Annotated in this window: 49 protein-coding genes (1 of these 49 running past the window's edge); 23 read left to right on the top strand and 26 right to left on the bottom strand. The window is 64.1% G+C overall.

The genetic code is table 11. The features are described 5' to 3' along the window. A partial coding sequence (locus tag AB4136_RS27795) for a beta strand repeat-containing protein (RefSeq protein WP_441931879.1) occupies positions 1-4,463 on the bottom strand: 4,463 nt, incomplete at its 3' end. A gap of 518 nt (positions 4,464-4,981) precedes the next feature. Next, positions 4,982-5,551, bottom strand: coding sequence for an elongation factor P (efp, locus tag AB4136_RS27800; protein ID WP_024922624.1), 570 nt, complete (start codon positions 5,549-5,551; stop codon positions 4,982-4,984). A gap of 110 nt (positions 5,552-5,661) precedes the next feature. Between efp and epmA the strand changes: the two genes are divergently transcribed. Then, positions 5,662-6,714: an EF-P lysine aminoacylase EpmA gene (gene epmA, locus AB4136_RS27805; protein ID WP_024922625.1), complete on the top strand. Its 1,053-nt coding sequence runs from the start codon at positions 5,662-5,664 to the stop codon at positions 6,712-6,714. Here the strand turns inward: epmA and AB4136_RS27810 are convergent. From AB4136_RS27810 to AB4136_RS27825, 4 genes are read right to left on the bottom strand one after another with little or no spacing between them, the layout of a single operon-like run. Continuing rightward, positions 6,699-8,024 carry a lysine N(6)-hydroxylase/L-ornithine N(5)-oxygenase family protein gene (locus AB4136_RS27810; RefSeq protein WP_024922626.1) on the bottom strand — a complete coding sequence of 442 codons (1,326 nt, stop codon included), beginning with the start codon at positions 8,022-8,024 and terminating at the stop codon, positions 6,699-6,701. The genes epmA and AB4136_RS27810 overlap by 16 nt on opposite strands. Positions 8,025-8,043: 19 nt before the next feature. Continuing rightward, positions 8,044-9,864, bottom strand: coding sequence for an IucA/IucC family protein (locus AB4136_RS27815; RefSeq protein ID WP_244431350.1), 1,821 nt, complete (start codon positions 9,862-9,864; stop codon positions 8,044-8,046). Next, positions 9,861-10,934 carry a GNAT family N-acetyltransferase gene (locus AB4136_RS27820; RefSeq protein WP_024922628.1) on the bottom strand — a complete coding sequence of 358 codons (1,074 nt, stop codon included), beginning with the start codon at positions 10,932-10,934 and terminating at the stop codon, positions 9,861-9,863. The genes AB4136_RS27815 and AB4136_RS27820 overlap by 4 nt, the downstream gene beginning before the upstream one ends. After that, on the bottom strand, positions 10,931-12,685 hold the full coding sequence (locus AB4136_RS27825; RefSeq protein WP_171020981.1) for an IucA/IucC family protein: 1,755 nt from the start codon (positions 12,683-12,685) through the stop codon (positions 10,931-10,933). The genes AB4136_RS27820 and AB4136_RS27825 overlap by 4 nt, the downstream gene beginning before the upstream one ends. A gap of 122 nt (positions 12,686-12,807) precedes the next feature. Here AB4136_RS27825 and AB4136_RS27830 point away from each other — a divergent pair, with 122 nt between their 5' ends. Then, positions 12,808-13,995 (top strand): MFS transporter, encoded by a 1,188-nt coding sequence (locus tag AB4136_RS27830; protein ID WP_024922630.1) that lies wholly within the window; start codon positions 12,808-12,810, stop codon positions 13,993-13,995. 20 nt (positions 13,996-14,015) lie between these two features. Here the strand turns inward: AB4136_RS27830 and AB4136_RS27835 are convergent, their stop codons facing one another. The 7 genes from AB4136_RS27835 to AB4136_RS27865 all read right to left on the bottom strand — a co-directional run bounded on the left by AB4136_RS27835 (position 14,016) and on the right by AB4136_RS27865 (position 23,148). Continuing rightward, on the bottom strand, positions 14,016-15,269 hold the full coding sequence (locus AB4136_RS27835; protein ID WP_024922631.1) for an MFS transporter: 1,254 nt from the start codon (positions 15,267-15,269) through the stop codon (positions 14,016-14,018). Further along, the gene (locus AB4136_RS27840; protein WP_024922632.1) at positions 15,266-15,646 is read right to left on the bottom strand and encodes a hypothetical protein; all 381 of its coding nucleotides are present in this window, start codon (positions 15,644-15,646) and stop codon (positions 15,266-15,268) included. Before AB4136_RS27840 ends, AB4136_RS27835 begins: the two co-directional genes overlap by 4 nt. 10 nt (positions 15,647-15,656) lie before the next feature. Next, a complete protein-coding gene (locus AB4136_RS27845) occupies positions 15,657-17,903 on the bottom strand; it encodes a TonB-dependent receptor (RefSeq protein ID WP_024922633.1) in 2,247 nt (748 codons plus the stop codon). A gap of 253 nt (positions 17,904-18,156) precedes the next feature. Further along, positions 18,157-19,443 (bottom strand): NAD(P)/FAD-dependent oxidoreductase, encoded by a 1,287-nt coding sequence (locus AB4136_RS27850; RefSeq protein WP_036255434.1) that lies wholly within the window; start codon positions 19,441-19,443, stop codon positions 18,157-18,159. Between the two features lie 2 nt (positions 19,444-19,445). After that, positions 19,446-20,792 (bottom strand): glutamine synthetase family protein, encoded by a 1,347-nt coding sequence (locus tag AB4136_RS27855; RefSeq protein ID WP_024922635.1) that lies wholly within the window; start codon positions 20,790-20,792, stop codon positions 19,446-19,448. Between the two features lie 124 nt (positions 20,793-20,916). Next, positions 20,917-22,203, bottom strand: a complete 1,287-nt coding sequence (locus tag AB4136_RS27860; RefSeq protein ID WP_024927304.1) for a nucleotide disphospho-sugar-binding domain-containing protein — start codon at positions 22,201-22,203, stop codon at positions 20,917-20,919. Positions 22,204-22,209: 6 nt separating this feature from the next. Further along, positions 22,210-23,148 (bottom strand): GntR family transcriptional regulator, encoded by a 939-nt coding sequence (locus AB4136_RS27865; RefSeq protein WP_024927194.1) that lies wholly within the window; start codon positions 23,146-23,148, stop codon positions 22,210-22,212. Positions 23,149-23,371: 223 nt separating this feature from the next. On the opposite strand from AB4136_RS27865, the gene AB4136_RS27870 reads away from it, so the two are divergent. The 8 genes from AB4136_RS27870 (at position 23,372) to AB4136_RS27905 (ending at position 30,772) form a co-directional block, all read left to right on the top strand. Beyond that, positions 23,372-24,430, top strand: coding sequence for a polyamine ABC transporter substrate-binding protein (locus tag AB4136_RS27870; protein WP_024927193.1), 1,059 nt, complete (start codon positions 23,372-23,374; stop codon positions 24,428-24,430). A 106-nt stretch (positions 24,431-24,536) separates the two neighbouring features. After that, positions 24,537-25,376 (top strand): ABC transporter permease, encoded by an 840-nt coding sequence (locus tag AB4136_RS27875; protein ID WP_024927192.1) that lies wholly within the window; start codon positions 24,537-24,539, stop codon positions 25,374-25,376. Next, positions 25,369-26,157 (top strand): ABC transporter permease, encoded by a 789-nt coding sequence (locus AB4136_RS27880; RefSeq protein WP_024927191.1) that lies wholly within the window; start codon positions 25,369-25,371, stop codon positions 26,155-26,157. Before AB4136_RS27875 ends, AB4136_RS27880 begins: the two co-directional genes overlap by 8 nt. Then, positions 26,154-27,227, top strand: a complete 1,074-nt coding sequence (locus AB4136_RS27885; protein ID WP_024927190.1) for an ABC transporter ATP-binding protein — start codon at positions 26,154-26,156, stop codon at positions 27,225-27,227. Before AB4136_RS27880 ends, AB4136_RS27885 begins: the two co-directional genes overlap by 4 nt. Positions 27,228-27,242: 15 nt before the next feature. After that, positions 27,243-28,532 (top strand): glycosyltransferase, encoded by a 1,290-nt coding sequence (locus tag AB4136_RS27890; protein ID WP_024927305.1) that lies wholly within the window; start codon positions 27,243-27,245, stop codon positions 28,530-28,532. Then, positions 28,529-28,876 (top strand): cupin domain-containing protein, encoded by a 348-nt coding sequence (locus AB4136_RS27895; RefSeq protein ID WP_024925943.1) that lies wholly within the window; start codon positions 28,529-28,531, stop codon positions 28,874-28,876. The genes AB4136_RS27890 and AB4136_RS27895 overlap by 4 nt, the downstream gene beginning before the upstream one ends. A gap of 24 nt (positions 28,877-28,900) precedes the next feature. Beyond that, positions 28,901-29,245 carry a cupin domain-containing protein gene (locus AB4136_RS27900; RefSeq protein WP_024925942.1) on the top strand — a complete coding sequence of 115 codons (345 nt, stop codon included), beginning with the start codon at positions 28,901-28,903 and terminating at the stop codon, positions 29,243-29,245. 18 nt (positions 29,246-29,263) lie between these two features. After that, on the top strand, positions 29,264-30,772 hold the full coding sequence (locus AB4136_RS27905) for an aldehyde dehydrogenase family protein (RefSeq protein ID WP_137901102.1): 1,509 nt from the start codon (positions 29,264-29,266) through the stop codon (positions 30,770-30,772). Positions 30,773-30,801: 29 nt separating this feature from the next. Here AB4136_RS27905 and AB4136_RS27910 read toward each other — a convergent pair whose 3' ends face one another. The 3 genes from AB4136_RS27910 to AB4136_RS27920 form a co-directional block, all read right to left on the bottom strand. After that, on the bottom strand, positions 30,802-31,824 hold the full coding sequence (locus AB4136_RS27910) for a LacI family DNA-binding transcriptional regulator (protein WP_024925940.1): 1,023 nt from the start codon (positions 31,822-31,824) through the stop codon (positions 30,802-30,804). A gap of 64 nt (positions 31,825-31,888) precedes the next feature. Beyond that, positions 31,889-32,773 (bottom strand): DMT family transporter, encoded by an 885-nt coding sequence (locus tag AB4136_RS27915; protein WP_036255404.1) that lies wholly within the window; start codon positions 32,771-32,773, stop codon positions 31,889-31,891. A gap of 176 nt (positions 32,774-32,949) precedes the next feature. After that, positions 32,950-33,357, bottom strand: a complete 408-nt coding sequence (locus AB4136_RS27920; protein ID WP_024925938.1) for a DUF2000 family protein — start codon at positions 33,355-33,357, stop codon at positions 32,950-32,952. 35 nt (positions 33,358-33,392) lie between these two features. Between AB4136_RS27920 and AB4136_RS27925 the strand changes: the two genes are divergently transcribed. Next, positions 33,393-34,274: an AraC family transcriptional regulator gene (locus tag AB4136_RS27925; protein ID WP_024925937.1), complete on the top strand. Its 882-nt coding sequence runs from the start codon at positions 33,393-33,395 to the stop codon at positions 34,272-34,274. A gap of 14 nt (positions 34,275-34,288) precedes the next feature. Here the strand turns inward: AB4136_RS27925 and AB4136_RS27930 are convergent, their stop codons facing one another. Beyond that, positions 34,289-34,762, bottom strand: coding sequence for a MarR family winged helix-turn-helix transcriptional regulator (locus AB4136_RS27930; RefSeq protein ID WP_024925936.1), 474 nt, complete (start codon positions 34,760-34,762; stop codon positions 34,289-34,291). A 285-nt stretch (positions 34,763-35,047) separates the two neighbouring features. Between AB4136_RS27930 and AB4136_RS27935 the strand changes: the two genes are divergently transcribed. After that, positions 35,048-36,124 carry a CobW family GTP-binding protein gene (locus AB4136_RS27935; protein ID WP_024925935.1) on the top strand — a complete coding sequence of 359 codons (1,077 nt, stop codon included), beginning with the start codon at positions 35,048-35,050 and terminating at the stop codon, positions 36,122-36,124. A gap of 125 nt (positions 36,125-36,249) precedes the next feature. Next, positions 36,250-37,224: a WD40 repeat domain-containing protein gene (locus AB4136_RS27940; RefSeq protein ID WP_024925934.1), complete on the top strand. Its 975-nt coding sequence runs from the start codon at positions 36,250-36,252 to the stop codon at positions 37,222-37,224. A gap of 3 nt (positions 37,225-37,227) precedes the next feature. Here the strand turns inward: AB4136_RS27940 and AB4136_RS27945 are convergent, their stop codons facing one another. Continuing rightward, positions 37,228-37,680: a hypothetical protein gene (locus AB4136_RS27945; RefSeq protein ID WP_024925933.1), complete on the bottom strand. Its 453-nt coding sequence runs from the start codon at positions 37,678-37,680 to the stop codon at positions 37,228-37,230. Positions 37,681-37,754: 74 nt separating this feature from the next. Between AB4136_RS27945 and AB4136_RS27950 the strand changes: the two genes are divergently transcribed. The 3 genes from AB4136_RS27950 (at position 37,755) to AB4136_RS27960 (ending at position 41,107) form a co-directional block, all read left to right on the top strand. Next, positions 37,755-38,186 carry a MarR family winged helix-turn-helix transcriptional regulator gene (locus AB4136_RS27950; RefSeq protein ID WP_024925932.1) on the top strand — a complete coding sequence of 144 codons (432 nt, stop codon included), beginning with the start codon at positions 37,755-37,757 and terminating at the stop codon, positions 38,184-38,186. Positions 38,187-38,301: 115 nt separating this feature from the next. Next, positions 38,302-39,684: an aspartate aminotransferase family protein gene (locus tag AB4136_RS27955; RefSeq protein ID WP_024925931.1), complete on the top strand. Its 1,383-nt coding sequence runs from the start codon at positions 38,302-38,304 to the stop codon at positions 39,682-39,684. 34 nt (positions 39,685-39,718) lie between these two features. Beyond that, positions 39,719-41,107 (top strand): glutamine synthetase family protein, encoded by a 1,389-nt coding sequence (locus AB4136_RS27960; protein WP_024925930.1) that lies wholly within the window; start codon positions 39,719-39,721, stop codon positions 41,105-41,107. Positions 41,108-41,138: 31 nt separating this feature from the next. Here the strand turns inward: AB4136_RS27960 and AB4136_RS27965 are convergent, their stop codons facing one another. From AB4136_RS27965 to AB4136_RS27980, 4 genes are all read right to left on the bottom strand, one after another. Beyond that, positions 41,139-42,401, bottom strand: a complete 1,263-nt coding sequence (locus AB4136_RS27965; RefSeq protein ID WP_024925929.1) for a glycerate kinase type-2 family protein — start codon at positions 42,399-42,401, stop codon at positions 41,139-41,141. Between the two features lie 42 nt (positions 42,402-42,443). After that, positions 42,444-42,947: a heme-degrading domain-containing protein gene (locus tag AB4136_RS27970; RefSeq protein ID WP_024925928.1), complete on the bottom strand. Its 504-nt coding sequence runs from the start codon at positions 42,945-42,947 to the stop codon at positions 42,444-42,446. A gap of 69 nt (positions 42,948-43,016) precedes the next feature. Then, positions 43,017-44,339, bottom strand: coding sequence for a guanine deaminase (gene guaD, locus AB4136_RS27975; protein WP_024925927.1), 1,323 nt, complete (start codon positions 44,337-44,339; stop codon positions 43,017-43,019). A 171-nt stretch (positions 44,340-44,510) separates the two neighbouring features. Beyond that, on the bottom strand, positions 44,511-45,737 hold the full coding sequence (locus tag AB4136_RS27980) for a urate hydroxylase PuuD (protein WP_024925926.1): 1,227 nt from the start codon (positions 45,735-45,737) through the stop codon (positions 44,511-44,513). Between the two features lie 140 nt (positions 45,738-45,877). Between AB4136_RS27980 and AB4136_RS27985 the strand changes: the two genes are divergently transcribed. Together AB4136_RS27985 and dps are read left to right on the top strand one after the other, a co-directional pair. After that, entirely contained in the window at positions 45,878-46,798 is a 921-nt protein-coding gene (locus tag AB4136_RS27985; protein WP_024925925.1) for a LysR family transcriptional regulator, read from the top strand. A 114-nt stretch (positions 46,799-46,912) separates the two neighbouring features. Further along, the gene (dps, locus tag AB4136_RS27990; protein WP_024925924.1) at positions 46,913-47,401 is read left to right on the top strand and encodes a DNA starvation/stationary phase protection protein Dps; all 489 of its coding nucleotides are present in this window, start codon (positions 46,913-46,915) and stop codon (positions 47,399-47,401) included. A gap of 45 nt (positions 47,402-47,446) precedes the next feature. Here the strand turns inward: dps and xdhC are convergent, their stop codons facing one another. The 4 genes from xdhC to uraH are packed head-to-tail and all read right to left on the bottom strand — an operon-like array spanning position 47,447 to position 52,614. Continuing rightward, the gene (xdhC, locus tag AB4136_RS27995) at positions 47,447-48,331 is read right to left on the bottom strand and encodes a xanthine dehydrogenase accessory protein XdhC (protein WP_024925923.1); all 885 of its coding nucleotides are present in this window, start codon (positions 48,329-48,331) and stop codon (positions 47,447-47,449) included. Between the two features lie 60 nt (positions 48,332-48,391). Further along, complete coding sequence (gene xdhB, locus AB4136_RS28000) at positions 48,392-50,752, bottom strand: xanthine dehydrogenase molybdopterin binding subunit (RefSeq protein ID WP_024925922.1); 2,361 nt, start codon at positions 50,750-50,752, stop codon at positions 48,392-48,394. Between the two features lies 1 nt (position 50,753). Beyond that, the gene (xdhA, locus tag AB4136_RS28005; RefSeq protein WP_024925921.1) at positions 50,754-52,235 is read right to left on the bottom strand and encodes a xanthine dehydrogenase small subunit; all 1,482 of its coding nucleotides are present in this window, start codon (positions 52,233-52,235) and stop codon (positions 50,754-50,756) included. Positions 52,236-52,239: 4 nt separating this feature from the next. Further along, entirely contained in the window at positions 52,240-52,614 is a 375-nt protein-coding gene (gene uraH / locus AB4136_RS28010) for a hydroxyisourate hydrolase (RefSeq protein WP_024925920.1), read from the bottom strand. 182 nt (positions 52,615-52,796) lie between these two features. Here uraH and puuE point away from each other — a divergent pair, with 182 nt between their 5' ends. The 5 genes from puuE to AB4136_RS28035 form a co-directional block, all read left to right on the top strand. Next, positions 52,797-54,230 carry an allantoinase PuuE gene (puuE, locus tag AB4136_RS28015; protein WP_024925919.1) on the top strand — a complete coding sequence of 478 codons (1,434 nt, stop codon included), beginning with the start codon at positions 52,797-52,799 and terminating at the stop codon, positions 54,228-54,230. Positions 54,231-54,255: 25 nt separating this feature from the next. Continuing rightward, entirely contained in the window at positions 54,256-55,095 is an 840-nt protein-coding gene (locus AB4136_RS28020; protein ID WP_024925918.1) for a bifunctional allantoicase/(S)-ureidoglycine aminohydrolase, read from the top strand. Between the two features lie 20 nt (positions 55,096-55,115). Further along, a complete protein-coding gene (locus AB4136_RS28025; protein ID WP_024925917.1) occupies positions 55,116-55,625 on the top strand; it encodes an ureidoglycolate lyase in 510 nt (169 codons plus the stop codon). Then, positions 55,622-56,215: a nucleoside deaminase gene (locus tag AB4136_RS28030; protein ID WP_024925916.1), complete on the top strand. Its 594-nt coding sequence runs from the start codon at positions 55,622-55,624 to the stop codon at positions 56,213-56,215. The genes AB4136_RS28025 and AB4136_RS28030 overlap by 4 nt, the downstream gene beginning before the upstream one ends. Positions 56,216-56,619: 404 nt before the next feature. Next, positions 56,620-57,671 carry the 5' portion of an ABC transporter substrate-binding protein gene (locus tag AB4136_RS28035; protein ID WP_024925915.1) on the top strand. Its footprint extends 538 nt past the window's final position, so 1,052 of the gene's 1,590 nt are visible here — the first part of the coding sequence; the start codon lies at positions 56,620-56,622; its stop codon lies beyond the right edge, outside the window.

Consider the following 57,671-nt stretch of genomic DNA (forward strand, 5'->3'; position numbering starts at 1 on the left):
GCCGCGCGTATCAGCCGGCTGTCTTCGATCAGCCCCGTCACCGTCGAGACATGCACCTCACCCGACAGGCCATCGAAGGCGGAACGAGCCTGATCGATAGACAGCGATGCGACGGCGCCGATCAGGGGATTGTCCAGGCTCATGCCGTCCAGCGCCGAAGCCGTGGCGATCTGGTTCGGCGTCTGGCCGACCGAGGCGAAGGCGAGCCCGCTGCGGACGACATCGAGATAGGCGGAATTCGGATCGTAGGCCAGCGCCGGTGCCAGGAACGGAGAACTGGTAGCAGCCGACAGGCCGGCGAAGGTGCCGGCAACGCCGCCACCGGCGGTCAGGATGGTGTAGCGATGGCCAAGCTGGAGCGGGCCCGAAATCGAGACGGTACCGCCGGCAAGCGTCGCCGTGCCGGTCACCGCGATGCGATCGGACTGACCGGCCGCATTGGTTTCGACCGCGTAGGTCGAGCCCGGATCGAAGGCGATGTTGCCCGCCACGTTCAACGTCCCGATCGAATTGCCAGGCGCGACGGTGCCACCGCTGCCGACTACCAATCCACCCAAGGTTCCAATACCGCCCAGCGATGCGCCCGCACTCACCGTCACCGCACTGGTCAGGCTGGCGCCGGGATGGGTGTCGTCGCCGACAACCAGTTTGCCGCCATGGACCGTCGTGGCGCCGGTATAGGTGTTGGCGCCATTCAGCACCAGCGTGCCGGAATTGTACTTGGCAAGCGAGCCGGTCCCCTCAATCGGGAAGCCTATGACCGCGGTGTCGGTGAAATCAGCCACAATGGCGCCGTCATTGGTGATGGAAGGCGCAATCACCGACCCGGATTTCCCACCATTGCCAATGAACAGCGTCGAGCCTTGATCGATCTTGACCGGGCCTGTTGTAACGACGACGGAGCCTCCATCCGCCACGATCAGCTCGCCGGGAAGGAAATCGCCGCAGCCGCAGGGCGGCAGACCGATCATCAGCGTTTTGGTTGTCAGTCTGGATCCCGCGCCGGTCACCACCACCTGCGACGGGCCCAATCCGGTGGAAGTGGGATCGGAGGCGACAATCATGTCGCCCGCGATATTGACGGCGCCACCCGCCGAAACCGTCAGCAAACCCGTGCCGCCACCGAACAAGTGGCCGACGCCGAGGAAGGTCGACACATTCCAGGTGGAGCCCGGTCCGGTAACCACGGCACTCGCGGGAGCAAACGGGTTCTCGATAAGGGCCCCGCTTAGGCTATCCACAACCGCACCGCCGCTGACCGTCATCGCAGCGGCATTGGCCATGAATCCGACGAAGGTGAAGCCCGAAACAGTCGTTTTCGTATTCATGCCGTCGACCAGAAACGCGCCACCAACAAGGAGATTGCTGGTCGACAGGTGCGCCCCTGCCAGCACGTTCAACGAGCCGGCTGTTGCAACCCCCATGGTGGTGAGACCCGCCCCAACGGCGGTATCGAAGGATGCGCCAGGCCCGGTCAAGGTCACGGTTGCGTCGGGCGCGATCAGCAGGTTGCCGCCGATGCTGCTCGCCCCTCTCAGCGTGAGTGAGCCGCGATCCAATTCCAGAGAACCGGCACCGGTAATCTGGCCGCTGAAATCGCTGTCGACGGCGCCGGCTGCGCCAACATACAGCGTTGTATTGTCATTCGTGGTACCGATATTGACCACGCCACCGCCGGAAGCACCGTCAAAGAGGCCCAGCACATCGGTATGGACGCCGTCGGCGAGGCTGAGCGTGGCGCCGGAATTCACGAACGCCACCGAATTGGCCGAAAATCCCGTATCGGCTCCTGCAACCAGCTTGCCGCCATCGACGATGGTGTCGCCGCTATAGTCGTTGTTGCCGGTGAGGATGGTGGTGCCGGCGATCTGGTGCAACGAACCTGTGCCGGTGATCGAGGGCGAGAAGGTGTAAGCCGGATCGGTGTGGTTGAAGACCAGGCTGCTGCCATTGGAGACGAGCGCCACGGTGCCGGCAAGCAGCTGGCCGGCCGCCTGGGCGGCAGCACCTTCCGCAGCACCGATGTTGATCGTGCCTGCGGCTCCATTCGCCGACAGGCCGGCATGGATCGTGCCGGTGCCGCCGCTGACACTCAACGCCCCGCTGTCCGCGACGGTCAGCGCGCCGCTGTTGAAATGGCCGACAAAGAAGTCGGTGCCGCCGCTCGCCCACTGCGAGCCAGAGCCGGTGATGGTGACGGAACTCGCTCCGCCAGCCCCGATGATGCCGCTAAAGCCGCTGCTGACCGTGCCGCCCGAATCCACCAACATCGTGCCTGAACCACGATCGCCGACAACGATCTGACCAAAGGTGGACCAGTTCGATCCAGGCCCCGTCACCTGCACGGCGGCGCCATCCGAGATGTAGCCGGCGGCCGCGGAACCGCTGCCGAGCCGGCCGCCCGCCTCGATCCGCAACAGGCCGCCGTCGACACGCGTCGTGCCGAGGAAACCGCCACTGCTGTCGCCGGTCAGCACAAGCGTGCCTGCGCCCTGCTTGACGAAATTTGCGCCGCCACCGGCAGTGAGGGTGCCCGCCAAAGTCAGCGTCGTGCCCGTGGCCGTATCGATGCGGCCGCCGAAGTTACCAAAGTTGATCGTGTGATTGCTAGTGAACGTGCTGGTCGTTTGCAGTGTCGATCCGGCGCCGAGCCCCGTGGATGGCACATAGGCCGAAGCGCTGGTGATCGTCACACCGCCGGCCAAACCACCCAGATTGGCGTCTTTCGAGACCGAGATTACTCCATCCGCAACCGTCGTGCCGCCGGTATGGGTATTCGTACCCGTCAACGTCAGCGTGCCGGTGCCGGTCTTGGTAAGCCTGACCACGCCGGCCGGCGAGCCATCCTCGATGGTGCCGGCGAAGGTCGTTGACGTGTTGTCGCCGCCCGTCGTCAGCATCGCGGCCGGGCCGCCGGTGTTGGTGACGAGGCCATTGCCCGAGAGGGAACCGATGGACTGATTGTAGCCGCCAAGATCGAGTATTGCCGGGGCGCCGATGGTAAAGGCGCTATTGTTGCCAAAGACATTGGCTGCGCCACCGGCGAGCGTACCGGCCACGAGATGCGTTGCCCGCGAATAGGTGCTGAGCGTGTTGGTCAAGGTGAGTGTGCCGACGCCGATCTTGGTAAAAGGACCTGTTCTCGCGCCCTGATCCCCGACCAACCCGATCAGCGTGACATCGAAGCCATTGGTGTCGATGGTGCCGCCGCTGTCGCCGAAATAATAGCCGTTGTTGTTCAGCGTACCGCTGGCGCCAGCCTGCAGGGAACCGCCCAGGAAAACGACCTGGCCTGTCGAGGTTGCCGACGTGTCGTCAAATCGCAGGATACCAGCCTGCAGTTCAAGCCCACCGTAGATCACGTTACCGCTCCCGGGGGTGTTATTGGCCAGGACCAGGGTTCCCGCACCGGTCTTGACCAACACGGAAGCGTCGCCGATATCGACGATCCGGCCACTGTAGATTCCGGTACCGGTGGACACATTCATCGCAATGCGCGTGTCGAAGAACAGCGTATTTGCGATGTTGACATTATTCTGAATATCGATGGTGGTGCCGTTGTAGGCAGTTACCGCGCTTGTGCCCAACGCACCAGTGGCTCCCAGGCTGAGCGTTCCCCCAAGGATTGTGGTGCCGCCGGCGTAGCTGTTGGAGCCATTGTTGAGGGTCAGTGTTCCGCTGCCGATCTTCTCCAAACCGAGCCCACTAGAGTTGGCGATCTGTCCATCGAAAATAGAGCCGATGCCCAGTGCACCGACGCTCAAAGTGGCAGGGAACGGACCGGTGTTGGAGACGGAGCCGCTGCCTTCAAGTGATCCGAGCGAGAACGACCCAGAGCCGGCAACGGTCAGAGATCCACCATCGAGGACAAACCTGGCGCCAGCGCCACCGACGGCCCCCGATGTGGAATCCAGATGCAAGCTCCCGCTGCTCTCTGCCCGGTAGACAACGTTTTGCCCGGCATCGATGCCATTGAACGTGAGAGACGAGGCCACACCGGTGACGGTGAATGTCTGCGTCAGGCCGGTGGCGTTGACGACATTGCCGTTGATACCCAGATTGGAACTGTTCGAGATATCGATCGAATAGGCTCGAGTGGGATCGCTGAAGGTGACACCTCCGACGGAGCGATTGCCAGCGGACGCCGGATTGCCAAGATTGATCGTTGTGTTTGCCGCCGCTGGACCGAACGTGACGTCCATAGACGTGGAGCCCACATCCGGCGCGGTGCCGCCGTTCCAATTGGTATTGTCGGTGAAGTCCGAGGACGTGCCGAGCCAGTCATTGGGGGCGGCTCGAAGCGGCGCTGCCTCGGCGACAATGCCAAAGGCCAGGATGGCGGAGAACAGCTTCCAGTTCAGCGCAAGCGCTGGCCCATGGTTCGATTTCGCCGCCTTGGCTACGTTCGGCCTGGCCGGCAACACGCGACCCTGACGTGCCTTTTGCGGCTGACGATATGACATGGGTACCCCCACCCGTTACTAACGCACGCTCATGCCCGCGCTGCCATGCCGGCTGCGCTGACGATTTGTCGATTAACGTGATTGAGGAGATGAAATGGGACTGTGAATGCGACCGGCACGGCTGCAACCGACGGCGGCGCCGGCACAAACCGACACACGCAAAGCCGCGCTCACACCTCATGCGAGCACAGTGCACGGATCGCGCCATGCGCGGCCCAGCCGATCCCCAATCGCTCCCCAAGCAGTGCCCCTGCCCTGCAAACCCTTTATTCTTATAGCCTAAATTAAGGCCGGCATCACGCCTTTGGTCAAGTCAAACCGGATTCACCCAAAAAAAGTCGGCTTACCGGAACGCTCAAGCGAAATGGCGACTGCAGGATTGCGCGGCGCCCCCCGGCGCCGCTTTCCACCAGGGGTTGAAGCGAACGCGGGCAAATCCAGCAAAGAGGAACGACGCTTGGCCGTCAGCCCTGCGTCGACGCGCAGACCACCGCCTGTAGGGCTCGTGTCGGCCGCGCTCAGTCCTTGGCGCGCTCGACATAGGAGCCGTCGGTGGTCATCACCACCACCCGCGTGCCGGTGACGATGTGAGGCGGCACGGTGGTCTTGACGCCGTTGGAGAGAATTGCAGGCTTATAGGAAGACGACGCCGTCTGACCCTTGGTGACCGGCTCGGTCTCGACCACTTCGAACACGGCGCGCTGCGGCAGGACAAGCGCGATGCCGACGCCTTCGTGCACCGACACCGTCGCCGTCATGTTTTCCTGCAGATAGGGTGCCGCGTCGCCGACCACGTCTTCGGAGACCGCGATCTGGTCGTAGGTCTCCGGGTTCATGAAATGGAAGCCTTCGCCGTCCTGGTAGAGGAAGGTGTGCTCGCGGTCCTCGACATAGGCGCGCTCGACCTGCTCGGTGGTGCGATAGCGTTCCGACACCTTCACGCCGTCGGAGATGCGGCGCATGTCGAGCTGCGTGACAGGCGTGCCCTTGCCGGGATGGATGTTCTCCGCCGACAGGATCACATAGAGCTTGCCGTCTTTATCGACGACGTTGCCCTTGCGGAGGGAGGAGGCGATGACCTTCACCATGGCACGACCTTACATAGTTGTTTGGCAAAATCCGGCTCGACGATGCCTTGTGAGGCGCCTTAGCGCATCTTAAGAACCGCCGCCAGTGTTCAAAGCAAAACAGTGCACCGATGATTGAAGCCTCGCCCTGGTGGACTCCTGACGTCCACGCCGACCGCCGACCCCGGTTGATGATGCGCAACCGCATCGCCGCCGCGATCCGGAACTGGTTCACCAGCGGCGATTTCATCGAGGTGCAGACGGCGATCCTGCAGACATCGCCGGGCAACGAGACGCATCTGTCCGCCTTCGCCACGGAAGCGATCGGGCCGGATGGCGGCCGGCAGCCGCTTTACCTGCATACGTCGCCGGAATTTGCCTGCAAGAAGCTGCTGGCCGCCGGCGAAAAGCGCATTTTCAGTCTCGGCCCGGTCTACCGCAACCGCGAGCGCGGGCCGCTGCACCATCCCGAGTTCACCATGATCGAGTGGTACCGGGTCGGCGAGACCTACGACCAGCTGATGGCGGATTGCGCTGAACTTTTGTCGTTGGCGGCCGAATGCGCCGGCACAAAACGCTTTGTCTATCGCGGCCGCGAGGCCGATCCTTTCCTGCCCCCCGAGCGATTGACGGTGGCCGAAGCGTTTCGGCGCCATGCCGGCATCGACCTCCTGGCCACGGTCTCGCCCAACGGCGACACGGACCGCGACGCGCTTCATGCCGCGGTTGCGCAAGCCAGCCTTCGCACGGCGGCGGACGACAGCTGGTCCGATCTGTTCAGCCGGGTGATGGTCGAGAAAGTGGAACCCGAACTCGGCATGGGCCGCGCGACCATCCTGTGCGAATACCCCATCCCCGAAGCCGCCCTTGCCCGGCCGAGCCCAGCCGACCCGCGCGTCGCCGAGCGGTTCGAGCTCTATTGCTGCGGCGTGGAACTGGCCAACGCCTTCGGCGAACTCACCGACCCGGTCGAACAACGCATCCGCTTTGGCGCCGACATGGACGCCAAGGAAAAGATCTATGGCGAACGCTATCCGATCGACGAGGATTTCCTCGCCGCGCTGGCGACGATGCCCGAGGCAAGCGGCATCGCGCTCGGCTTCGACCGGCTGGCAATGCTGGCGACCGGCGCCCACAGGATCGAGGATGTGATCTGGACGCCGGTGGCTCACCCCCTCGCTTGAGGCTGCTGCAACGCGGCTTGCGACAGTGCCGGCGCCGCATCGGCGGTCCAGCGCATGGCCGAGGGCCGCGGCGATAGGTCGAAATGCCGGCGGCCGAGCAGTGCATTGACGATGACCGCGCTGCGCCATGCCATCAAGCTGAGCTGCGGCTCGGCGATGCCGTGACTGTGGCGACCAGCGTTGAGCGCGAAGATGCGCGCGCTTGCCGGGCCATCCCATTCCACCGAAAAATCGTCGCGCAGCCGATAGAGACCGCGCTCGTCGAGATCGAGCCGATCGGCCAGCGGCGCCAGGAACTCCGGCACGGTGAAGACATAGCCGGTGGCCAGAACGATGGCATCGGCGCTGGCCATCTCGACACTGCCGTCGAAACCATTGCGCATCACCAGCCGGAACTCGCCGCCCTCGCAGCGCAAATCGAGAACCTCGCGATGCGGCATGAAGGCGAGGTCGTGCTCGTCGGCCGACAGATGACGCAGCGCATAGCTCTTTTGATAGATGGCGCGCAGCGTCGAGGCCGAAATGCCGTCGCCGGCCAGTTTCTGCTGCGCCACCGTGGCCTGGCGGCGCGAATGCGGCAGCGCGTGGAAACGCTCGACATAGTGCGGCGTGAAAAATTCGTCGGTGAAGGGGGAATCGTCAAGCGTCTGAAAGTTCTGCCGGCGGCTGATCCAGGCAATCGACTGGCTTGCTGCTTCGGGTCGCGACAACAGATGCTGCATGATCTCGGCGCCGCTCTGGCCGCCGCCGACAACGACGATGCGTCGGCCTTTGAGACCCTCCAGCCGGTAAGCAGCTTCGCTGGTATGGAAGCAGGACTGGCCATGGGCCACCTGCCCCCAGGCTGGGATGTTCGGTTTCAGGCCGACACCGAGCGACAGGTTGCGGGCCATGCATGCGTCGTCATCAAGGCGGATGTGGAACAGCCCGTCCTCGAAACGAACCTCGCGCACCGGGCGGCCGAAGCGCAGATTGTCGAGGTTACCGGCGACCCAAGCCAGATAGCGCGCAAACTCGCGCCGAGGGATCGCATCGAAATCGGCGTTGAGGAATTCATAGAAACGCTTCTGCGAGACCAGGTAGCTGGCGAAGGTCCAGGGGCTGGTCGGCAGTGTCGCCGTCACCAGATCCTTCATGAAGGAGGTCTGCAATTCGACGCCCTCCAGCATCATGCCCGGATGCCAGTCGAAGGCCGGCTTGTCGTCGAAGAAATGCGCCTTCGCGGCCGGGATGGCGTCGAGATGCGCGGCGAGGCTTAAGTGAAATGGGCCGACACCGATGCCGGCGAGGTCGAGGACTGGCGATGTCATGGGACAGCTCCGTTGTTGGTCAGGCCGCTTTGCCCCGGCCGATCGTCAGGCCGAGATACAATGGATTGTCGAGTTCGGTGCCGAGTGCCGGGACCGGGCGTTCGCCAGCGTCGCCATAACCGATGGCGAAGCGGACCTTGTTGATGGCGATGCGCGGCATCTTTGGCTGGAGCAGGTCAAACAGGCGGAACCGCTCGGCGAGTTCCGGATGTCGCGACTGGTAGCGAACGACGCAATCGGCCAGAACGCGATAGAAAACGGCCTCGTCGAACCCGTCGAAATCGGCCAGCGCGGCCGAGACGAAACGCAGCACGCTGGCGATGTGGCCGGTTTGCAGATGCTGGAAAAGATGCGCCGGCGGGCGCTTCTTCAGCGTGGCGCGCACCGCCGGATCGAGCGTGGCGAGTTCGACGAAATCGACATCGACGAGATCGAGATCGCCCTGGAAATCCTTGACCGCGACGCCGACCGGGACATCGCCCTCGAGGATAACCGTGATGTTCTGCCCATGCGCGATGAAGCCGACGCCGTAGCGGCACAGGAAGTGGTAAAGCGGCACGAAGACGGTTGAGAACAGGCGCTCCAGCCAGGCTTCGTGACCGAGACCGGACAATTCGATCAGCGCGCTGATGACGGGACGGCCGCCCGCATCGCATTGCGGGAGCGCGCCCATCATCATCGGTCGCCGCCCTTTCGGCAGCCCCTGCAACGGGCTTTCGCGCCAGATGGCACCCAGCATTTCGAGATGCTGGTAAGGCGCTTCGGGGATGCGCTCGAACTGTGGGTGCGGATAGAAGGCACCAGCCACCTCGCCCAGAACCCGGACCGGTTCCAACGCCGGATCGGTTGCCGCCATCCCGGCCAGCCAGCGCGACAGTGCGGGGCCGATGTCCATGTATTTGCCGGGCACGCCGCGCCAGGCCGAGGTGTTGAGCACCGTGAGCGGCAGCTTCACATGCAGCGCCTCGGGCCGCGAGACATTGGCCAGCGTGCGCAAGGACTGCTGCGCGGCGAAACGATCGCCGAACTGGCCGAGCGGGACGATGCGGCCGGCGGCGATCTCCCCGGCATAGGTTGCGGCGAGCATGGCCTGCCACTGCCAGGGATGGACCGGGACGAGCGCATGCGTGTCGGCGGAGATGCCGGCCGCATCGCGCGCGGCTTCCAGGCGCGCCCGCTCGCTACGGTTGAGCGCCGCATTGAGAAGTGCCGCTTCATCCAGACCGGCATCGAGCGACAGGCGCAGATGCGAGCGCGCCGCGGCGATCCAGAACAGCTGGAACTCCGATCCGAATTCCGGCGAATAGGCCTGAAATGCCTCCAGCCCCCAGCCGATGCGGCCCTTGTTGGCGGGAGCCTTCGGATGGCCGTCGAGCAGGCGCTGCAAATCGAGATCCGGCAGACGGGCAAGGTCGAAGGCGGTCAGCGGCTGGCGTTCGGCAAGAATGCGCGTATCGGCCATGAGGGTGTTGTAGAGCTCCCTGGCATAGGTGCTCAGCGTGGGCGCCGAGATGTCGAGCACGGTCCGCGCATCGACAAAGAAGGCGACGGCATCGTCGGCCGGCTTTTCCTCGGGCGCGGCCCGGACAAGCGTTTCGGGATCGATCGACAATTGACCCCAGATGCGCCGCGCCGCGCCGAAGCGGTAAGCGAGCCCTTCGCCGAGCGGCACTTCCCAACGCCTGTTGGCGGCATCGAGCGGGCGGGCGGTCAACACCTCCTCGTAGGTGAGCTCGGAGATCGCACGCGCCAGGATGGCGCGGTTGGCCCGCCGCCACAGCTCGCCGGTGACGACCCGCCCTTTCTGCAACGGGCCGAGCGCCATACCGGGCGCCGTCACAGCGGCACCTCGTGGAAGAAGCGCTCGCGCTCGCAGCACACCAGCATGGCGCGCTTGTGCGGGAAATCGAACTCCTTGACCTTGTCGTAGGCGGCGTGGGCGCAATAGCTCAGCATCTTGTGGTTCGACGCGCGCGGTTCGCCGACGATGCGCTGGGTGCGGGGATCGTCCAGGAACAAATAGTGCGTGACCGAGCGGAACAACGCCAAGGTCTTCGGCCGGCCGAGATGGCGCTTGTTGCCGATCAGCGCGTGCCAGCCGCGATCGTAGTCCTGCGGTTCGTAGCAGGGTCCGAGCCGATCCTCCTTGGCCCAGTAGAATTCCAGATAGCCGGTCGGCTCGCCGTCCAGGCTGGCGATGGCGCCGAAAATGTGTGGGTCCTGTTCCTGTGCGGAGAGATAGGCATTGAGCTCCTCGCGGCTCTGCGCCAGTTCCCAGAAGAAGGACACCCGGCCATCGTTCATCCAATCATGGAAGAGATCGAGATCGCGGTGGCGGTCAATTGGCCGGAAAGCGATGGTGAGGCCAAGTTCCGGCAACCAGCGTTCATAAAGCATGCCGTTCGGGCGCGGCGGGCGCAGCGGCGGCAACCGGTCGGCCGGACCGATTCCGGTTTCGAGCGTGGGATAGGTGAGGTGCGAGGCCTGCCTGCGCCACAAAAGCGGCAATTGGTTGAACTTCGACCTCTCGACAATTGTGCGCTGTCTGCTGGCAACGGGTTCGTCGGTATGCGCCGTGGCGAGCGCGATCACCGGCCAGGCTTCCTCGACCGGTGGCAGCAGTATCTGCCTGACCTCGTGGAAACGACAAAAGATAGCGTCGGCCAGCGCCGCCAGCATCTGCGGCTGATCCCGCCGGCCCGGCTCGAAGGCAATGTCTTCGAGAAGCAGGCCCGCCTCATGCCGGGTGAGCGTCGCCCGTGCCATCGCGGCACCGACGGATGACGCGAGCTTGAGATGAGCGCCGTCGAAATGGACTTCGAAGGCACCGTCGTCCGACCCCAGATAGTGCTTGCTCGTGGCCAATATGCCGGCGGTTTCGCCGGGCCTTTCTCTCTGCTGGATGTTCATGCAGGCTTCCTCGTGAAAAGCGGGTTTGGCATCTGGACGTAGCCGGCAAGCGGGTCGGTGACCTCAGTGTTTTCGTTGGTGTTTTTCAACGAAAACAGGAAATTGCCCTTGGTGCCGAGTGTCGGTGAACGGAGCAGATAGTCGAGACAGGCCAGGTTGCCGGATGGCCGCGCCGCGAGCCGTTCCAGCAGCCGCCGAAAATACGCGAGCAGGTCGTCCTCGCTGGAAAGCCCGGCATCGGCCAGCGCCGAGATAGCGGCAAAGACGCCGTTGATGACCAGGTAGTAGCCGAGCAATTGCGCGGCGGCAGGTGCGTCGAAGACGTGATCGCCCTTGCCGCCGGCCGAGGGCAGGTGCTTGCGCAGCAGCGGTAGGAATTCGCTGACATAGCCGGTGCCCTGGCAATCGCGGAAATAGAGCCGGTCCGGCCAGCCGTCATCCAAGCCCACGACGAGATTTTGCTGATGGGCGCCGAACAACAGTCCGAATTCAGAGAAGGCGAGGAAGAAAGGTTCGACCGCCACGTCCAGGAAACGCTCGAACCAGCGTTCGGCGGCGGCCTGCGGCTGCAACCCCTCCCGCTTCGCAACAAAATGAACGAGATCGGACAGGTGGCTTTGCGCCTGGCCGGGGTGGCGCTCGCAAAGCGCGCCAAGCACCGCCGCCTTCGGCGCATCGCCGTGCCGGAAGGGATTCTCGCGAAACGAGACGATCGTGCTAGCCAAAACGGCGCAGTCGAGGCCGTCGCGCAGCGCCATCCAGGCCGGCTCGCCAAGCACGGTAAGCGTCGGGCATTCTTGCGCCAACCGCTCGCCCAGAGCGCCTTTGATCAAGCTGTGCACGGACATGCCGCGGTCGCATTCGCGGCGCTCGATAACACGGCGGGAATTGGTGAGCTTGAGATCGAGCGAGAATTTCATCATCCAGTCGCAATCGGCGCAGTGAATGGTGCGCAGCGAGGTCGTCGCGCGCCAAGGCGGGCCACCGAGGCCGAGATCGCGCACCAAGCCAGCCTCGAACAATGCCTGCACCGCCGGCATCAGCATCAGCCGCGAGGCCTGCCAGGGATGCATGGGAAAAAGCCGCATGCCTTCGGCGCACTCGGCCTTTGCGAGCAGGCCGGTATCGCCGCCGGCGAGCCCCTGCACCATTCGCCCGACATCGTGTGGCGCGACGGAGCCGCTGACGAAGACATCTGGATGGACCGCCCACCAGCGCAACTGGAACGAGCCGCCATATTCATGGCCGAAGCGGCGCGAATCCTCGCTGGAGAATTCGTCGCGGCTCAGCGGCGTGGGGTGCACGGCGTGGCCGAAGCGCAGCGCGCTTTCCGCCCCGATGAAATCGGGAATACCGTCGGCGAAAGGCCGCACCTTGCCCCGCGCGGTCGCTACCTCTGCCACCGCCGCGACACTAGCCGCCGCACGCCGGAACAGGTTGAGCCGACTGGCCAGGCTGGAGTGTTCGCAGATGTCGGGCTCGCGCAGCAACATGGCGAGCACGTCGAAAAGGCCGATTTCGACCGGGTCGGTCCTGCCGCCCGACAGCAACCGCAGCGGCCCCGCGAAACCGTGATAGCCGACACTGGACCTGTGCCGCACCGGCACGACCACCACGACATCGCTGGCCGGCAGATCGAGGACGAGAACCTCGGCCGCGCCGAGAGAGGAGGCAAAACGCGCGGCGGTATCGAAGCGGCAGCCGCCCCACTCCCGGATCAAGGAATTGAGCAACCTGTCGACCGACGGCAATATAATGTCTTGTATTTCTCGATTTATATCAAAATACATCTCGATCGCCTAAAGTACTTGTAATCATAAAACTGCTGTGGAATTGGAATTACTCGAAATAATCCGCGGCAACTTGACGAAACATGACCCCACCCATTTCCACCACTGATACAAAACTCGTTCGACGCCTCGCACTCGGCGTCATGTCTATTGGTTTCGGCCAGTCGGCCTTCGTCGTGCTGATACCGCTGATCATGGCGCGGCTCGGGCTGGCGACCATCGATCTTGGTCTTGCGGTGGCCGCGGGCACCCTCGCCTTCCTGGTCGGCGCGCCGTTGTGGGGCAGCGTCGGCGGCAGCATCGGCCATGGCCGCCTGATGCGCCTGCTCGGGCTTGCCATGCTGGGTGCTCAGGCGCTTCTGGTAGCGCAATTGTTGATGGGGCAAAGCGCCTATGCTTTCGTGCTGGCCGGGCTGGTCGCCTCCCGGCTGATCTACGGTTTCGCGGCCGCCGGCGTGATGCCGACGGCTCAGGCTTGGCTCGCCGGCACGATCGAAGCCGAGCGTCGGCAAGCCGCCTTCGGCCTGCTCGGCGCCGGCCTCAATCTTGGCCGACTGGCCGGTTCGCTGGCGGGTGCGTTGGCCGCGATCACGGCGCAACTGACCGTGGCCTTGTTCGCCCTGGCGCCGCTGCTTCTGTGGCTGGCGCCCAAAGGCGCTACCAAGTTGGAACCGGGGGCCGTTGCCGTGCCGAGGCTCTCGCCGCTCGACCACCGCATCCTGCCCTTCCTGCTGATAGGCGTCAGCCTCACCGCCGGTTTCGGGCAGGTGCAGATCATGCTGGGGCCGCTGCTGCAATGGAAGCTCGGCCTCAATGCCAGCGGGGCGACCGCCGCAACGGGTGCCGCGCTGGCGCTGGTCGCCGTCGCCATGATCACGGTGCAGGTTCTTGCCATCCCTAGACTGCGCTGGAGCGAGCGCAGCGGCATTCTTGCCGGCACCGGATTGATCGTGGCCGGAATGGCCGGCCTCGTCATGGCGCAAGGTTATGGCGCTGGCGCCGCGGCGCTTGTGACGACCGGTTTCGGCACGGCCTTGGCGACGCCGGCCTATACGGCCTGGCTTGCGCGACGCGTCGACACCCAGGAACAGGGGGCGGCCGCCGGCTGGCTGTCGAGCGCCCATATTGTCGGGCAGACGGTCGGGGCCCTGGTCGGCGGCTTCGCCTTTCACCTGGCACCGATGCTGCCGCTGGTCGGTTGCGCGGGCCTGGCTGTCGTTGCGGCGGCAATCGCCGTCGCGCTGCGCGGACGCATGGAAACGCACCGCTGAAACCATCAACCCGCGCGCGGTCATGAGATGGCCTCCGCCTGACGCTCGGCGGCCGCCGCGCTGCGCAGCATGCCATAGGTCATGATCACGGCGAGGCCTGAGATCGCAGTCGCCAGCACGAAAAGCGGGCCGTAGCCCAGAAGATCTGCGAGACGGCCGGCCAGCATCGAACCGACGAGATAGACGATGAGCTGGGCGCAGGACAGGATGGTGAAATCGGTGCCCGGCTGGTCGGACGAAGTGACCGACATGAACAGGCTGTAGAGCGCGACGATTTCCATGTAACGCACCATCGTCTGCAGGAAGGAAGCGCCGAAGATTGGCGCGGCGCCCGTGAACAACGCGAATGCGTGCAGCATGAAGATGGCGAAGCAGATGGTGCGCAGCCCACCAAGCAGCGCCAGCACCGTTGCCGAACCGTATTTGTGCAGGAGCAGCGCCGCGATGAAGGAGCCGCCGAGGCCAACGGTGACGGCGGCGCCACCGGAGAGATAGCCGATCCAGTCGAGCGGCACGCCGGCATCGACGAGATAGGCGCCCTCCATCGACTTCACCAATCCTTCGCTGGCGCGGTAGACCAGCGCGATCCACAGGATCCGCCGCGCTTCGGGCCGGGCGAGGAAATTGCGGATCGACGGCTTGCTGAGCGCGGCCTCCGCAGTGCCGGCCGGGTCGGTCTCGCGCATGGCGAACGCGGCCACCAGCGGAATGAACGAAAGCGCCGCGATCGTGACCATGGCGGCGTCCCAGCCGAAGCGGTGATAGAGGACAAGGCCGAGCGTGCCGCCAATTACGACGCCAAGCGCCACGGCGCCGCCCTGGATGGCATTGCCGACAGGCCGGTCGGCCGGGTCGAGATATTTGGCGGCGTAACCGTCGGTGGCGATATCCTGTGCCGATAAAAGCATGGCGACGAAAAAGCCGATCCAGAAGATCGCCATGACGTCGGTGGGTTTGACGACAAGCATGCCGAGCAACGCCGCGATGATGCCAAGCTGGGTAATGATGACCCAGCTGGCGCGATGCGCCCGCGCGAACGGACGGTAGCGGTCAATCAAAGGCGCCCACAGGAACTTCAGCACCAGCGGCAGCATCAAAAGCGACAGCATGCCGATGGCGGTGCGCGAAACGCCCTGCTCGCGCAGGATCGGCGGGATCGCGGCGGCGAACAGATAGGTGGGGATGCCCTGCGCCAGATAGAGCCCGCCAAGAACGGCGAAGAGCCGCATGCGCGAGTTGGCCGGCGATATGCGGGGCGACGCGACCGGGCTCATGCCGGCACCCTCCCCGCCAGATGCTGGGCCAGGAAAGCCTGCGCTTCGGCACGGTCGCGCGTTGCCAACAACGGGAAGGCGAACAGGCCCTGGAAGGTGCGCTGCATCTCCTCATCGGCGGTCGGGCGTACGATGGCGCAAGCGACGCAAGCGCGGTTCAGGCGTTCCCGGCTCGATTTGTACCAGAGATTCTGCGCCTTCTTCTGCTCCGGCGACAGCAAGATCGGTACGGCGAACTCGACGAGGAGGGCAAATCCCTCCTCCAGCGCAGTGACCGCATGCAAGGCGGCGACGTAGCGTTCGGCGTCGTCCTCGCGCGCCGGTGCGAAGCCGGACAGTGTCGCGACCGATCGTTCGAGGGTGAGTGAAACGCTCATGCCACCGCCGTCAGAAGGTGACCTTGAAGGACGCGGCGATGGTGCGTCCGAGGCCGGGCACGTCGGCACCGCGTGTCGCCGAGGCGGTCGGGTTAATGTAGTAGGTGTCGAACAGGTTGCGGACCGCGAAATTGAGCTCCTGGCCGCCGGCGAACTTCTTGGTCACGCCGATATTGGCCAGCACCGCACCGTCTAGCTGCTGGGTGGGAATGCGGTCGCGCCCGGAGAACATCTCCAGCTCGGTACGCAGCGTCAGGTTGTTGTCGAAATGCGTGACGACATAGGCCAACCCCTTGTAGGTGGTGGGGATGCGGTTGTTGGGCAGATACTCGTTCGAACCGATCTTGCCGTCCTTGTTGGCGTCGTACTTGCCCTCGACATAGCCGACCGATCCACCCAGCGTGAACATGTCTGTGAGGTCATATTCGGCGTTGGCCTCGAAGCCCCAGATGCGCTCCTTCTGCTGGGAGACGCGGTTGGCTGCGATGTCGTAACTGACACCGTTGTCGGAGGTCGACAGATAGGCGCTGACGCCACCGCGCACATTGCCCCAGTCGCCGCGCAGACCAGCCTCCCAGTTGTTGACGAGCTGCGGCTCCGGCGCGATGTCGGCGTAGCTGACCTTGTAGTCCGGCGCGTTGGTGCAAGGCAGCAGCGGCCTGATGCTGGTGCCGTAGGCGTCGCAGGTCTCGGCATTGGTGTTCAAGCCGGCGCGTCGGGTGAAGCCACCAATGTCGGTCAGGCTGTAGCCCTGCGAGAAATTGCCGAAGGCCTGCAGTTCCTGAGTGATGTCGAAGACGGCGCCGGCATTGAAGGTGGCAGCGTTGTAGTCGAACGATCCGCCAACGACATCTATGGCCGGCAGGGCGACCAGGTTGGAGCCGACGAGCATGGCCGCGGCCGGCCGCTTGAAGTTATCGACATCCAGATAGAACTGCTCGAAGCGGACGCCGCCCTGGATACGGAAACGCTCGGTGACCGGCACTTCGGCCTGGGCGAAGGCGGCGACTGAATTCTGCGTCGAAGGCGCGATCGCGTCCTGGCCGTTGAGCAGCGACTGGGTGGTGTTGTCGAAAGTATAGTCGACGCCCCAGGTGAGGTTGCTGCCCTGGGTGACGAAGTCGACCGGCGTGTTGATGGTGAGGTTGACGCCGGTGCGCTGCACCTCCAGCGCCGTCTGATTGAAGGAGGCGGTCGGGTCCCGGTTCAGCGGCAAAAGCGTCGGACGGGCCGGATTGGTAGGGATATAGACCTGTGAGTTCACCCTGGAGAATTTGGTGAAGGGCGACTGCTTGAAGATGTCGTTGTAGAAGGCCTTCACCTCGAGCTTGCCGAGCGCGAAGTCGCTGTCGGTGTATTTGGCCGTCAGATATTTCGAATCCTCGACCAGCGGCTCACCGGTGTAAGGATCGGTGAAATTGGGCGCGACCGGGTTCACCAGATAGTTGGTGAACCAGTCGGGCTTCTGGCGGGCATAGGTCCAGTCGGCGCTCACCTCGAAACGCTTCGAACCGTTCTCGTAACCGAGCACGCCGGAGAGATCGCCCCAGCCAGTGCGGTCGCCACCGCCCTGCCCCAGCATCGCGTCGGAAGCCATCTCCTTGCCGTGGCCGTCATAGGTGGTGCGGCTGAAATTGCCCGAAGCGGAAGCGAAATAGTCAAAATCGCCGCTGCGCCCCTCGACCTGCACATTGCCGGTCGGGCCGGCCGACTTGCCGAGATTCTCGGTGAAGCCGGAGACGCCGGTACGCACGGTGACCTTCGGCGTGTCGGAGGTGCCGCGCTTGGTGATGAAATTGATGGTGCCGCCAGTGGCGCCGGCGCCGTAGAGGCTGGAGGCACCGTTGATGACTTCGACCCGCTCGACCGTGTCGAGATCGATGGTGGCCAGGATACGCGAGACGTCGCGGAGCGGCGTGTTGCGCGGCACGCCGTCGACCATGATCAGCACGCTGCGGCCACGGAAAGTTTCCGAGGCGCCGGAGATGGTCTGGTTTCGCGGCGCATAACCCGGAACCAGACGCGCGACCAAGTCGGAGGCGTTTTCGTTCTGCCCGACAGCCGTTTCGACCTCGGCCCGATCGATCACCTGCACCGACTGCGCGACCGTGGAGATCGAGCGGTCGTCGCGCCCGGTGATGATGATCTTGTCCAGCGTGGTCGTGGTGCCGCGGGCCGGTTTTTGCGCGTCCTGCGCGAAGGCCGGTCCGGCCAGGATCGAGGAAGACAACAACGACACGATGGCAAGCTTCTGCATAACGCCCCTCCATGGAACTTTCAGGGGCCAGCAACGCCCTCTCGCGGCCCTTGCAACCGCGCCTAAATAACTTTACTAAATGAGTCAAGTTTGTTTTCGCACTGCAGCGAAACGCGAACGGCGCCCCGGAAACGATATCTCGGAGCGCCGTTTTCTGGCGTGATATTATGATATGAAAACAATAACTTGGCGCCACTTTGGCGCCGGGCCGCGCCGACCGTTCAGGGCCAGCGCGCGACGGTGGAAATGGCCGTCAGTGCTTCAGGCGATCGCGCATGGCGTACCACAACATGCCGAGCACATAGAGCGGCCCTCGCAAGGCCGCACCGCCAGGGAACGGCATCGGGTTCAGTCCCTTGAACAAGTCGAAGCGGCCGGTTTCGCCGGCGATCGCTTCGACTAGCAGCTTGCCGGCGAGCGTCGACAAGATGACGCCCTTGCCGGAATAGCCGTGTGCGAAATAGACCTCACCGTCACGGCCGACATGCGGAAAGCGGGACGTGGTGACCGACACCAGCCCGCCCCAGGCATAGTCGATGCGGCGGCCTTTGAGCTGCGGGAAGGTCTGCTCCATATGCGGCCGCACGAAGGCCTGGATGTCGGCCGGCGGGCTCGGCGTGTAGCGCTCGCCGCCGCCGAACAACAGGCGCCCATCGGCTGAGAGCCTGTAGTAGTTGACGACGAAACGCGAGTCCGAGACGGCGGCATTGCTCGGGATGACCTCGCCAGCATCAACCAACGGTTCGGTAGCGACGATGTAGTTGCCCACCGGCATGATGCGGCTTTCCACCTTCGTATCGATGCCGTGCAGCAGGGCGTCGCCGGCGAGAACGACGTGGCGGGCGCGTACCGCACCCTTCGCCGTTTCGACCCGGATGCCGCCGCGACGGTCCACCCGCAAGGCTGGCGACGCCTCGTGGATCGTCACCCCCGCCGCTATCGCCGCGCGGGCGAGGCCAAGCGTGTAGTTGAGCGGATGCATGTGGCCGCCAAGCGCATCGTAGAGAGCGCCGTGATAGGGCGAATCGACGGCCGCCCGCGATTCTGCCGCCGACAGGATGCGCATGTGCGGATAGTCCATGACGGTGGTCAGGCATTCGAGCTCGCGCTCGAACCAGGCCATGTCGCCAGCGCTGATCGCGCAGACCAGATGGCCGGTTTTCCTGAGGTCGCAGTCGATGGCATGGCGCTCGATCATCTCCAGCACCAGCCCCCAGGCCTCGAAGGCGAGGTCGAACAACGCCTTTGCGCGTTCGCGGCCATAGAGCTTGACCAGTTCCGCCGCCCCCTTGCGCAGGCCGACGATCATCTGGCCACCATTGCGGCCGGAGGCGCCCCAGCCGATACGCCCGCCTTCGAGCAGCACCACCTTCATCCCACGCTCGGCGGCATGGAGCGCGGCCGACAGGCCGGTGCAGCCGCCACCGACCACGACAAGATCGGCATCCACCTCGCCCGTCAGCGGCGCATGAAGCGGCGACGGATTGGCCGTCGCCGCATAATAGGAGCGTTCAATATCAAGACCTGAATTGAAGCCCATGATCATGCCTTCGCGAACAGATGATCGCGCTCCCAGGCGGTGATGACACCCTGGAAGTTCTCGAGCTCAACTTGCTTCAGGCGCAGGAATGCGTCGGTGAAGGTCTGCCCCAGCAGATGGCGCACTGGTTCGCACTCGGCCAGGCGCGACAGCGCGTCCTCCAGCGTCCGCGGCAAGGTGGATTTCACCTTGTAGGCGTTGCTGGGCGCCTCGGGCCTGCGCTCAAGTCCCTCCTCGATGCCGAGATAGCCGCAGATCAGCGACCCGGCCATGGCGAGATAGGGATTGGCGTCGGCGCCCGGCAACCGGTTCTCGACGCGCCGGCCGATCCGCTTCGATGCCGGCACGCGCAGGCCGCAGGTGCGGTTGTCGCGCGCCCATTCGACATTGGTGGGCGCGCTGAGCGAGGGACGCAGCCGGCGAAACGAGTTCACGTTCGGTGCAAACAACGGCATGGCCTGCGGAACATAGGCCTGAAGCCCACCGACGAACTGCGAGAACAGCACGCTGTCGCGGTCGTCCTCGCCGGCGAACAGGTTGAGGCCGCTCACCGCATCGACCACCGACATGTGCAGATGCATGGAGCTGCTCGCCTGCTCGGCGATCGGCTTGGCCATGAAGGTGGCCGCCAGCCCGTGCTCGCGCGCAGCCTCGCGCACCAGACGCTTGAACAGAAGCACCTGGTCGGCGAGCTGCAGCGGATCGCCGTGCTTGAAGTTGATCTCAAGCTGGCCGGCGCCGGTTTCGTGGATCATCGTGTCCAGCGGCAGGGACATCACCTGCGCGCGGCGGTAGATCTCATCGATGACCGGCTGGAACTCGCCGAGCGCTTCCATTCCGTAGGGATTGGCCGAGGTCTCGGCACGACCCGAAAGGCCGATCGGCGCGGCCGGTGGCACGGTGGGGTCGGGGTTCGGCGCGGTCAGATAAAATTCGAGCTCCGGCGCCATCACCGGACGCCAGCCGCGCGCCGCATAGAGTTCGATCACCGATTTCAGCACTTGCCGCGGCGCGGATGGCCAGGGCGTTCTGTCCTGAGCGAAAGCGTCGGCGAAGACATAAGCGCGACCGGGGCGATTTCCCGCCGCCGGGCAAAGGCTGGCGAGGTCCGGCTGGAGCCGCATATCGGCATCCTGGTAGGCGCTTTCGTCGTCGGCGGCGCCGCTGTAGTGGCCGGTGATCGCCACCATGAAGGCACTGTTCGGCAGCATGATCGCCGCGTCGGCGGCCGGAGCCAGAAGTTTCGGCGCGGGTACGATCTTGCCGCGCAGCACACCATTCATATCAGGAACCAGGCACTCGACTTCCGAGATCGCCTGCTGTTCGAGCCATTTCGCAGTATCAGTCATGTCCCACCACCACTATCCGCCATGCCGTAATCTTGTCCGAGGTTGCGAGCGGCTTGCCGGGCAGAGGGCCGGAACGTGGGCGTTGGTCGTCAATCTGCATTTTGTCCTCCTGGGTTATTGATGGTCAGTGGTCGAGAAGCGCCAGAATGGCTTCGGCCGCGCGCTCGGCGCCGGGGCGCGCCGCCATATGCGCGGCGTTGGCCGCCAACCGCGCGCGCATGGCATCGTCGCCTAGCAGACCGCCAACAGCGGCGGCAAGCTCGTCCGGCGTCCAATGGGCGCGGTCCAGCCATTTGCCGGTGCTGGTTTCCTCGGCGCGGCGGGCATTGTCGTGGCCGTCCCAGCAATAGGGCATGATCAGCGACGGCACGCCGAAGCGCAGCGCCTCGCAGTAGGAGTTGTTGCCGCCGTGATGAATGAACAGGTCGGCCATGGCGACGACCGACGGCTGCGGGAACCAGGTGTCGAGATGGACATTGTCGGGCACGGCGCGATAGGCATCGCGCAGATTGCCGACATTGACCAGGAAGCGCGCCGGCATGGCGGCGAACACCTTGAGCATGCGCTCGATGAGGTCGACGTCGGTGGAACCGAGGCTGCCAAAGCTCATATAGACCAGCGGCCCGGCATCCCGCGGGAACACCGGCACCTCGTAGGGGCCTTCGGTGCGCACGCAGCCTTCGAGATAGACATATCTGGCGGGATCGAGCGGCGCGGCGCGCTGCCGGCGCACGATGTCCGGCGTGAGCAGAAGGTTGAGCGACGGCGACGGCTCGAGAAACGAACCCGGCGGCAGGGGCGGCAGGCCGCGACTGGCCCGGAACCGGTTGAAACGCTCATGGGCGGGGGCGACGGCATCGACATAGCGGGCCTCGAAGGCATGGCGGCCGTCGGAGTCCTCTGCCGCAAATCCCGAGAGATAGGGCGGCACGGCGGCATCGGGCAGTTCGGTTTCCGCGCAGGACACCACCCGCACCCATGGGCAGCCGGCATTGGCCAGCGCCGGGAACATGGCGACATTGTCGAGCACGATGGCATCCGGGTGAAGCTTCGGCAAAAGCTCGCAGAGCGGCGCCTCGGCCTTGATGACCGTATCGACGATCGCCTCCCAGGTCGGCGCGACATAGGTCTCGATCTGATCGATCGGGTCGAGCCGGAAATGCGGCAGATGCCGTTTCACGAAAGCCTGCCAGTAGTTCTGCCGCTCGCTCTCGGACAGCCGGTCGTCGGTGGGCAGCTGGTATTCCTGGAAACCGTAGTCGGCGAAGACACCGGAAAACCCGGCGTGACAGATGAAGACGGCACGGGCGCCACGCGCCTGCAGCGCCTGGGCGATGCCGACGCAATTCAGCGCGGCGCCGAAACTGGCTTCCGGAAACAGGGCGATGGTGGGACGCGCGCCGCCTGCCATGGGACGTCAGTTCGGCCTGCCGATGGCGCCGAACAGGGCTGGCGCCCCGCGACTGGCCGCATGCGGACGCTGGTTGCGCGAAACACGCAAATGCGCGCGCAGAAGGTCGGCAGCGACCTCAAACTGGCCGCTCTCGAGGTGATCGAGAATACCGAGATGCTCGTGCGTGGATTGCCGCAGCCGGAAGACGCTGACGCCCGACATCGCGCCCGGCAGGCGCCGGAGCTTGAGATGGCCGGCGAGCGCCTCGGCCATGAAGCGATTGGCCGCGCCCTGCGCGATCATGGCGTGAAACTCGGCGTCGATCGCCTGGAAGGCGCGGATGTCGAAGGCCGTGTCCGGTAGGGCCAACAGCGCTTCCATGCGCTGGCGCAGCGTAACGGCGCGCGCACCGTCCAGCCGGAACCCGGACGCCAGGATCGCGGCCGGCTCCATGACGAGGCGGAACTCGTAGCTTTCAGCGCGGGCCTCGCTGCCGTCGAGCGATGGCCGAAACACCCAGGATTGTCCCGGCGCCCGTTCGATGAGGTTTTCCGTTTCCAGTTTCTTTAGCGCCTTTAGTACCGCGCCGCGACCAGCCGCATAGCGCCTGATCAGTCCGCTCGCGGTAATCGTCTCGTCGATGCGGCGGGCGGAGCGGTCGCGCAGGATGGCGTCGGCGATGTCGTCTTCCTCGGCGCTGGGCAATTCGGCCGCGCCGACCATCTGCCAGGCCGGATCGATGGCCAGCCGATAACCGGTCTCGGCCTGCCACTCCACCATGCCGCGCTCGGTCAGCAGCCGCAGCGCCGCTCGCACCGGGGTGCGCGAGACATTGCAGAGCTGCGCGATCTGCTGTTCCGGCAGCCGTGCCCCAATACCGAAACCCCGCTGCCGCACAACGTCGAGAATACGCTGCGCGAGATCCAGATGGTTGGCGCGAGGTCGGCGGTCTGCTGCTTGCATGACAACTCTGGGCTTGGTGCCGTCGCCCTCAGACTTGGCCGATTGTCTCAAAAAGGACAAGTGGCTTCGATGAAGTAGGCGAAAAAATATCGATTGACGTTTTTTTTCTCACAATAGTACTGTCTCTCAAAACGACAAGAAACTGGGAACACTTCGGAGAAGCGGATCATAGCCGCCTTCGACCAGCCATAACGCTGACGCTCGAACAATTGGAGGTTTCGACATGACTGTCCTGCCATGCCGCCGGCGCGGAGCCGGTTCGGCGATGCTTGTCTTTGCGCTCGCGCTGGCTTCGCCGGCGGCGTCGGCCGACCTGGTGATTTCCAACTGGGACGGCTACATGGCGCCCGACACGGTCGACGCCTTCAAGGCCACCAGCGGCATCGGCGCCGAGGTGGTGGTGCATGCCACCAACGAGGAGATCATGGGCAAGCTCGTCGCCTCGGGCGGCAAGGGCTACGACGTGGTGTTCGTATCATCGCCTTTCGCCGAGGTGCTGAACAAGCTCGGCCTGGTCGAACCGATCGACCACGCCAAGGTGCCCAATCTCGCCAATCTGTACCCGGAAGCCACCAAGCTGCCCTACGACCCGGGCAACACCTTCTCGGTGCCCTACACCTGGGGCACGACCGGCCTCTGCTATCGTTCGGATCTGGTCAAGGCGGCTCCGTCGTCATGGAACGATCTTCTGGCGCCTTCCGCCGACCTGAAGGGCAAGACGACGATGCTGGCGACCGACCGCTGGCTGCTTGCCGCCGGCTTCCTGGCCAAGGGCTATTCGGTGAACGAGACCGATGCGACCAAGCTGGCCGAAGTGAAGGACACGCTGATCGCGGCCAAGAAAACGCTGCTCGCCTATGACGACACCACCTTCTATTCCAAGCTGGTGTCCGGCGAGGCGCTGATGGTGCAGGCCTGGGACGGCTGGTGCAACTACGGCATCGATAAGAACCCGGCCATCAAATATGTGATCCCGAAAGAAGGCTCCGACCTCTGGCTGGACACGATGGTGGTGATGAAGGCGTCCGAACACAAGGACGAGGCCTTCAAGTTCATCAACTACATCCTCGATGCCAAGACGCATGCCTGGGCGGCGCTGAACATCGACTACAAGGTGCCGAACAAGCCGGCGATGGAAAGCCTTCCGGCCGAGTTCCTCACCAAGTTCCCCAACCTGACCATTCCAGTCGTGGAACTCGTCAAATTCGAGCAGTTGCGCGACGTCGGCAATGCGCAGCGCGACTATTCCAAGACGGTCAGCGAGATCAAGGCGGCGCAATAAACCGCCATCCCCCGGCGGCGAAGACCCGCCGCCGGGGTCAGAAGCCCTCCCAATACCGGATCAAGTGCAACCCGTGTCGCAAGTGCAAACCCGTTCGACTGTGTTGATGGCGCCGGCGCTCGCCTGGCTCACCGCGCTCATGGTGCTGCCCTGCGCGCTGGTGCTGGCGCTCGCCTTCTTTCGACGCGGCATCTATGGCGGCATCGAATACACTTTCACGCTCGAAAATTTCGGCCGAGTGCTGGACCCGCTCTATACCGGCATCTTCCTCAATTCGGCGCGGATCGCCGGGCTCGCCACCGTCATCGCAGCGGTCGTCGGTTATGCGGCGGCCTATGCGATTGCCTCGGCTCCGCGACGGCGGCAACCGGTGCTGCTCTTCCTCGCGGTGCTGCCGTTCTGGTCGAACTACCTGATCCGCACCTACGCCTGGATCGTGCTGCTCAACCGCGAAGGCCTGGTGACGCAATTGCTGCGCTGGTTCGGCTATCAGGGCGAGCCGCCTTCCCTGCTCTACACCGAAGGCGCGGTCATCGCCGGGCTTGTCTATAACTACCTGCCCTTCGTGATTCTAGCCTGCTATGCGCCGCTGTCGCGGCTCAACCAGGAACTGCGCGAGGCCTCGCGCGATCTCGGCGCCTCGGCCGCCACCACCTTCCGGCGCGTGACGCTACCGCTGACCTTCCACGGCATCGCCGCCGGCGCGGTGTTCGTGTTCGTGTTGTCGATCGGCAATTTCGTGACGCCGGCTCTGCTCGGCGGCGGCCGCTTCCAGATGATCGGCAACCTCGTCTACGACCAGTTTTTGACAGCCAATGACTGGCCGTTCGGCGCGGCGCTGTCGATGACGCTGATCGCCATCATGATGCTCCTGCTGACGATCCAGGCAATGGTGGCCGAACGCGCCTCAGGCATCGGCAGGGCCAAGGCGGGCGCCGATGAATAGTGCTTCCATGCCGCACGGGCTGAAGCTCGTTCTGATCGCCGTCTTCATATTCCTCTATATCCCCATCGCCGTGCTCGTGGCGCTGTCCTTCAACGAGGGTGGACTGCCGACGGCCTGGTCCGGCTTCTCGCTGAAATGGTATGCGGCGCTGGCGGGTAACCGCGCCATACTGTCGGCGGCATTCAACACGCTGATCGTAGCGCTCATATCGACCACCGTCGCCACACTGCTCGGCACGTTGCTGGCGCTTGGCATGGAGGTTCGCCGCAGGCGCGGCCGCATGCTGGAAGCGCTGGTGTTCGCGCCGATGATCATTCCCGACATCGTGCTGGCGATCGCGCTGCTCTCCTTCTTTTCAATGCTCGACATGCCGATGGGCCTGCACACCATCATCATGGCGCATGTGGTGTTCAATCTCGCCTTCGTCTGCTCCGTCGTGCGGGCGCGGCTAAAAAGCTTCGACTGGTCGATCATCGAGGCGTCGGCCGATCTTGGCGCATCGGGCGTGACGACGTTTCGCCGCGTGACGCTGCCGGTCATTCTGCCGGCCGTCATTGCCGGCGCGCTGCTCGCCTTCACGCTTTCGGTCGACGAATTCATCATCGCCTTCTTCACGGCCGGCGCCGGGCGCTCGTCCACAACGCTGCCGATGCAGATCTATTCGATGATCCGTTTCGGCATCACGCCGGAGATCAACGCGTTGGCCAGCATCGTCATGGCGGTAAGCGTGACGGCGCTCGCTTTGTCGCAACGCCTCAACCGCGGGGTCATCGCATCATGAGCGCAAAGGCGACACTGCTCGGCATCGACCAGGTGAACAAGCGGTTCGGCGCGGTGACCGCGCTCGACGCCGTGTCGATCGACATCCGCGAGAACGAGTTCTTCGCCCTGCTCGGTCCGTCAGGCTGCGGCAAGACCACCTTGTTGCGCATCCTCGCCGGTTTCGAAATGCCAAGCGAAGGGCGCATCCTGCTGGATGGCAACGATATCGCGCGGGTGCCGCCTAACCGGCGCCCGGTCAACCTGATGTTCCAGTCCTACGCGCTGTTTCCGCACATGACCGTGCGCGCCAACATCTCCTATGGTCTGGAGATGGAAAGGCTGCCTGCGGCCGAAATCCGCTCGCGGGTCGACGCGATGCTGGAGACGACGCAGCTCGCAGGGCTAGCCGACCGCAAGCCGGACCAATTGTCGGGCGGCCAGAAGCAGCGTGTGGCGCTAGCGCGCGCGCTGGTGAAGCGGCCGCGCCTGCTCCTGCTCGACGAGCCGCTCGGCGCGCTGGACAAGAAGCTGCGCGGCGCCATGCAGCTGGAACTGAAGCGCCTGCAGCATGAGGTTGGCATCACCTTCGTGGTCGTCACTCACGACCAGGAAGAAGCGCTGGTGATGGCCGACCGCGTGGCGGTGCTGCGCAACGGCCGGCTGCTGCAATGCGACACGCCGCACGCCATTTACGAGCGGCCGGCCGACCGGTTCGTCGCGGATTTCATCGGCGTCATGAATTTCCTGCCCGGCCGCGCCAATGGCGACGGGCTCGATCTGGCGAGCGGCGCCAAGGTTTCAGGCGCCGTACCGGCCAATCTCGCAGCGGGTGCGGCCGCGGTGGCGGCGGTGCGGCCGGAGCGCATCGCGCTGTTTCCGACAGAGCCGACCGAGAACCGCGTGCGCGGGACGGTGGAGGCGCTCGCCTATCACGGGCTGGACCTGCAGGTGCACATCCGCACCGACGCCTGCCCGGCGCCATTCACGATCCGCCTTACCGCCGATGCCGCCGACCGGCGCCCGCCGCGCGTTGGCGAGAGCGTCGAAGCCGGCTGGAGCGCGGCCGACACGCGCATTTTTCCCGAGTGATTTGAGGAGGAGGACATGATGCAAAAGACGGTGGCGTTTTTTCCGGAAGCGGCGTTCGGCCCGGCGCTGAATTCGGTCGGCATCGCCCAGGCGCTGGAGGCGCGCGGGCACAGGGCGGTCTTCCTCTCCGACCCCGGCTTTGTCGACGTCTACAAAGGTTACGGTTTCGAGGCCCATCCGGTGAACCTGTCCGAGCCGATGCCGGCCGAGCAGATGGCGAAATTCTGGGAAGACTTCATCAACGGCCACATCCCCAATTTCCGCAAATCGCCCTACGACCAGGTCGACAACTATGTGAAGGATTGCTGGACGGCGATCGTCGACAGCGCCAAATGGGCGCAGAAGGATCTGCCAGGCATTCTCGCCAAAATCCGGCCTGACGTGATCTGCGTCGACAATGTCGTTCTGTTTCCGGCCATCAAGCAGTATGGCAAGCCGTGGGTGCGCATCATCTCGTGCTCCGAAAATGAGATCGAGGACGAGGATATCCCGCCGCATCTCTCCGGTTGCGGCGAAAACGATCATGCCGGGCATGCCGCCTATCGCGACCACTTCAACCAGGTGATCAGGCCGATCCATGATGACTTCAACGCCTTCCTCGCCGGTTCCGGCGAAGCGCCTTATCCGCTCGGCCAGTTCTTCGAGGCGTCGCCCTATCTCAACCTCCTGCTCTATCCGGAGGCGGCGAAGTTCAAACGTCGTCATCCGCTCGACCCCGGGCGGTTTCAGTACCTCGAAGGCTGCGTGCGCAAGGAGGTGCCATATGAGGTGCCGGCCTTCGCCGCCAACAAGGACGGGCCGCTGATCTACGTCTCCTTCGGCAGTCTTGGGGCCGGCGACACGGAGCTGCTCAAGCGCATCATCGCCGCGATCGGCAAAACCCGCTACCGCGCGCTCGTCAATGTCGGCGGCTACAAGGAGCAATACGGGGACGTGCCTGCCAATGTCATCATCGACGGCTGGTTCCCGCAGCCCTCGGTGATCCCGCAGGTCGACGCCGTCATCCACCACGGCGGCAACAACTCCTTCACCGAAAGCCTGTTCTTCGGCAAGCCGGCCATCATCATGCCCTATGTGTGGGACGGCCATGACAATGCGACGCGCGTGCAGGAAACCGGCCACGGCTTCAAGATGCCGCGCTATGACTGGACCGAGGCCGAGCTCGTCGCCAGACTGGAGGACTGCCTGACCAATCCACGCCTCAAGGCCCGCCTCACCGCCACCTCGGCACATATGCAGGCGCAGGACGGCCCGGCCAAGGCGGCGCGCCTGCTGGAAGGCCTGCTGGCGGAGGCCGCGGCATGAGCTCGGCCCCGCATCTGACCCAAGCCTCGACCCGCACCGACCTTGTCGACTGGGGCGTGCAGCCCAACGCGATCGAGGGCGCTTCCCACTCCACCGGGCGGCTGGTGCACAAGGGGCCGAACACCCAGCCGGAGTCCGGCATCTGGGTGTGTACGCCTGGCCGCTGGCGGCTTGCCATTCCCCGCGACGAGTTCTGCCATTTCGTCGCCGGTCGCGCGACCTATCGCAGCGACGACGGCGAAGTCGTCGAGGTCACACCGAACACCGCCGCGATGTTCCCCGCCGGCTGGACCGGCGAATGCACGGTCCATGAGACCATCCGCAACATCTACATGCTGGCCTGAAACCGGCCCAACCAAGGAACAAACATGCCGACACCTGTCTGGAAATCGCCGCTTGCCATGGCCGACCTGGTCGACTGGGGCGTCATCCCCACCATGATCGAGGGCCAGTCGCACACCTCGGGCAAGGTCCTGCACAAGGGCCCGGAGGGCCGTTCCGAATGCGGCCTGTGGATCTGCACGCCCGGCAAATGGGAATGCCACGTCACCCGCGACGAGTTCTGCCACTTCCTGGAAGGCCGCTGCACCTATGTGCACGAATCCGGCGAGGTCATCGAGATCGAGCCCGACACGGCGGCGTTCTTCCCGCAGGACTGGAAGGGCGTCTGCACGGTCCACGAGACGATCAAGAAGGTCTACATGATCCGCTGAGCGGATCGGGAGGTGCATATGGATTTCTCGGCCCATCAACCGGCCCTGTTCGTCAATCCCGGCTATCGGCCGATGATGGGCACGGCCAAGGCGGTGATCGACCCCGCCACGCTGGAGACGGTGGGAGCCATCGCGGCGGCGACCGATGCGGAGATCGACGCGGTGCTTGCGGCGGCGACCAAAGCCCAGTTCGGCTGGAAGAGGCTCGATGCCAAGAGCCGCGCCAAGCAGCTGCACGCGGTGGCCAACGCCATCGAGGCGGCCGATTTCACGCATTGCGCCGAGCTGATGGTGCGCGAGATGGGCAAACCCTATCCGGAAGCGATCGGCGAGATCGCCAATTGCGCGCCGATCTTCCGCTACTATGCCGAAATGGCGCGCGACGACGCCGGCAAGGTGGCCGGGACCACCCAGGCCGGCTCGTTCCAATATGCACGCTACGAACCCTACGGGGTCTCGGTGCACATCATGCCCTACAACTTCCCGATCCTTTTGATGTGCTGGACGGTGGCCGCCTCGCTGGCCGCCGGCAACGGCTGCGTGATCAAGCCGGCCGAGGCGACGACGCTGTCGACGCTCGAATTCATGCGCGTGTTCGCCACGCTGCCGGAAGGGCTGGTCTCCTGCCTGCCGGGCGGAGCCGAGACGGGCAAGGCTTTGATTGCCTCGGAACGCACGCATGCGGTCGCCTTTACCGGGTCCGTTGCGGCCGGCCGCGCGGTGGCGGTGGCCTGCGCGGAACGCATGAAACCCTGCGTCATCGAGGCGGGCGGCAGCGATCCGATGATCGTGTCGGCGCATGCGCCGCTGGACGTCGCCGCCGCCGGCGCGGTGACCGCCGCATTCCATCTGACCGGACAGGTCTGCACCTCGGCCGAGCGCTTCTATGTGGTCGACAGCGTGCATGACCGTTTCGTCGAACTGTTCGCCGAGCGGACGCGGGCACTCAGGATCGGCAACGGGCTCGACAAGAGCGAGATCGGCCCGCTGGTCAGCGAAGCCGCCCGCGCCAAGGTGATGCGTCTGGTGGATGACGCCGTGCGCAACGGTGCGACCGCGGTGACGGGCGGACGCATTCCGCCGGCGCAGACGACCGGCTGGTTCTACGAGCCGACCATCCTGACCGGGGTGACGCCCGATATGGCGATCTGCCGCGAGGAGTGTTTCGGACCGGTGGCGGCGATCTGCCGGGTGAAGGATTTCGACGAGGCGATCCGGCTGGCCAATGACAGCCCATTCGGGCTGGGTGCCTCGATCTTCACCAGCGATCTCGCCGAAGCGCATGAAGCGGCCGAACAACTGGAAGCCGGCATGGTGTGGGTGAACAACCCGCTGATCGACAATGACGCATTGCCCTTCGGCGGCTGGAAGGCCTCGGGGCTCGGCCGCGAACTCGGCCGGCAAGGGCTGGATGCCTTTCGCCGCTCGAAGATGGTGATCATCGACCACAAGCCGACCATCCAGGACTGGTGGTATCCCTATCCGGACAAATGGTTCCGCGCCGCCGGCGGCCGCAAACACGTGTGAGCGGGAGAACTGGCTGACGTGAAGGGCGGCTAGTGCCGTTCGACCGGGCGGCCGGTCGACTGGCGCACGTGGAGTTCCGGCTTGATGAGCTCCTGCGAAGGGCGCACCGTCTGGCCGTTCAGCTTGTCGAGCAGCGCGCTGGCGGCGCGGCGGCCGACTTCGCGCTGGCCGTTCCACACAGTGGTCAGCGCCGGCGTCGCGATCTGCGCTTCCTCGAGATCGTCATAACCGGTCACCGAGATGTCGACGCCCGGCATCAGGCCGGCGCGGGCGATGCCGTTCATCAGGCCGATGGCGACGAGATCGTTCCAGCAGCAGGCTGCGGTCGGCTTGTCCTTCAACGCCAGGAACTGCGCGGCGGCTTCGAACCCGCCCTGCTTGGTGCGGGGTCCGGGAATGCGCCAGGACGGCATGATCTCAAGCCCTGCCGCCTCCATGGCGTTGACATAGCCCTGATAGCGGTCGCGCCCGGTCGAGGTCTGGTCGGTGCCGCCGACCATGGCGATGCGCTTGTGGCCAAGCGAGATCAGATGGTTGGTGGCGAGCGCCGTTCCATAGGCGTCGTCGCCGCGAAAAACGGGCACATGCGCGTCTTCGACATCGCGCGCGATCAGCACGGCGGGGAGGCCATTTTCCTCCGCCATGATGATGTCGGAGGCCGGCGTATCGATGGCCGGCGACATGATGACGCCATCGGCGCCAAGCTGCAGCAGCGTGTCGATGAAGGTGCGCTGCTTGTCGAGCTGGTCGTAGTGGTTTGAGAGCAGGAAGGTCTGCCGGCTGCGGTCGAGCTCGTGCTCGATGGAGCGCAGGATCTCGGCATAGAACGGGTTCATGATGTCGTGCACGACGACGCCGACGATGCCGGAGCGCGATGTGCGCAGCGAAGCGGCGCGGCGGTTGTAGATGTAACCGATCTCGCGGGCGTGTTCCTTGATCTTCTCGCGGGTCGCGCCAGCCACCAGCGGGCTGTCGCGCAGCGCCAGCGAAACTGTGGCGGTTGAAACGCCGAGTGCGTCGGCAATGGTCGAAAGCTTGATCTTCTGTGCCAGCGCCCTTGGCTCCCGCTCAATTTAAACTGTTTAAAAGCGGCTTATGCCATCGAACGACGGCAAATCAAAGCTTTTTTGCCAGCTCTCCGGTTTCGGCGTCGAGCGCGGCGCGGTTGCGAACCCTCAGCCTGTGCTCACGGTGCAGGATGTAGAGGCCGCTGGCGACGATGATGGCGGCACCGCCGAGCGTCCATCCGTCCGGGAACTGGCCGAAGATGAAATAACCGAAGCCGATCATCCAGATCATCTGCGAATAAGGATAAGGCGCCAGCGCGGTGGCGGTGGCCAGCTTGTAGGCTCGGATCAGCAGCCAGTGGCCAAGACCTCCGAAAACGCCAAGCAGAAGCAGGATGAGCCAGTGCCAGCCATCCGGCGGCAGCGTCGCCGAGAAGGGCAAGGTCGGCAGGAGCAGCAAGGATGGCACAAGCGCCGAATAGAGGATCAGGCTCTCAGGCGTCTCCTTGGCGGCCATGCGCCGCGTCATGATGACGTAGAAGGAATTGGACAGCATCGAGCCGAGCGCCAGGAGATGGCCGACACCGAAGACGCCGACGCCCGGCCGCGTGATGACCAGCACGCCGACAAAGCCGGCAAGGATCGCCAACCAGCGCCGCCAGCCGGCCCATTCGCCGAGCAACGGGCCGGCCAGTGCGGTGATGACCATCGGCCCGAAGAAATAGATCGACGTGGTTTCGGCAAGCTGCAGCGTGCGCAGCGCCAGGATGTTGAACAAGGTGGAGCCAAGCAGCAGCACGCCGCGCAGGATATGCGCCGGCAGGTTCGCAGCCCGAAAGCGCGCCAGCCCCTGCCAGGAGCGGAACAGACCCATGACCAGCACGACATGCACGGTGAAGCGCATCCAGGCGATGAAGAGCGGGGCGATGCCTGCCAGCACCAGATATTTGGAAGAGGTGTCGAGAAAGGAGAACGAGACGTAGACAGACAGCATGTAGGCGATCGCCGCCGGTGGCGTCGCACTTTCTTCCTGTCTGTTGGGCTGGTTCACGGCTGCAAGGCGTCACGAAGTTCGATCGTGACCAGCTTGTGCGGGAAACGGCGGCCGGCGGCAATATAAAAGATGCCGCTGGCGCGGGATTCCACGGTGCCGAGGCAGCAGCTCGGCACTCAGGCCTGCATACGCGCGCCCTTGGTGATCTTGTCGACGATCTTCTTGTCGGCGCGCATGGCAATGCCGACCACTTTCGCGTCGTCCGGGGCGAATTTGGCAAAGGTCTCGCGGTTCAGCGAATCGAAGCCGGTCGAGAACATCTCTTCGACATAAAGCGAGATCGTCACACCCCGTTCCAGCGAACGGCGGTGGATGGTGGACAAGGTGGTCTGGTCGGCCGACAAAACAATAACCGGCTGGATCGACAAGGCGTTGTAGATGTTGCCGGCACGGTCGCGATAGGGCTCGCCGATCATCTGCGGAAACTGGGCGGCGACACCGGTGCTGAGGAAGGCGGCGACGTTGAGTTTCTGCCAGACGGCCAGATCTTCCCTCAGCACGATTGTAAACTTGGTGTCGAACATGGCAGCTTCCTATATCAGTTCCGATGACCGAGATGATGCCGACCGATTTATCCAATGAGGCCTTCCAGGGTCTTGGACGTTTGTGCGCGCATGACGGCGGCGACCGCATCGTGCAGGCGCCTGATCTGAACGGCATAGAGCGCATGGAAGCCTGGTTTCATGGCCCCGTCTTCGACCCGCATCGACACGACACCTATGCGATCGGCGTGACATTGTCGGGCGTGCAGAGCTTTCACTACCGGGGCGCGGAACGCCACAGCCTGCCCGGCCAGCTGATGGTGCTACACCCGGACGAGGTGCATGATGGCGGCGCCGGCACCGACACGGAACTGCGCTATCACATGCTCTATCTGGAACCGTCGCTGCTGGCCGACGCCATGGGTGGCGCGCCGCTGCCCTTCGTGCCCGAGGCAGTCGTCGACGACGCGGCGTTCCGTACAACGCTCGCCGGTGCGTTCGACGAACTCGACCGTGGGCTGGACCCGCTGTTTGTCGACGATTTCGTGGCCGAGCTTGCCGGCTTCCTGCTGCGGCACGCTAACCGCCCGGACAAGGTGTTGGGTAAAACGGCTTGGAGCGCGGCCAATCGTGCGCGCGACTATCTCAGGGAAAATGCACTGGAACTGGTGCGGTCCGACGCGCTGGAAGCGGTCACCGGCCTCGACCGCTATGCGCTGTCACGCCATTTCCGCGCCGCCTTCTCCACCAGCCCACATCGCTTCCTTCTGATGCGGCGGTTGGAACAGGCAAAACGGATGATGAGGGCAGACATGCCGCTGGCGGAAATCGCGGCGGCGGCCGGCTTCAGCGACCAGAGCCATTTCAACCGGCAGTTCAAGAAGGCCTTTGGCCTGACACCGGGGCGCTGGTCGTCATTGATCCGTCGCAAAGCGCCGGGCCAGGCCCAAGCGGCGTAAGCCGAAGCCGGGCGTCAGGCGTCCTGTTCTTCCTCTTCCTCGTCGGCGAGCACGATCTCTTCGTCCGACAGGTTCGCCTCGATGCGGGCGAGCAGCTTGAACAGGGTCTTCTGGTCTTTCTTGTCGAGGCCGCGCAGCGCCTGTTTCTCGGTCTTCTTCACCGACTTCTCGATGGCGTGGATGGTCTCGCGGCCCGAATCGGTGAGGAAGATATGCGCCTGGCGGGCATCGGCATTGGAAGCGCGCTTGTCGAGGAAGCCCTGCGCCTGCAACCGGTTGATGGTCTTGGTGATGGTGGGCGGACGTACGCCCAGCCGGTCGGCCAGAGTGCCGGGGGTCTGGCCGTCCTCGCGGCTCAGCGCCAGCATGATCTGGTCCTGCCCGGCATAAAACCCGTGCGCCAGCAATCTGGCAGCGAGCGCGGTTCGCGCCAGCCGGGCTGCGGAATGCAGCCGGCTCATCGTCGCACTTTTATCAGCCTTGGCCATGGTCAGTCTCCTCGACCGCGCCGGACCGGGCAACAATAGCCGTGGCGCTCGGATTGGCAATCATTGTTCAAAGAGGCCGGCCAAACGAAGCGCTTTGCCGGCAAGCCACGCAACAGTCGCCGTGGCTAATGACAGATCATTATTTCAGTTAGATGACAAAGGATTATCGCGCTGCGAAAAGGCAGTGCGATCGAGGCGGCAAACCATCCTGGATCAGCGGTTTGGCAGGTGCAAAAGCGCCAGCGGCGTCCTATATGGAGGCAAATTCCCTCTCGAGGCCCCGATATGAGCGAGACACAGACGCAGATCCCCGTAACCGTGCTGACCGGCTATCTCGGCGCCGGCAAGACGACGCTGCTCAACCGCATTCTCTCTGAAAACCATGGCAAGCGTTATGCCGTGATCGTCAACGAATTCGGCGAGATCGGCATCGACAATGACCTGATTGTGGAATCCGACGAGGAAATCTACGAGATGAACAACGGTTGCGTGTGCTGTACGGTGCGCGGCGACCTGATCCGCACCGTCGAAGGCCTGATGCGTCGGCCCGGCCGCTTCGACGCGATCCTGGTCGAGACCACCGGTCTTGCCGACCCGGCACCGGTGGCCCAGACCTTCTTCATGGACGACGACGTGCGTTCCAAGACCAAGCTCGACGCGGTCGTCGCACTGGTCGACGCCAAGCACCTGCCGCTGCGCCTGAAGGATTCCAAGGAGGCCGAGGACCAGATCGCCTTCGCCGACGTGGTCGTGCTGAACAAGACCGACCTGGTGACGCCTGAAGAACTCGCCAGCGTCGAGGCGACGATCCGCGCCATCAACCCTTCGGCCCGCATCCACCGCACCCAACGTTCCGGCGTTGCGCTGTCGGAAGTGCTCGACCGTGGCGCCTTCGACCTGAAGCGCGCGCTGGACAACGACCCGCATTTCCTCGACGCGCATGATCACGACCACGATCATGAATGCGGCCCGGACTGCGACCACGACCATCACCACCATCATCATGATCATAATCACCACCACCACGATCATGACCATCATCACCACGCTTCGCCTATCCACGATGTGACGGTGCAGTCAGTGTCATTGCGCGGCGGCGAGATGGACCCGAAGAAGTTCTTCCCCTGGATCGAGAAGATCACCCAGATGGAAGGGCCGAACATCCTGCGCCTGAAGGGCATCATCGCGCTCAAGGACGATCCGGACCGCTATGTGCTGCAGGGCGTGCACATGATCATCGAAGGCGACCATCAGCGCGCCTGGAAAGACGGCGAGAAGCATGAAAGCCGGCTGGTATTCATCGGCCGCAAGCTGGACGCCGAACGGCTGAAGTCGAGCTTCGAGGCCTGCCAGGCGGCCTGAGTGTCGCGGCGCGCTTCCTTGCCTGGAGCGGAAAGGTCGAGTAAGCCCCTCACCGGCTACGAAAGCCGGTGAGGGGCTGAATTTTTCGGCGCCGCCATTCGAATATTTGCACGGAATTCTGCCTGATGCCGACAGTCGCCCCGCTTGATATCGATGGCCATTGCATCACCGCCGTCTTCCTTGACGACGTGCCGCATTTCGCCTTCGCCGACGGCGCCGTGCACAGGCTGGACCACGGTCACAAGACCGTTCAAGCCAATGACGGGCTGCTGACCGCTTTCCACGACACGGCCAATGACAGGCTGGTGACCGGCGGCGAGGACGGCAAGGTGTTTTCGGTCAAGGCCAATGGCGTGGTCGAGGAACTCGCGACGGCCGGCAGGAAATGGGTAACCAGTGTCGCCGCAGGTCCCCAGGGCGCCATCGCCTATGGCGTTGGCAAGAGCGCCTTCGTGCGCTTCGCCGACGGCAAGACCAAGGAATTCCAACACCCGCGCACGGTTGAAGGACTGGCTTTCGCACCGAAGGGCATGCGCTTCGGCGTTGCCCGCTACAATGGCGCGACGCTGCATTTCCCCGCCACTGAAGGCAAGCCGACGGAATTGGAATGGGCCGGCGCCCATACCGGCGTCGCCTTCTCGCCCGACGGCAATTTCCTCGTGACCACGATGCAGGAAAACGCCCTGCATGGCTGGAAGCTGGCCGACGGCAAGCACATGCGCATGTCAGGCTACCCCGCCAAGGTGAAGAGCCTGTCATGGAGCGCGCGCGGCAAATGGCTGGCCAGTTCCGGCGCGCCGGCGGCGATCGTATGGCCGTTCCAGGCCAAGGACGGACCGATGGGCAAGGCACCACTGGAACTCGGCACGCGCGGCAACACCATGGTCACCGCAGTGGCATGCCACCCGAGCGAAGACGTCGTGGCGATCGGTTATGAGGACGGCATGGTGATCGCCGCCCGCTTCGCCGATGCCAAGGAAGTGCTGTTGCGCCGCCCCGGCAAGGGCGCCATCACGGCGCTGGCATGGGACCGCGAGGAACGCCGCGTCGCCTTCGGCAGTGCCACCGGCGACTGCGGGATCATCGACATCACTGCTTAAGCATCAGCCGGCGCGCACCACCGCCGACGGTCTGCGCCGCAAAGCCAACCCGTCGCGCATATTCAGCGACAAGAGCACGATGTTGACGGCGCCGGCCGCCAGTTCCAGCGCCTGCACCATCATGAATACCGCATCGAAGCGGCCCTGCCCCGCCCAGCCCGCGAGCAGATAGGCCGACGGCAAAAGGATGAGCATGCCGTTCGCGGCGATGACGCGCATACGACGCTTCTTGCGCGCCACGACCGGGCTCTTCCAGCCCTTGCCCAGCGAAAAGCCCGATGCACCGGCAATCGCCATGGCCGGAACCAGCACGACCATGCCGACGAGAATGCCCGATTTGACCGCCGCGACGGTATCGGCGTCGCCCGAGATTTCGGCGACCGCCGTCGACAGCCAGAAACAGACAACAGCAAGCAGCGCGACGGAACCGGCCGCCGCGTGGATCTTCGCTTTCATGCGATCCTCCACCAATTTGAATAGCAAGCTATATATCATTGCATAGCATGCTATTCAACAGCTATCTCTACACCATGCCCTTTCAGAAAGAACGCTCCGCCGGTTTCCTCGCCAACCAGATGGCACGCCTGTTCGCCAAGGGGTTGCAACAACGCATCCGCCCGCTTGGACTGGCGCCGGCGCAGTTCATGACGCTGCTGGCGCTATGGGACGAGGACGGGCTGAGTCAGAGCGAACTGGTGCGCAGGCTCGACGTCGAACAGGCCACCATGGCCAATACACTCGCCCGGATGGAGCGCGACGGGCTGATCGTGCGGCGTTCCAACCCTAACGATGGCCGCTCACAATCCGTCCACCTGACGCGGATCGCAGCGGCGCTGCAAGGCCCGGCCACCGACGCCGCCCGCGCCCAAAACGGGGCGGCCCTGGCGAATTTCAGCGATGACGAGAAAGAACAGTTCCTCGCGCTGATGCGGCGGGCCATCGCCGCCATGCACGACGAATGACGGCTGGATGCCGGGCCGTCACCCCTACCCCTGAACCAATGCTCCCTGGCGCGGCGGCCAATTGCGGTTTGTCGCCGCCTCTGGCTAGAGTGCCCCGCGCCAACAGGGGGAATGAATGAGCGTAAGCACCAGGTCGAACAGTATCATCGGCGGCATCGATGCCCAACGTGTCGCAAAACTGCGCGCAACCGAAGCGGAAATTTTCCGAAAAGCCCGCCCGAAATCGCAGGCCCGCACCGGCAACGGCATCGCCGGCTATTTCGACGGCGTGCCGATGCACTGGATGACCGACTGGCCAACGCCCTTCCCGATCCTGGTCGACAGCGCGACACGCGCCACGATCACCGACATCGATGGCAACCGGCTGGACGATTTCTGCCTCGGAGATACCGGCTCGATGTTCGGCCATTCGCCGGCGCCAGTCGCGCGTGCCATCCGCAAGCAGGCCGGACGCGGCCTGACCTACATGCTGCCGTCCGAGGACGCGCTGGCGGTCGGCACGCTGCTGCAGGAGCTTTTCGGCCTGCCCTACTGGCAGATCGCCACCACGGCCACCGACGCCAACCGCTTCGCGCTGCGCGTGGCCCGCGCGGTGACCGGCCGCGACAAGATCCTCGTCTTCAACGGCTGCTATCACGGCTCGGTCGACGAGACGATGGTGCGCATCAAGGACGGCAAGCCGATCAACCGGCCGGGACTGGCCGGCGAATTCCGCGACCTCACCCAGCGTGCCAAAATCGTCGAGTTCAATGACCTGCCGGCACTGGAAGCGGCGCTGAAGGCGAAGGATGTCGCCTGCGTTATCACCGAACCGGTGCTGACCAATTCCTGCATGGTGTTGCCTGAACCCGGTTTCCATGAAGCGCTGCGGCGCCTGACCCGCGAGACCGGCACGCTACTGCTGATCGACGAGACGCACACGATCTCGACCGGCCGTGGCGGCTACACCGGAACCCGCGGTCTCGAACCGGACCTGTTCGTGCTCGGCAAGCCGGTGGCGGGCGGCGTGCCGGCCAGCATCTGGGGCATGAGCGAAGAAACGGCCTCGCGCTACGCCGCTTACAACCACGCCAAGGAGCCCGGCTATTCCGGCATGGGCACGACACTGTCGGCCAACCCACTGCAATTCGCCACCATGCGCGCAACGCTGGAACAGGTGATGACGGCGGAGAACTACGCGCATATGGAACGGCTGGCCGACAAACTGGCCAAGGGGCTTGCCGCCGCAATCGAGCGCAACCGGCTGCCCTGGCATGTGATGCGCGTCGGCGCCCGCGTCGAGTTCATCTGCGCGCCCGGCCCGCTCAGCAATGGCGCCGAGGCCGAAGGCGCGCACGTGCCGGAACTGGAAGCGGCCGTGCATGTCGCGCTGGTCAATCGCGGCGTGCTGATCGCGCCGTTCCACAACATGATGCTCGTCTCGCCCGTCACCACGGCAAGCCAGGTGAAACGGCTGATCGCCGCCTTCGCCGATGTTGCCGCCAAGCTCGCGGCATGAGACAAGCCACACAATCACCCTTCAGAGTGCCATCATGACCTCACCTTCCGGCTCGACGCTCGCCGAAGCCACTGCCTTCCTCGAAGCCCACCCCGAAATCGAAGCCTTTGACATCGTGCTGACCGACGCAAACGGCGTCGGGCGCGGTAAAATCCTGCGCAGACACGAACTCATGGGCGTGTATGAGAACGGCCGCCACATGCCGATCTCGATCCTCGGCCTCGACATCACCGGCGAGGACGTGCACGAGACAGGCCTGATCTGGGATTCCGGCGACGGCGACCTGCGCGCCTGGCCGATCCCCGGTACGTTGGTGCCGCTGCACGGCACCAACCCGCCGCGCGGCCAGGTGCTGATGGCGATGTATCATCTCGACGGCCAAGCCATGACATCGGACCCGCGCCATGCGCTCGCCCGCCAGGTCGAGGCGCTGGCGGCCAAGGGCCTGCATCCTGCCGGCGCCTTTGAGCTGGAATTCTTCCTGCTGGCCAATGAGCGCGATGCCGACGGCAAGGTGCAGCCGGCGAATGCCGTGCTAGATGGACGCAGGAGCGGAAAGACGGAGGTCTATTCGGTCGATCATCTGCACGGCATGGAACCGCTGTTCTCGGACATCTATGCGGCAGCCAAAGCGCAAGGCATTCCGGCCGAAACAGTGATTTCGGAATATGCGCCCGGCCAGTACGAGCTGACGCTGAATTACCGCAAGGGCGTGATGCGTGCCGCTGACGATCTCGTCATGCTGAAGCGGCTGGTGCGCATGCAGGCACGCCGCCACGGCGTCACCGCCTGCTTCATGGCCAAGCCCATCGAAAAATATGCCGGCTCCGGCATGCATTTCCATGTCTCGTTGCTCGACGGCGCCGGCAAGAACGTCTTCACCGAAACCATGCCCGGCACATGGTCACCACTGCTGCTCCATGCGCTGGGTGGGTTGGCCGAGACCATGGCCGAATCCATGCTGGTGTTTGCACCGCACGCCAATTCATGGCGGCGCTTCGTGTCGCAGTCCTATGCACCAGTAGCGCCGACCTGGGGCGTCAACAACCGCTCGGTAGCACTGCGCGTGCCGGCCGGCGAAGCCAGGAACCGCCGTATCGAGCACCGCCCTTCCGGCGTCGATGCCAATCCCTATCTGGTGGCGGCGACAATTCTGGCCGGCGTTGCGAAGGGGCTGGAGGAAAAGCTCAATCCGGGTGCGGAAGTGACCGGAAACGGCTATGAGGCGGCCGGCGAAGCCAAGAGCAAGATGCCGGTGGACTGGCGCGCCGCCATCGACGCCGCGCGCGGTTCGTCCTTCCTCGCGACAGCGCTCGGCCCCGATCTACACAAGACCTTCGTCGAGATCAAATGGGCGGAATATCTGCGAGTCGCCCGCACGGTGAGCGAGTTGGACTACCACCTCTATCTGCACGAGGTGTGAGGCAGCGCCGGGCTCGCCTGTAGAGCCCTACCTACCGCACCAGAACAGCCCTGAGGTCGTTGACATTCGTGCCGGTCGGCCCCGGCACGAAGAGATCGTTGACTGCGTTGAACGCCGTCCAGGCATTGTTGCCGGCCAGCATGGCCTTGGCGTCGACGTTGGCGGCGCGCATGCGCGTGACGGTCGAGCCGGTGCAGAAGGCGCCGGCATTGTTTTCCGAACCGTCGATGCCGTCGGTGTCGGCGGCCATGGCATCGATGCCGGCGACGCCGTCGATACCGATGGCGAAAGCGAGCAGGAACTCCGAATTGCGGCCGCCCTTGCCCTTCGCGCGTAAGGTCACCGTGGTCTCGCCACCGGAGAGGATCAGCACCGGTTTCCTGAACGGCCGGTTGCGTGTCGCCACTTCGCGCGCGATCGCGGCATGGACGGAGCCCACCTCCCGCGCCTCGCCTTCCAGCGCGTCGGAAAGGATGACGGCTTCAATGCCTTGGCGCTTCGCCTCTTCTGCGGCCGCTTCCAGCGAGACGGCTGCCGAGGCGATGACATGCACCTCGTTGCGCACGAATTTCGGATCGTCCGGATGCGGTGCGTCGGCGGCTGGCGAATTGATGTGCGCCATGACTGCCTCTGGCAACTTCATGCCGTAGGCAGCGATCGCGGCAAGCGCGTCGGCGCGGCTGCCAGTGTCCGGGACAGTGGGGCCGGAGGCGACAAGGGCCGGATTGTCGCCCGGAATGTCGGACACCACCAGCGACACAACCCTGGCCGGCCAGGCGGCGGCGGCAAGGCGCCCGCCCTTGATGGCGGAGACATGCTTGCGAATGGTGTTCATGGCCGAGATCGGCGCGCCCGAGGCGAGCAGCGCCTCGTTGACGGCGATCTCGTCCGTCAATGTGAGGTCGCCCGCCGGTGCGGGCAGCAGCGCGGAACCGCCGCCGCAGATCAGCGCGATTACGAGATCATCCTCGGAGAGGCCGGAAACGGCCTGTTGCAGCCGCTTGGCGGCGGCGAGGCCGGCGGCGTCGGGAACCGGATGCGCGGCCTCCACCACCTCGAGATGTTTCGTCGGCGCGCCATAACCGTAGCGCGTGACGATCAGCCCTTCGACCGGCCCATCCCACACCTTTTCGAAGGCCGCCGCCATCTGTGCCGAGCCCTTGCCGGCGCCGATCACGACGGTGCGGCCCTTCGGCTTCGCCGGCAAATGCTGGCGAATGGTCAATTCGGGGTCAGCCGCGGCCACCGCAGCATCGAAGATCGAGGTGAGGAAGGTCTTCGGGTCGAGGGTCATCTGCGGGCCTTGTGCGGCTGTCACGTCAATGCGGCCGAAGGATCATGCTTCGGCGGCGGGAAGGGTAAGGCTGGCGCGATCGGCGCGGAGATGATCGCAGAGCGCGTCGACGACGACGTTGTGGTCCTCGCGCTCCGGCAGGCCGGATACGGCGATGACACCGATAACACCAGCGCCCTTCACCGTCACGGGGAAGCCACCGCCGGCCAGCACGTATTCAGCAATGTCCAGTCCCTCGCCCACCTTGAAGGTGCGATCCGGGCGCTGCTGTTCCAGCACCAGACGATAGGTGCTGCGCAGATAGCGTTTCACCACATTGATCTTGCGCCGCGCCCAATCCGGATTGGAGGCATTGGAGCCTGGCATCGCGGCATAGAACAGCGGCCGGTCGAATGTGCGGATATCAACGATGATCGGCAGGTTCTCCCGGAGAGCCCGTGTCCGGATCGCGCTGCCGATTTCGAAGGCAACGGCCTCGTCGAACCTTTCGAAGACGAGCGCCGCCTCCTGGCGCTTGATCGCCTCGATATCGTCGCTCGCGGCCATGTTTCCTCCCAGAACGGCTTGGACCAGCCTTTCGCGTTTACGGTAATCGGCCCTTAGGTCAAGTGCCGATCAGGAATTGCTCACCACGAGATCGCTCTTGGCCGGCTTGCCAGCGACATAGACCTCCTTGACCGTGCGGTCGTCGCCAAGCGTCTGCATGAGGAAAAGCTCCTCGGCCAGCGTCTTGATACGCTCTGAACGCAGCCGCATCGATGGCGTCGAGGCAGAATCGAGCACGACGATGTCGGCGTCCGTTCCGGCTTCCAGCGTGCCGACACGGTCGACCACCGACAGGGCCTCGGCATTGCCGCGTGTGATCTGCCAGAAGGACTGGAACGGATTGAGCTTCTCGCCCTGCAGGGCGATCACCTTGTAGGCTTCGTCCATCGTGCGCAGCATGGAATAGTTGGTGCCGCCGCCGACATCGGTCGCGGTGGAGATACGCAGCGGCTTCTCCCGGCGCCGGAAGCGCTGATAATCGAACAGGCCGGAGCCGAGGAACAGATTGGACGTCGGGCAGAACACCGCCACCGAGCCAGTGTCCGACAAGACATCGGCCTCGCGCTCGGACAGATGGATGCAGTGGCCGAGGAGCGTCTTCGAACCCATCAGGCCGTAGTGCTCATACACATGGGTGTAGTCCTTCGCCCAAGGATAGAGCTGCTGGGTAAAGGCGATCTCGGCATGGTTTTCCGACAGATGCGTCTGCACATGCAGGTCGGGATGCTCACGCGCCAGCGCCTGTGCCATTTCCATCTGCTCGGGCGTCGAGGTGATGGCGAAGCGCGGCGTGATCGCATAAAGGCCACGGCCCTTGCCGTGCCAGGCGGCAATCAGCGCCTTGGTATCGTCATAGCTCGACTGTGGCGTATCGTGCACGGCTTCGAGCGCGTTGCGGTCCATCATGACCTTGCCGGCGATCACCAGCATGTCACGATCATAGGCCTCGGCGAAGAATGCCTCGGCCGACTGCTTGTGCACGGAGCAGTAGGCGGCGACCGTGGTGGTGCCGTGGCGGATCATCTCATCAAGGAACAGGCGCGAGATGCGGCGACCATGCTGGGCGTTCTCGAAGGTCGATTCTTCAGGGAAAGTGTAGGTGTTGAGCCAGTCGAGCAGTTCGGCGCCGTAGCTGGCTATGATCTGCATCTGCGGCACGTGTACATGCGCGTCGATGAAGCCCGGCATGAGCAGATGCGGGCGGTGGTCGATCACCCGGGCGCTGGAACCGGCGCGAGCGGCGACCTGAGCATAAGGACCGGAGGCGACGATCTTGCCATTGGCTACCAGAATGGCGCCGTCCTCCTCATAGGCATAGGCGGCATGATCGTCGACGCTTTCCGGCCAACGCAGGAAAGAGAGGGTGCGGCCGCGCAGGAGGGTAGTGGTCATATCGCTCCAACTTCCATGTCAAAATACGCGAACATCGTTCGCTCTTGAGGCCGCCATCCTCCGACAAGCGGGGAGGATTTAGCCCTTGCCGCGGCAGCCGCCGTGCCCCGCTAAACGAGCGAGGGCGGTCAGAAACGAAACGCGAAGGCGCCCGATAAGGACATCGCTGGTCTAGTTCTGCTTTTTCCCGGACTCTTCAAACCAGGTGACCAGAAGCGCGCGCTCCTTGTCGGTGATCTGGGTAACGTTGCCCGGGGGCATCGCATGACTGCGGCCGGCCTGCAGATAAATCTCCTTGGCGTGTTCGGCAATGGCAGCATCATTGTCCAGCACGACGCCCTTCGGCGCATGGTAGATGCCTTCATAGGCCGGCTCCGGCGTGTGGCACATCGAGCAGCGGCCGAGCACGGTGTCGCGCACGGCAGGGAAATGTGCCGAGGCGGTGTAGATCCCGGCGGCCGAGGAGACTTTCTGCTCGCCGGTTAGCACCTTGGGCACGGTCGACAGCCACATGATGATCACGAACAGGATGGCAGCGGCCAGCCAGGTCCAGGTCGGGTTGCCCTTCCTGGCGTGCTGGGAGTTGAAATAATGGCGGATGAGCACGCCGATCAGGAACACCAGCGAAGCGATGATCCAGTTGAACTGCGTGCCAAACGCCAGCGGATAATGGTTCGACAGCATCAGGAACAACACCGGCAGCGTCAGGTAGTTGTTGTGCGTCGAACGGGTCTTGGCGATCTTGCCGTATTTCGGGTCCGGCTTGCGGCCGGCGATCAGGTCGGCGACGACGATCTTCTGGTTCGGAATGATGACCATGAACACGTTGGCTGACATGATCGTGGCAGTGATGGCGCCGAGGTGCAGGAAAGCGGCGCGACCGGTGAACAGATGCGTCAGGCCCCAGGCCATGAAGACCAGCACGCAGTAGAGCACCAGCATCAGCAGCGTGTCGTGGTTCTTGAGCGGCGAGCGGCAGAGCAGGTCGTAGACGATCCACCCCGACGCCAGACAGGCCAGCGAGATGAGGATGGCGACGGGTGCCGAAACGTCGAGTACGTTGCGGTCGACCAGGAACAGGTCCGCGCCGGCGTAATAGACGATGGCCAGCATGGCGAAACCCGAGAGCCAGGTGGCGTAGGATTCCCATTTGAACCAGGTCAGATGCTCCGGCATTTCGGCCGGCGCCACCAGGTACTTCTGGATATGGTAGAAGCCGCCGCCATGGACCTGCCATTCCTCGCCATGGGCGCCGGCAGGCAGGCCGGGCCGCTGACGCAGGCCAAGGTCGAGCGCGACGAAATAGAAGGACGAGCCGATCCATGCGATACCGGTGATGACGTGCAGCCACCGCACCGCGAATGCCAGCCAATCCCAGATGATCACATAGTCCAGCATGCTCCACCCTTTCGTGCCGATGAGGCGACATTACGGGCTGCCGCGCAAACGGAAAGAGGTAGACAACACGATGACTTTCAAAAAAAATTGGAAAATAGTAGCGTTATCTTAAATCAGGCGCAGAGGGGGACGCCGACACAATGGCTTATCTCGATAACATCGCCGTCTTCGTCCGCGTCGTCGAATTGGGCAACCTGTCGGCGGCGGGTCGCGATATGCGCATTTCGCCGGCCGTCGCCTCGAACCGCATCAAGGAACTGGAAAAACACCTCGGCGTGCGGCTGTTCAACCGCACGACGAGACAGTTGATGCCGACCGAGCACGGCACGGTGTTCTATAGCGGTGCCAAGCAGGTTCTGGACGCCATCACCGAGGCCGAGGCGGCGGTTTCGGCGCTGTCCGGCCAGCCGCGCGGCACCATCCGCGTCACCGCGCCGCTCGGCCTCGGGCGCCGACTGATCGCCTCCGGCATTCCGGATTTCCACGACAAATATCCCGACATCGAAGTGCGCCTGCGGCTCTCCGATCACAATGTCGACATCCTCAAGGAAGGCATCGATGTAGCCTTCCGGCTGGGTGTGATCGAGGATTCCTCGCTGAGGATGCGCGGCATCATGGAATGCGAGCGCGTGCTGGTCGCCTCGCCCAAATATCTGGAGGCGCGCGGCGAACCGAGCGATGCCAGCGAGATGATGGGCAAGAAGCACGATTGCCTGATGCTGCGCTATCCCGGTTCGCGCGAATTCTTCTGGATGCTGCAGATGCCGGAAGGCCCGGTGAAGTTCGAAGTGCACGGCCCCTTCGACAGCGACGACGGCGACGTGCTGACCGAATGGGCGCTGGCGGGACGCGGCATCATCAACAAGCCACGCTTCGAGGTCGAACCGTTCATCCGCGAGCAGCGGCTGAAGGTCATCCTGACCAAGACGCCACCGACGCCGGTGCAATTCGCCGCCGTCTATCCGCACAAGAAGCTGCAGGACCCGAAGGTGCGGCTGCTGCTCGACTTCATGGCGGATCGTTGCCAGAAATTGATCAAGGACATCCTGGCCGGAAAATAGGCGGAACGAGTCGCAGGGTCGATGATTGCGGCTTGCGGGAACCGCACGGGGACGCCAATCTTGGTCCGCCATTCCCCCATCCTGCAAATCCGCAGCGAAACCAGGAGACCCCCAATGGCTTCCATCCACACCAAGAACGACCTGAAATCCAACACCAGGGCGACCTCGATCGCCATTCTCAACGCGCGGCTGGCAGAAGCCATCGACCTCGCGCTCATCACCAAGCAGGCGCACTGGAATGTGAAGGGACCGCAGTTCATCGCGATCCACGAAATGCTGGACGGTTTCAGGACCGAACTGGACGACCATGTCGACACCATCGCCGAGCGCGCGGTGCAGCTGGGCGGTACGGCCATCGGCACGTCGCAGGAAGTGGCAAAGGCCAGCCCACTGAAGCCCTACCCGACTGACATCCACAAGACCAAGGATCATCTCGCCGCGCTGATCAGCCACTATGCGGCGGTGGCGAAGTCCGCCCGCACGGCGATCGACGAGGCCAGCGAAGCCGGCGACGCGGACACCGCCGACATCTTCACCGCCTATTCGCGTGCGCTCGACAAATCGCTGTGGTTCCTGGAAGCCCACACTCAGGAGAAGGAGTGAAGGGGCGGCGGTGCTTAGCGTCAATTAGGGCGGCAACGCGAAGGCTTAAGCGACTTCCGCGCCTGCCCGTGCCTGGTGCAACGAGAGCGCCGTCATCATCTCGGCGGCGGCCAGAGCCGCGATCACGGGCGGGCGCTTGTCCTTGACGGCATCGCCGCCGATCGGCGAGACAAGCCGTTCGAATTCGGCCTCGGTGCCGCCCGCGGTCTTTAGGAACCAGTTCCTGAACGTCGCCTTCTTGGTCTTGGAGCCGATCATGCCGACATAGGCCGTGTCGGTGCGCTTCAGCGCCTCGGCGGCGATCAGGAAATCCAGCGCGTGGTCATGCGTGAGCACGGCGAAGGCCGAGCCCGACGGCGCCTCGCGCACCATTTCCTCCGGCATCGCCGTCAACCTTGTCTCGACCGCGTCGGTGATGCCGTCCAGTTCTTCTGCGCGGCTCTCGACGACGACGACATGCACCGGCAAGAGCGACATGGAGGCGGCCAGCGCCTTGCCGACATGGCCACCGCCGAAGATGTAGAGATGCGGCAGGTGATCCTCCTCGGCTTCCGCCGCCGCGACCAACTCGGCTGCACGCGTCTCGTCCACCAATCGGATCAGCACCTCGACGCGGCCGCCGCAGCATTGGCCGATCTCCGGCCCGAGCGGAACATCCAGCGTCGCACAGACCTCGCGGACATCGATGCGCTGCGCAGCAACCTGCTTGCCGCCGCGTTTCAGCGGAACGCCCAGCATCTGACGGGCCTTGTCGATCGCCATGTATTCAAGCTGACCGCCGCCGATCGTGCCGTAAATGGCTTCCGGCGAGACGAGCATATACGCGCCCTTCTCTCGCGGGGTGGAGCCACGCGTGCCGGCAACCTCAACCAGTGCAATCGCGCCAGCACTGCCGAGAAATTCTTTCAGATCCTGGACTTTCGAGGTCATGATCGCATTCCCGCCCTGGGAATATAGCATTTTTCGCTTCAAATTGCCCGCGCGGCGGCTTCAGACCCTGCCGCGCGCTTCCTTCTTCAGTCGTTCGACCGCCATCAGCACCCGCTCCGGCGTCGCCGGCGCGTCGAGGCGCGGACAGATCTTGTGGTCGGCAACACTCGCCACCGCGTCGGAGAGAGCCTGCAAAACCGAGATGCCCAGAGGCAGCGGCGGCTCGCCAACGGCCTTGGAGCGATGGATGGTCGGCTCATAGGCCTGCGACCAGTCGGTCAGCGCCACGTTGAAGATCTTCGGCCGGTCTGACGCCAGCGGGATCTTGTAGGTGGACGGCGCATGCGTGCGCAGCCGGCCCTTGCCGTCCCACCACAATTCCTCGGTGGTGAGCCAGCCCATGCCCTGGACGAAACCGCCCTCGACCTGGCCGATGTCGATCGCCCGGTTCAGCGAGCGGCCGGTGTCGTGCAGGATGTCGGTGCGTTCGACCATGTATTCGCCGGTCAGCGTGTCGATGGTGACTTCGGAGCAGGCCGCGCCATAGGCATAATAGTAGAAGGCGTGACCACGCCCCTTGGCACGATCCCAGTGGATTTTCGGCGTCTTGTAGTGACCGGCCGCCGAAAGCTGGATGCGGTTGAGATAGGCCTGTTTGACCAGATCGTTGAAGGAAATCTCCTGGTTGCCGACACGCACCCGGTTGGGCAGGAACACCACCTGGTCGGCCGGTACGGAATATTTCTCGGCGGCGAAGTCGATCAGCCGCTGCTTGATCTGGCGCGCCGCGTTCTGGGCGGCCATGCCGTTGAGATCGGCGCCGGAAGACGCCGCCGTGGGCGCGGTGTTGGGCACCTTGGCGGTGGTGGTGGCGGTGATCTTGACGCGCTCGAGGTCGATCTGGAATTCCTCGGCCACCACCTGCGCCACCTTGAGGTGCAGACCCTGGCCCATTTCGGTGCCGCCATGGTTCATGTGCACCGAACCGTCGTTATAGACATGCACCAGCGCGCCGGCCTGGTTGGACTCGGTCTTGGTGAAGGAGATGCCGAACTTCACCGGTGTGAGCGCGATGCCGCGCTTGACGAAGCGGCTGTTGGCGTTGAACGCCGCGATCTCGCGGCGGCGCCGTGCATAGTCCGCGCTCTGCTCGAGCTCGGCGACGATGCGGTGGATGATGTTGTCCTCGACCTTCTGGTGATAGGGCGTGACGTTGCGTTCGCCCTTCGCGCCCATCGCATCGTAGAAATTGAGCTTGCGGATTTCGAGCGGGTCCTTGCCGACGGCGAAGGCCACTTCCTCGATGATACGCTCGGCACCGACCATGCCTTGCGGGCCGCCGAAGCCGCGGAAGGCGGTGTTGGAGACCGTGTTGGTGTAGAGCGGCGCCGACTTGGCATGCACGTGCGGGTAGAAATAGGCGTTGTCGCAGTGGAACAGCGCGCGATCGCCGACCGGGCCGGAGAGGTCGGCCGAGAAGCCGGCATTGAGCGCGAACATGAAGTCGACGCCCAGAATATTGCCCTCGTCGTCGAAACCGACGTCGTAGTCGATGACGAAATCATGCCGCTTGCCGGTGGCCGTCATGTCTTCGTCGCGGTCAAGGCGAACCTTCACCGCGCGCTTGTGTTTCTTGGCGGCGATGGCGGCGATGGCCGCGCACTGGTTGGCCTGCGTTTCCTTACCGCCGAAGCCGCCGCCCATGCGGCGCACTTCCACCGTCACCGAGTGGCTGGGCACGCCGAGTGCGTGGGCAACCAAATGCTGCGTTTCGCTCGGCCCCTGCGTGGAGCAATGGACGGTAACCTCGTCGTCTTCCCCCGGCACGGCCAGCGATACCTGGCCTTCGAGATAAAAATGGTCCTGGCCGCCGAGCCGCATGCTGCTCTTGATGCGGCGGGGCGCGGCAGCGATCGCCGCATCGGGATCGCCGCGCTTCAGGGTCAGCGGTGTCACCACCTGCCGATCCTTGTTCGGGTCGAGGCCCCAGATGTTGAGGATCGCCGGCAATTCCTCATATTCGATCTTGGCCAGCCGCGCGGCGCTGCGTGCCGCCTCGCGCGTCTCGGCGATGACCGCGAAGACCGGCTGGCCGTGGAACTGAACCTTGCCCTCGGCAAAGATTGGATCATCATGCATGCCGCTCGGCGACACGTCGTTCTCACCGGGGACGTCCCGGTAGGTCAAAACGTCGACCACGCCGGGCGCGGTACGCACCGCCGACAGATCGACGGTCTTCAGCTTGCCATGCGCGACGGCGGCGAGCCCCAACCCGACATGCAACGTGCCGGCCGGCTCCGGCAGGTCGTCGATATAGACCGCGGTGCCGGCGACATGCTTGTGCGCGGAATCGTGGCGCTGGTCGGTGTGGACACCGCCGACGATCTTTTGCGCCTTGAGGTTGGGAGTGTGCTTGGTCATCTCACGCCGCCTCGTAACGCGACACCTGGAACGGTGCCTTGGTGCCGGTGGTCTCCGCATAGAAGCGCAGCAGAAGGTTCTTCGCCGCCAGTGCACGATATTCGGCGGTAGCGCGCATATCGGTCAGCGGCGCGAAATCCTCCGCGTATTTCTCCATCGCCGCTTCCACCGCCGCCTCGGTCCACGACTTGCCGAGCAGCGCGGTTTCAACGGCAGTGGCGCGTTTCGGCGTTGCCGCCATGCCGCCATAGGCGATGCGGATCGCGGCCACCGTGCCATCCTTGGCCAGTTTCAGGCTGAAGGCACCGAGCGTGGCGGTGATGTCCTCGTCGCGCCGCTTGGTGATCTTGTAGACGGCGAATTTTTCGTCGGCGGCCGGCGCTGGAACCTGCACGGATTCGACGAATTCGCCGGGCTCGCGGTCCTGCTTGCCATAAGCGATGAAGAATTTCTCAAGCGAGATGGTGCGGCGCTTGCTGCCCTTGCGCAGAGTCAGCGTTGCACCGAGCGCGATCAGCGGCGGTGGCGTGTCGCCGATGGGCGAGCCATTGGCGATGTTGCCGCCGATCGTGCCCATGTTGCGAACCTGCTGGCCACCAATACGGTCGATAAGCGGGCCGAGTGCCGGAATGCGCTTGGCGAGCAGTGCGAAGGCTTCCGTGTAGGTGACGCCGGCGCCGATGACGATGACGCCCTTGTCTTCCGAGATGGTGCGCAGGCCTTCCAGACCGCAGATAAACACCGCCGGCGAAATGTCGCGCATATGCTTGGTCACCCACAGGCCGACATCGGTCGAACCGGCAACGATGGTGGCCTTGGGTTCGGCTTCCAGCAGGTTGGCGAAATCGTCGACATCGGCCGGGACGATGAAGCGGTGCTTGCCAGTGCCGACCTCGACGCGGGCGCCGTCCCGCAGCTCCGTCAAACGCGCGATCACGGCCTTTCGTTCGACCTGCAGCGGGTCCTTTGCCGCCTTGCCGTAGCTGGAGATGGCGCGCGCCGCCCGCATGATCGCCTCATAGCCGGTGCAGCGGCAGAGATTGCCCTGCAGCGCCTTTTCGATTTCGGCGTCGGACGGTTCGGGCGACCTCATCCACAACGCATAGAGCGACATGACAAAGCCCGGCGTACAGAAACCGCATTGCGAGCCGTGGAAATCGACCATCGCCCGCTGCACGGGGTGCAGCTTGTCGGCCTCGCCGGCCAGATGCTCGATGGTGACGACGTGGCTGGCGTCGAGCGAGCCCATGAAGCGGATGCAGGCATTCACGCTCTCATAGACCAGCTTGCCGGCGACAAGCTTGCCAACCAGAACCGTACAGGCGCCGCAATCCCCTTCGGCGCAGCCTTCCTTCGAGCCTTTCAGCGAACGCGACAGGCGCAGCCAGTCGAGCAGCGTCTGGTCGGACGCGACATCGGTCAGCGCGACATCGCGGCCGTTGAGGATGAAGCGCAACTCGGCGCGGGTTTTCAGCTTGGCCATGCGCTCAGCTTCCCCTGTAGGTCGAGTAGCTGTAGGGCGAGACCAGCAGCGGCACGTGATAATGTTTGGTTTCGGCCATGCCAAAACGGATCGGGATGATGTCGAGAAAGGCAGGCTCGAGCAGTTTGGTGCCCTGGCGGCGCAGGTAATCGCCGGCCGAGAACACCAGCTCGTATTCGCCCGGCCTGAATTCGTCGCCGGCCAGCAGTGGCGCGTCGCAACGGCCATCGCTGTTGGTGGTCACGGATTTGAGGTGGACGCGCTTGCCGTCGTCGAGACGGAACAGATCGACGAGCAGCCCGGCCGCCGGTTTGCCTGTCGCCGTATCAAGCACGTGCGTCGTCAGACGCCCGCCATTGGTGTGCGAGGTTTCTGCCAACTGCCGCCTCCCATCTCGGTACAATCGAACATAGTGATGAATTGTGCGCCAATTAAAGGCGATGCATAAGCCCCGGTCGAGCGGACGAAGCCAAAAAGCAGTTTCAAAAATTTCGTGGTAATGGCCGTTCAACGCTTTGGATATCTTGGCATTACTTCCGGAGCAACCGGCAGGGAGGAATGATGCGTTACGTACGGGATATGTGCGGCTACGGAGCCAATCCGCCAGACCCGAAATGGCCCGGTGGAGCCCGCGTTGCCGTACAGTTCGTCGTCAACTACGAGGAAGGCGGCGAGAACTGCATCCTGCATGGTGACGCCGCCTCGGAAGCCTTCCTGTCCGAAGTGGTGGGCGCGGCGCCCTGGCCAGGCAAGCGCCACTGGAACATGGAATCCATCTATGAATACGGCGCCCGCGCCGGCTTCTGGCGGCTGCACCGCATGTTCACGGAGGCCGGCGTGCCCGTGACGGTCTATGGCGTTGCCTCCGCACTCGCCCGCTCGCCCGACCAGGTCGCGGCGATGGCCGATGCCGGCTGGGAGATCGCTTCGCATGGCCTGAAGTGGATCGACTACCGCGATCACGCCGAAGAGGTCGAGCGCGCTGACCTGGTGGAAGCGATCCGTCTGCACAAGGAAGTGGTGGGTGAGCGTCCGGCCGGGCTTTATGTCGGCCGCACCTCGGTGAACTCGGTGAAGCTCGCGGCCGCCGAGGGCGGTTTCGCCTGGATTTCCGACACCTATGACGATGACCTGCCCTACTGGCTCGACCATGACGGCCACGGCAATGCCATCCCGCCGCAACTGGTCATCCCCTACACGCTCGACGCCAACGACATGCGTTTCGCCACGCCGCAGGGTTTCAATTCTGGCGACCAGTTCTTTGCCTATCTGAAGGACGCCTTCGACACGCTCTATGCCGAAGGCAAGGAAGGGCGCGGCGGCATGATGAGCATCGGCCTGCATTGCCGCCTGATCGGCCGGCCCGGCCGCGCAGCCGCGCTCCAGCGTTTCGTCGACTACGTGAAAAACCACGACAAGGTATGGTTGCCGCGCCGGATCGACATTGCCAACCACTGGCGCGAACATCACCCCTACGAGCCGGCGGCGCTGCGCCCCTCGCGCATGGACAAGAGCGAGTTCGTGCAGCGCTTCGGCGGCATCTTCGAGCATTCGCCCTGGATCGCCGAGCGCGCTTATGAACTGGAACTCGGCCCGGCGCATGACAGCGCCGGCGGCCTGCACAACGCGCTCTGCCGCGCCTTCCGCTCGGCCAACGAGACCGAGCGCCTCGGCGTGTTGACCGCGCACCCGGACCTTGCCGGCAAGCTGGCGCAAGCCAAGCGACTGACCGAGGAATCGACGAGGGAACAGGCCTCCGCCGGTCTCGACGCGCTGACCGATCAGGAGCGCGAGTTGTTCTCGAAGCTCAATGCCGCCTATGTCACCACTTTCGGCTTCCCCTTCATCATCGCGGTGAAGGGCAAGTCCAAACAAGAGATCATGGCAGCCTTCGAAACCCGCATCGGCAACAGCCGTAGCGAGGAATTCGAGACCGCCTGCAAGCAGGTGGAACGCATCGCGTTGCTGCGCCTGAAAGATATCTTGCCTGCTTAGGTCTGAACCGATGGATATGATGAAGATGACCGACCGCACCTATTACGCGCCCAAGGGCGGCCTGCCGCCGCAGACCGACCTGATCACCGACCGCGCAGTTTTCACCGAAGCCTATGCGGTGATCCCCAGGCGCGAATTCAGCGATATCGTAGCGAGTTTCCTGCCCTTCTGGGACAAGACCCGGCTTTGGGTCATCGCCCGGCCGCTGTCGGGTTTTGCCGAGACCTTCTCGCAATACATCATGGAAGTTCAACCGGGCGGCGGCAGCGACAAACCCGAGCCGGACACCGGCGCGGAGGGCGTGCTGTTCGTGGTCGAGGGCGAGATCACCGTACGCCTCGACGGCAAGAGCCATGTAATGAAGCCGGGTGGCTACGCCTTCCTGCCGCCGGCGGCCAAATGGAGCCTACGCAACGAAAGCAGCGGTACCGCCCGCTTCCATTGGGTTCGCAAGGCCTATGAATTCGTCGACGGCATCGAGGCGCCCACGCCGATCTTCACCAATGAGAACGACATCGCGCCGATCGCAATGCCCGACACGGAAGGCAAATGGGCGACCACCCGCTTCGTCGATCCGACGGACCTGCGCCACGACATGCACGTCACCATCGTCACCATCGGCCCGGGCGGCGTCATCCCCTTCCCCGAGACACATGTGATGGAGCACGGGCTCTACGTTCTGGAGGGCAAGGCGGTGTATCGCCTAAACCAGGACTGGGTGGAGGTGCAGGCCGGCGACTATATGTGGCTGCGCGCCTTCTGCCCGCAGGCCTGTTATGCCGGTGGTCCCGGCAACTTCCGCTACCTCCTCTACAAGGACGTCAACCGACACATGAAACTCGGCACGCCGTTCACCAGGGGCTAGCCGGCAGGATGGATTTGCGCATGGACCGGATCGTCAAGACGCAACCGCTCACCCGCGAAGCCTTCGCCCGGTTCGGCGAGGTCATCGAGACCGAGGGCGCCCACCACTATCCGATCAACGATGGCAAGTGCGAACGCTACCATGCGCTGGCCACGGCCGAGGCCGGCGGACCGAACGGCCGCGTCATCATCAACATCTTCAAATGCGCGCCCTACGCGTTTCCACTGAAGCTGGCGATGGTGGAGCGCCACCCGCTGGGCAGCCAGGCCTTCATACCGCTGTCGCCGCGGCCATTCCTGGTGGTGGTGTGCGACGATGACGGCTCGGGGCCCGGTGAGCCGCATGCCTTCCTGACCAAGCCTGGCCAGGGCGTGAACTACAAGCGCAACCTGTGGCACTGGGTACTGACGCCGATCGGCCAGCCGCAGGATTTCCTGGTGGTGGACCGCGGTGGCGACGGCACCAACCTCGAGGAATTCTATTTCTCGCATCCCTACGAAATCCATTTGCCCGAGGACTTCCAGGCATGACCGATATTTCGCTGATCGACCGGCTGCTCGACGTGATCGAGCACGACATCGTGCCGAAAACCGAAGACGGCATCGAACACGGCAATAAATTGTTCGGCGCGGCCATCCTGCGCAAGAGCGACCGCTCGCTCGTGCTGGCGGAAACCAACAACGAGACCGAGAACCCGCTGTGGCACGGCGAGGTGCACTGCCTGAAGCGCTTCTATGAAATGCCGAAGGCCGAACGCGTCGACACCAAGGATGCCATCTTCCTGGCCACGCACGAGCCCTGCTCGCTGTGCCTGTCGGCGATCACCTGGACCGGCTTCGACAATTTCTACTATTTGTTCAGCCATGAGGATTCGCGCGACTCGTTCGCGATCCCGCACGATCTGAAGATCCTGAAAGAGGTCTTCACGCTCGAGCCGGGCGGTTACAATGCCGAGAACGCCTATTGGAAAAGCTATTCGCTGCGTCGCCTGGTCCGTGAATTGCCGCAGGCCGATCGTGCTCGGCTGGAAGGCCGCATCGCCGCCATCGCCGGCAAATATGATGCCCTCTCGGCCGAATATCAGGACGGCAAGGCCGACAACGACATCCCGCTGAACTAGAGGCTCTCGGCATCCGGTACCGCCTTTGATGTCGAGGGTACGGGGTTACGCGCGGCCCACCTGCGCGTTACAGGAACATCGACACGGCCTCGCTCGCACCGCGTCGCAAACAGGATACTCTTCCAGCGATGGCGCAGAAGGCGCCCGTCATTAGGCCAGGAATCCGCGTTCGACCCGCTGAATCCACGATTTTTGCCCGCAACAGCCGAGGATCAGCGGCAACTGAGCCGCCAATTCCGAAAAGGCGAAAAACCGCACGCGCACGACCTGCTCAAAAACGACACGCCATATGCGGCACTGCATGTCGCATCCTGCCTTGCGCCTAAGTTTCCCTTACGTCCATTATCCTCCTCACAAGAATAAGAAATCGACCAAAACGGTCGAACCAAAAGAGTGAGGAACCAATGTCGAATGAACTCGAATATCTGAGCCGTCGTGTGGCTGCCGGCAAGCTGAACCGTCGCGACTTTCTCGGTCGCGCGGCGGCGCTCGGAGTTAGCGCAGCGTTTGCCAATACGCTGCTTTCCGACGCGGCGAAGGCCGAAGGCCCGGTCAAGGGCGGCACGCTGAAGGCAGGCATGCAGGGCGGCGCCGCCACCGACAGCCTCGATCCCGCACTCTGGGCCAGCCAGGTTCCCTACACGTTCGGTCGCTGCTGGGGCGAGCAGATGGTGGAAGTGACGCCGACCGGCGGCATCGAACCCAAGCTTGCCGAAAGCTACGAAGCTTCAGACGACGCCAAGACCTGGACCTTCAAGATCCGCAAGGGCGTGACCTTCCACAACGGCAAGGAGCTGACGCCGCAGGACATCGTGGCGACGTTGGAGCGCCATGGCGACAAGAACTCGAAATCGGCGGCGCTGGCCTTCATCTCCGAGTTCGATACCGTCAAGGCTGATGGCGGCAACGTCGTCATCAAGCTGAAGGAACCGAATGCCGACCTGCCCTATGTGGTGGCCGACTATCACCTGATGATCCAGCCGAATGGCGGCAAGGACAACCCGACCGCCGGCATCGGCACCGGCCCGTACAAGGTTGTGACCAACGAGCCGGGCGTGCGCCACGCAGGCGCCCGCCACGAGGGCCATTGGGACCAGGCCAAGCGCGGCCACGCCGACCAGATCGAGATCATCGTCATCAATGACGCTACCGCGCGCACCTCTGCATTGCAGGGTGGCCAGGTCCACATGATCAACCGCGTCGAACCGAAGATCGTGTCGCTGGTCAAGCGCGTGCCGGGCGTGACCATCCGCAACGTCGCCGGCAAGGGCCACTATGTCTTCATCGCCCATTGCAACACCGCGCCGTTCGACAACAACGACCTGAGGCTTGCGCTGAAATACGCCGTCGACCGCGACGAGATGGTGCAGAAGATTCTCGGCGGCTACGGCACGGTCGGCAACGATATGCCGGTGAGCAAGGCCTACGCGCTGTACTCCGACGATATCGAGCAGCG

Source organism: Mesorhizobium sp. 2RAF21 (assembly GCF_052115345.1).
GTDB classification, from domain to species: domain Bacteria; phylum Pseudomonadota; class Alphaproteobacteria; order Rhizobiales; family Rhizobiaceae; genus Mesorhizobium; species Mesorhizobium terrae.

Bases quoted from the DNA above. Each gene is read 5' to 3' on its own strand.
- efp (WP_024922624.1), bottom strand. From the start codon at position 5,551: ATGGTGAAGGTCATCGCCTCCTCCCTCCGCAAGGGCAACGTCGTCGAT.
- epmA (WP_024922625.1), top strand. From the start codon at position 5,662: ATGATTGAAGCCTCGCCCTGGTGGACTCCTGACGTCCACGCCGACCGC.
- AB4136_RS27810 (WP_024922626.1), bottom strand. From the start codon at position 8,024: ATGACATCGCCAGTCCTCGACCTCGCCGGCATCGGTGTCGGCCCATTT.
- AB4136_RS27820 (WP_024922628.1), bottom strand. From the start codon at position 10,934: ATGAACATCCAGCAGAGAGAAAGGCCCGGCGAAACCGCCGGCATATTG.
- AB4136_RS27830 (WP_024922630.1), top strand. From the start codon at position 12,808: ATGACCCCACCCATTTCCACCACTGATACAAAACTCGTTCGACGCCTC.
- AB4136_RS27835 (WP_024922631.1), bottom strand. From the start codon at position 15,269: ATGAGCCCGGTCGCGTCGCCCCGCATATCGCCGGCCAACTCGCGCATG.
- AB4136_RS27840 (WP_024922632.1), bottom strand. From the start codon at position 15,646: ATGAGCGTTTCACTCACCCTCGAACGATCGGTCGCGACACTGTCCGGC.
- AB4136_RS27845 (WP_024922633.1), bottom strand. From the start codon at position 17,903: ATGCAGAAGCTTGCCATCGTGTCGTTGTTGTCTTCCTCGATCCTGGCC.
- AB4136_RS27850 (WP_036255434.1), bottom strand. From the start codon at position 19,443: ATGGGCTTCAATTCAGGTCTTGATATTGAACGCTCCTATTATGCGGCG.
- AB4136_RS27855 (WP_024922635.1), bottom strand. From the start codon at position 20,792: ATGACTGATACTGCGAAATGGCTCGAACAGCAGGCGATCTCGGAAGTC.
- AB4136_RS27860 (WP_024927304.1), bottom strand. From the start codon at position 22,203: ATGGCAGGCGGCGCGCGTCCCACCATCGCCCTGTTTCCGGAAGCCAGT.
- AB4136_RS27865 (WP_024927194.1), bottom strand. From the start codon at position 23,148: ATGCAAGCAGCAGACCGCCGACCTCGCGCCAACCATCTGGATCTCGCG.
- AB4136_RS27870 (WP_024927193.1), top strand. From the start codon at position 23,372: ATGACTGTCCTGCCATGCCGCCGGCGCGGAGCCGGTTCGGCGATGCTT.
- AB4136_RS27875 (WP_024927192.1), top strand. From the start codon at position 24,537: ATGGCGCCGGCGCTCGCCTGGCTCACCGCGCTCATGGTGCTGCCCTGC.
- AB4136_RS27880 (WP_024927191.1), top strand. From the start codon at position 25,369: ATGAATAGTGCTTCCATGCCGCACGGGCTGAAGCTCGTTCTGATCGCC.
- AB4136_RS27885 (WP_024927190.1), top strand. From the start codon at position 26,154: ATGAGCGCAAAGGCGACACTGCTCGGCATCGACCAGGTGAACAAGCGG.
- AB4136_RS27890 (WP_024927305.1), top strand. From the start codon at position 27,243: ATGATGCAAAAGACGGTGGCGTTTTTTCCGGAAGCGGCGTTCGGCCCG.
- AB4136_RS27895 (WP_024925943.1), top strand. From the start codon at position 28,529: ATGAGCTCGGCCCCGCATCTGACCCAAGCCTCGACCCGCACCGACCTT.
- AB4136_RS27900 (WP_024925942.1), top strand. From the start codon at position 28,901: ATGCCGACACCTGTCTGGAAATCGCCGCTTGCCATGGCCGACCTGGTC.
- AB4136_RS27905 (WP_137901102.1), top strand. From the start codon at position 29,264: ATGGATTTCTCGGCCCATCAACCGGCCCTGTTCGTCAATCCCGGCTAT.
- AB4136_RS27915 (WP_036255404.1), bottom strand. From the start codon at position 32,773: ATGCTGTCTGTCTACGTCTCGTTCTCCTTTCTCGACACCTCTTCCAAA.
- AB4136_RS27920 (WP_024925938.1), bottom strand. From the start codon at position 33,357: ATGTTCGACACCAAGTTTACAATCGTGCTGAGGGAAGATCTGGCCGTC.
- AB4136_RS27925 (WP_024925937.1), top strand. From the start codon at position 33,393: ATGCCGACCGATTTATCCAATGAGGCCTTCCAGGGTCTTGGACGTTTG.
- AB4136_RS27930 (WP_024925936.1), bottom strand. From the start codon at position 34,762: ATGGCCAAGGCTGATAAAAGTGCGACGATGAGCCGGCTGCATTCCGCA.
- AB4136_RS27935 (WP_024925935.1), top strand. From the start codon at position 35,048: ATGAGCGAGACACAGACGCAGATCCCCGTAACCGTGCTGACCGGCTAT.
- AB4136_RS27940 (WP_024925934.1), top strand. From the start codon at position 36,250: ATGCCGACAGTCGCCCCGCTTGATATCGATGGCCATTGCATCACCGCC.
- AB4136_RS27945 (WP_024925933.1), bottom strand. From the start codon at position 37,680: ATGAAAGCGAAGATCCACGCGGCGGCCGGTTCCGTCGCGCTGCTTGCT.
- AB4136_RS27950 (WP_024925932.1), top strand. From the start codon at position 37,755: ATGCCCTTTCAGAAAGAACGCTCCGCCGGTTTCCTCGCCAACCAGATG.
- AB4136_RS27955 (WP_024925931.1), top strand. From the start codon at position 38,302: ATGAGCGTAAGCACCAGGTCGAACAGTATCATCGGCGGCATCGATGCC.
- AB4136_RS27960 (WP_024925930.1), top strand. From the start codon at position 39,719: ATGACCTCACCTTCCGGCTCGACGCTCGCCGAAGCCACTGCCTTCCTC.
- AB4136_RS27965 (WP_024925929.1), bottom strand. From the start codon at position 42,401: ATGACCCTCGACCCGAAGACCTTCCTCACCTCGATCTTCGATGCTGCG.
- AB4136_RS27970 (WP_024925928.1), bottom strand. From the start codon at position 42,947: ATGGCCGCGAGCGACGATATCGAGGCGATCAAGCGCCAGGAGGCGGCG.
- guaD (WP_024925927.1), bottom strand. From the start codon at position 44,339: ATGACCACTACCCTCCTGCGCGGCCGCACCCTCTCTTTCCTGCGTTGG.
- AB4136_RS27980 (WP_024925926.1), bottom strand. From the start codon at position 45,737: ATGCTGGACTATGTGATCATCTGGGATTGGCTGGCATTCGCGGTGCGG.
- AB4136_RS27985 (WP_024925925.1), top strand. From the start codon at position 45,878: ATGGCTTATCTCGATAACATCGCCGTCTTCGTCCGCGTCGTCGAATTG.
- dps (WP_024925924.1), top strand. From the start codon at position 46,913: ATGGCTTCCATCCACACCAAGAACGACCTGAAATCCAACACCAGGGCG.
- xdhC (WP_024925923.1), bottom strand. From the start codon at position 48,331: ATGACCTCGAAAGTCCAGGATCTGAAAGAATTTCTCGGCAGTGCTGGC.
- xdhB (WP_024925922.1), bottom strand. From the start codon at position 50,752: ATGACCAAGCACACTCCCAACCTCAAGGCGCAAAAGATCGTCGGCGGT.
- xdhA (WP_024925921.1), bottom strand. From the start codon at position 52,235: ATGGCCAAGCTGAAAACCCGCGCCGAGTTGCGCTTCATCCTCAACGGC.
- puuE (WP_024925919.1), top strand. From the start codon at position 52,797: ATGCGTTACGTACGGGATATGTGCGGCTACGGAGCCAATCCGCCAGAC.
- AB4136_RS28020 (WP_024925918.1), top strand. From the start codon at position 54,256: ATGACCGACCGCACCTATTACGCGCCCAAGGGCGGCCTGCCGCCGCAG.
- AB4136_RS28025 (WP_024925917.1), top strand. From the start codon at position 55,116: ATGGACCGGATCGTCAAGACGCAACCGCTCACCCGCGAAGCCTTCGCC.
- AB4136_RS28030 (WP_024925916.1), top strand. From the start codon at position 55,622: ATGACCGATATTTCGCTGATCGACCGGCTGCTCGACGTGATCGAGCAC.